The following is a 52,459-nucleotide window of genomic DNA, read 5'->3' as shown; positions in this document are numbered from 1 at the left end:
GGGGGGGGGGGGGGGGGGGGGGGGGGGGGGGGGGGGGGGGGGGGGGGGGGGGGGGGGGGGGGTGGGGGGGGGGGGGGGTGGGGGGGGGGGGGGGGGGGGGCGGCCTGGTCGGCGGTTCAGGTGCGGGCGGCCAGCAGGTGACGAGAGATCACCAGGCGCTGGATCTGGTTGGTGCCCTCGAAGATCTGGGTCACCTTGGCCTCGCGCATGAGGCGCTCGACCGGGAAGTCCGTGGTGTAGCCGTAGCCCCCGAGCACCTGGACGGCGTCGGTGGTCACCCTCATGGCGGCGTCGGTGGCGACGAGCTTGGCGACCGAGGCCTCCTGCCCGTGCGGCTGCCCGGCGTCCTTGAGCCGCGCGGCGTGCAGGTAGGTCGCTCGTGCCGAGCCGACCGCTGCCGCCATGTCGGCCAGCAGGAAGGCGAGCCCCTGGTTGCCGGCGATGGGCCGGCCGAACTGCTCGCGCTCGGCGGCGTAGGCGGTGGCGACCTCGAGGGCCCGCTGCGCGAGGCCCACGGCGCAGGCGGCGATGCCGAGGCGCCCGGCGTCCAGGGCGGCGAGCGCGATCGGCATACCCTCACCCTCGGCGCCGATGCGGTGGCGGGCCGGCAGCCGGACGCCGTCGAAGACGACCTCGGCGACCGTGTCGCAGTGCAGGCCCATCTTGCGCTCCGGCTCGGCGACGACGAGGCCCTCGGCGTCGGCGGGCACGTGGAAGCAGGACAGCCCGCGGCCGCCGTCGTCGGAGGTGCGCGCGAAGAGGGTGTAGTAGTCCGCGTGCCCGGCGTGGCTGATCCAGGACTTGGTCCCGGTGATGACGTAGTCGTCGCCGTCGCGCACCGCCCGGGTGCGGAGGGAGGCGACGTCGGAGCCGGCGTGCGGCTCGGAGAGGCAGTAGGCCCCGAGCTGGTCGCCCGAGAGCATCCCGTGCAGCCACTCCTGCTGCTGCTCGGGGGTGCCGAAAGTGGTCAGGGGGGAGGCGGTGAGGGAGTGGACGGAGACACCGACCGCGACCGACATCCACCCGCGGGCGATCTCCTCGACGGCCTGGAGGTAGACCTCGTAGGGCTGGGCGCCGCCGCCGAAGGCCTCGGGGAAGGGCAGCGACATCAGACCGGTCTGGCCGAGCATGGCGAAGACCTCGCGGGGGAACCGGGCGGCCGCCTCGGCCTCGTCGACGTGGGGGAGCAGCTGCTCGTCGGCGATCTCGCGGACCAGCGCCAGGAGGTCGCGGGCCTCCTCGGTGGGGAGCACGCGCGTCACTGGCACCATGCGCAGGACGATAGTTCTGGACGTCGCGTCACCTGCTAACCGGACGACCGGGCCACGTGGTCGCAGCCTCGGTTGCCGTCCCCGCCGGGTGTCCGGTGGGTGCTGACCACGCGTCCGGTGTCCTCTGACGGCGCGTCCGGTGGGTGCTGACCACGCGTCCGGTCGGTGCTGACCACGCGTCCTGTGCGGCCTGAGCACGCGTCCGGTCGGTGCCGACCACGCGTCCTGTGCGGCCTGAGCACGCGTCCGGTGCGGTCAGGCGGGGTAGGCATGGATCTCGGTGGCCTTGACCGCGGCCCACAGCTCGCGGCCGCGCTGGACGTCGAGGGCGGCGACGGCGCCGAGGGTGACCTCGGCGACGAGGTCGACGTCACCGGTGAGGTGCACCCGGGCCCGCTGCCCGGTGACGGTCACCGACTCGACGCGCAGCAGCCACAGGTTGCGGGCCGAGGTCTGCGGCCGCTCCGAGAAGAGCGCGACGGCCGCGGGGTTGACGCTGGCCCAGACCTGCTCTCCGGCAGCGGCACCCTGCGGCGCCTCGGCGAGCACGAGGTGGCCCGCCGGCCGCTGGCTGTCGCCGCCCAGCGCCACCGACCACCCGTCCTCGTGGACCAGCGTGCCGGTGAGGAGGTTGAGACCGACCAGCGAGGCGACGTATGCCGTACGCGGCCGGGCGACGACCTCGGCCGGGGTGCCGGTCTGGGTGATCCGGCCGGCCTCGAGGAAGAGCAGCCGGTCGGCCAGGGTCAGCGCGTCGAGCGGGTCGTGCGTGGTGAGCAGGGTGACACCGGGGTAGTCCCGCAGCCGGGTGGCGAGGTCGGCCCGGGTGCGGGACCGGGTCTGCGGGTCCAGCGCCGACAGCGGCTCGTCCAGGAGCAGCAGGTCCGGGTCGGTGGCCAGGGCCCGGGCCAGGGCAGCCCGCTGGGCCTGGCCGCTGGAGACCTGGGCGGGCCGTCGCCGCAGGAGGTCGCCGAGCCCCACCCGCTCCAGCTCCTCGCGGGCGCGGTCGCGGGCGGCGCGCCGCGGCACACCCCTCGAACGGGGACCGAAGGCCACGTTGTCGAGCAGGCTGAGGTGCCCGAACAGGACCGGGTCGGCCAGCACCAGCCCGACGCTGCGGCGCTCGGGGGTGAGGTCGACGCCGTCGCCGGCCCAGGTCCGCCCGTCGACCTCGACGATCGCCCGCTCGGCCCGCAGCAGCCCCGCGAGCGCCAGCAGCAGGGTGGTCTTGCCCGAGCCGTTCGGGCCCAGCAGGGCCGTCACCCCGGGCGGGGCGTCGATCCGGGCCTCGACGACGACCTCGCCCCGGTCCACCCGCAGGTCGGCCCGCAGCCCGCTCACCGCAGCCACCTGCTGCGCAGCGCGCCGAGCACGACCACGCTCACCGCGAGCATGACCACGGACAGTGCGAGGGCGGCGTCCGGGTCCTGCTCGAGCGCGGCATACACCCCCAGCGGTGCGGTCTGGGTGCGGCCCGGGAAGCTGCCGGCGAAGGTGATCGTCGCCCCGAACTCTCCGAGGGCGCGCGCCCAGGCGAGCGCCGACCCGGCGGCGATGCCCGGCAGCACCAGCGGCACCACCACGTGCACGAAGGTGCGGACGGGGCCGGCCCCGAGCGTCGCGGCGACCTGGTCGACGCGGCGGTCGAGCCCGCGCATCGCGCCCTCCACGGAGACGACGTAGAACGGGAGCGCCACGAAGAGCTCGGCCATGACCACCGCCACGGTGGTGAAGGGCACGGTGATGCCGAACCACGCCTCCAGCGGGCCGCCGACCACCCCGCGCCGGCCCCAGGCCATGAGGAGCGCGACGCCGCCGACGACCGGCGGCAGCACGAGCGGGACGGTGATGACGGCGCGCGCCCAGGCGGTGAGCGGGTGGTCGGAGCGGGCCAGCAGCCACGCCAACGGGGTGCCGAGCAGCCACACCAGCACCATCGTCACCCCGGTCGTCAGGGCCGAGAGCCGCAGCGACTGACCGACGACGGGGGAGGAGAGGTGGGTGCCGAGCTGCGGCCAGTCGGTCCGGGCGAGCAGGGCCAGCAGGGGCACGACGACGAACGCCACCCCGATGAGGGCCGGCACCCGCAGCGACCACGAGCGCGAGGTGTGCCGTTCCCGGGTCGGTGCCGGTCTCACTGCTCGGGCGCCGGGCCGAAGCCGGCGTCGACCAGGCGCGCCTGCACCCGATCGGACAGCAGGTGGTCGACGAAGGACTGGGCCAGCTCCCGGTCGGACACGGCCAGGGCCGGGTAGCGGTTGACGACGTTGCGCTCCTCCGGGATCTCGACGCCGGCCACCCGGTCGCCGGCAGCGGCGACGTCGGTGCGGTAGACGAGGCCGGCGTCGGCCTCGCCCAGCTCGACCTTGGTGAGGGTGGCCCGGACGTCGCTCTCGTAGGACGCGACGTCGGGCTGCAGGCCCTCCTGCGCGAAGAGGCGCTCGGTGGCCTGCCCGCACGGCACCTGCTCGGCGCACACGACGAGGGTGAGCCCGTCGGCTCGCAGGTCGTCGAGACCCTCGATGCCGGCGGGGTTGTCCACCGGCACCGCGATCTGGAGCTGGTTGGTGGCGAAGAGGCTCACCGGGCCGTGCCGGCGGTCCTGCTCCAGCGGCTCGAGCGAGCTCTCCCCGGCCAGCGCGACGACGTCGGCGGGCGCCCCCTCGTTGACCTGCTGGACCACCGTCGAGCTGGCGGCGAAGCTGGTGCGCACGGACAGGCCGGGGTGGTCGCCCTCGAAGCTGTCGACGACCGGCTCGAGCACGTCGGTGAGCGAGCTCGCGGCGAGGACGGTCAGCGTGAGCGCGTCCTGGGGCTCGTCGGCGTTGTCCGGCTGCGCGGCGTCGCGGGTGCACGCCGCCAGGGTGAGGGACGCGGCCGCCAGCAGGGCGACGAGCCCCAGCGCCGGGGTATGCCGTCGCGCCCTCACGCGGGGAGGTGGGGGCTGCGCCCCTGAGGCGGTGCGGCACCCCCTCACGCGGGCACCCCGAGGCCGACGTTGGTCGCCTTGACGGTGGCGATGGCGACCGACCCGACCTCGAGGCCCATCTCTTCGACCGCCTCGGTGGACAGCAGCGACACCAGCCGGAACGGCCCGGCCTGGATGTCCACCTGCGACATGACGGTGTCGCTGACGATCCGGGTGACGATGCCGCGCAGCTGGTTGCGGGCCGAGGAGGTGCCGACCACCCCGACCTCGGGCGGGTGCGCCTGCTCCTGGGCCAGCGCGGCGACCTCCGACCCCTCGACGACGGTGCGGCCGGCGTCGTCGCGGTGGCTCGTCAGCCGTCCGCCGTCGATGGCCCGGCGGACCGTGTCGGAGGAGACACCCAACAGCGCCGCCGCCTCAGAGACCCGCATCTGCGTCATGATCAGCAGCGTAGTGCCGCATCTGCGCCGGTGCCACCGTGAGGTGGTCGACCGCGGTCGCCGCCCGAGGCGGGCTACCGGCCCCCCGCGTCGCCGAGCAGGGCCTCGAGCCCGCGGCGCAGGACGGTCACGTCGGTGTCGAGCGCGAGCAGGTCCAGGCCCGTGGGGAGCACCGGGTCGAGGTCGCGGTCGCCGGAGAAGACGCCCGACAGCAGCCCGGCCTGCGCGCAGGCCTGCTGCACCCGCCCGATCGCCGCGACGACCTGCGCGTCGGTCACCCCGGGCCGGCCCAGGGAGAGGGACAGGTCGTAGGGCCCGACGAAGAGGCCGTCCACCCCCGGCAGCGCCGCGATCGCCTCGACGTCGGCGAGGGCGCCGGCCGTCTCGACCATTGGGAGCAGCAGCGGGCGCTCCGGCCCGCCGGTCATGACCGCCCGGGTCAGCCCGCTGCTCCGCACCCCCTCGGGCGGGAAGCGCACGGCCTGCACCAGCGCGGCAGCCCCTTCTGCCGAGGTCACCGACGGCACGATGACGCCGGACACACCGGTGTCCAGCACCTGGCCCAGGTGCGCCGGGTCGCCCGAGGCCGCGCGTGCCAGCACCGGCACCCGGGCGACCCGCAGCAGCCCGGGGAGGTCGGCGACGGCATACCTGCCGTGCTGGAGGTCGACGCCGAGCCAGCCGAGGCCGTCGGTCGGCAGCGCCTCGAGCTGGTCGGGGGCCAGCACGGTGAGCCAGAGCCCGTGGGGCGACGTGAGGTCGGTCATCGTCCCCTCCTCACGGCTCACGGGTGTCCGCGACCGGCGGCAGGGTCGTGCCCGGCACGACCACAGGGTCGAGCTGCGGGCGCTTGGCGACCACCCGGTCCCCGGAGGAGCGGCCGGTGAGGCGGCGGTGGGCCCAGGGCGCGGCATACTCGCGGGCCCACCGGGCGTGCCCGCGGACCGTTTCCGCGGCGCTCGCCGGTGCCTGCGGCGGCAGCGGCGAGCGCCAGTCGGCCTCGTCGGCGCTGTGCCCGAGCGCGACGTAGGCGGTGAGCGCGACGCGGTGGTGCCCCTCGGGGGTCATGTGGATGCGGTCCTGCGCCCACATGCGCCAGTCCTTGAGGAAGTCGCACGCCCACTGGTTGAGGACGTAGCAGCCGTGCCGCTGCGCGATCGACCAGATGTGCGCGATGTAGGCCGCGGCGCGGCCGCGCGTCCGGCCGATGATGGGGGCGCCGGCCGGGTCGGTGGGCGTGGCCATGAGCACGTCGGCGCCGGTCGCGCGGATGCGCGCCACCGCGGTGTCGAGCCGCGCGGCGAGGTCGTCGATGTCGGCGCGTGGGCGCAGGATGTCGTTGCCGCCACCGACGATGCTCACCAGGTCGGGGCCCAGCGCGAGCGCGGCGTCGAGCTGGGGGCCGACGACGTCGGTGAGCGTGCGGCCGCGGACGGCGAGGTTGGCGTAGGAGAACCCGTCGGCGTGCGGCGCGAGCAGCCCCGCGAGCCGGTCGGCCCACCCGACGTAGGCGTCCGGGGTCGCCGGGTCGGGGTCGCTCATGCCCTCGGTGAAGGAGTCGCCGATGGCGACGTAGCGGGACCAGGCGCGGGGGACCGGCCGGATGCTCCCGGCCTGCCCGTGCACGGTGGGGCCGGCCTCGCCGTGGACGAGCCGCAGCGGGTGGGCGTGCTGGTCGCGTCCCTCGGCCAGGCGGTGCTGCGGCGGGGTCGCGGTGGTGGGGTCGGTGCTCAGGGCAGCCTCCAGTCGATCGGACCGCCGCCCTGCTGGCGCAGCAGCTCGTCGGCCCGGCTGAAGGGCCGGCTGCCGAAGAAGCCGTTGCGGGCGGACAGCGGTGAGGGGTGGGCGCTCTCGACGCGGGGGACGTCGCCGAGCCGCGGGCCCAGGTTGCGGGCGTCGCGGCCCCACAGGATCGCGACGAGCGGTCCGCCGCGGCGGACGAGGGCGTCGATGGCGAGCTCGGTGACCTGCTCCCAGCCCTGGCCGCGATGGCTGGCCGGGGCGCCCGGTCGGACGGTCAGGACGCGGTTGAGCAGCATGACGCCGGCGTCGGCCCAGGGGGACAGGTCGCCGGTGCTGGGCCGCGGCACGCCGAGGTCGTCCACGAGCTCGGTGTAGATGTTGTGCAGGCTCCGGGGGACCGGCCGCACGTCGGGGGCGACGGAGAAGCTGAGACCGACCGCGTGGCCGGGTGTCGGGTAGGGGTCCTGCCCCACGACGAGCACCCGCACGTCCTCCATCGGGCGGGTGAACACGCGCAGCACGTGCGGTCCGCCCGGCAGGTAACCCCGGCCCGCCTCGACCTCGCCCCGCAGGAACTCCCCGATCCTCGCGACGGTCTCCTCGGCGGGCGCCAGCGCCTCGGCCCAGCTCGGGTGCACGAGGTCGCGCAGGGGTGTGGGGGTCACGCCGTCAGGGTATGCCGTCCCTCAGCTCTGCATACCGAGGCGTCGCATCGAGCGCGCCCGCTGGCGGCGGGAGCGGTCGCGCCGCAGCCGCTTGATGAGCAGCGGCTTGTACGCCAGGGCGGCCTCGCTGTCGATGAGCTGGTTGAGCAGCTGGTAGTAGCGCGTGGAGCTCAGGTCGAAGAGGTCCTTGATGCCCTGCTCCTTGGAGCCGGCGTAGGTCCAGTGGCGGTTCTCGAAGTCGAGGATCTCCTGGTCGCGCGCAGAGAGCCCGACGGGAGGCTCGACCTGCTGCACGTGACTGGCAGCACCCATGGATGCGTCCTTCCCTCCTGGCGGTCTGGCCCGATCTGCCCAGGAGTCTACGGCACGGGACTTACACCCGTGTGATTTGCCGCAGCGTGCCTGCCCGGCCGGACGTCCGACGCGCGCCGGGAGCGGGCTGGTGACTGTGACCCACGCCACTCCGGTGCCATCTTGCCGGGCCACGGGAGGAGCCTTGTAGTTTGTGCTGACGATCACCGTAGGCCGTGCTGACGATCACCGGCCCGCCCGTGGTCACCGGCTGCAAGGAGGCAGGCAGGGATGTTGACCGACGTCGAGATCGCGCAGGGGGCCACGCTGGAGCGGATCGGCCGGGTGGCCGAGAAGCTGGGGCTGCGCGAGGAGGAGTACGAGCCGTACGGCCACCACAAGGCCAAGATCTCCCTCGACGTCCTCGACCGGCTCCGGGACGAGCCGGACGGCAAGCTCGTGCTGGTCACCGCGATCAACCCCACCGCGGCGGGGGAGGGCAAGACGACCACCAACGTCGGGCTGTCCATGGCGCTCAACCGGATCGGCGCCCGCACCATCACCACGCTGCGCGAGCCCTCGCTCGGCCCCTGCTTCGGCATGAAGGGCGGCGCCGCCGGCGGCGGCTGGTCCCAGGTCGTCCCCATGGACGACATCAACCTGCACTTCACCGGCGACTTCCACGCCATCACCTCGGCGCACAACCTGCTCGCCGCGCTGCTCGACAACTCGCTGCACCAGGGCAACCCGCTGCGCCTGGACCCCAAGCGCATCACCTGGAAGCGCGTGCTCGACATGAACGACCGCGCCCTGCGCAACATCGTCGTCGGCATGGGCAAGAAGGGCGACGGCGTCGTCCGGGAGTCCGGCTTCGAGATCACCGTCGCCAGCGAGATCATGGCCGCGCTCTGCCTGGCCACCGGGCTGGAGGACCTCAAGGAGCGCTTCGGCCGCATCGTCGTCGGCTACACCTACGACAAGGAGCCGGTGACCGCGGGCCAGCTCGAGGCGGCCGGGGCCATGGCGATGCTCATGAAGGACGCGGTCAAGCCCAACCTCGTCCAGACGCTGGAGAACACCCCGGCGATCATCCACGGCGGGCCGTTCGCCAACATCGCGCACGGCAACAACTCGGTGCTCGCCACCCGCACCGCGCTCAAGCTGGCCGACTACGTCGTCACCGAGGCCGGCTTCGGCGCCGACCTGGGGGCGGAGAAGTTCTTCGACATCGTCTGCCCGGCCGGTGGGCTGCGACCCGACGCCGCGGTCATCGTCGCCACCGTGCGCGCCCTCAAGCTCAACGGTGGCGCGGCCAAGACCGACCTCGGCACCGAGGACCTCGACGCCCTGCGCGACGGCACCGCCAACCTCGAGCAGCACCTGGAGAACCTGCAGAGGTTCGGTATGCCGGTGGTCGTCGCGCTCAACCGTTTCCCGAGCGACACCGACGCCGAGCTCGACCTCGTCCGCGAGCGCTGCGGGCAGCTCGGTGTCGAGGTCGCGCTCTCCGAGGTCTTCACCCGCGGCGGCGAGGGCGGCGAGGAGCTCGCCCGCAAGGTCGTCGAGCTGTGCGAGCGGGGCAGCGACTACGCCCCGCTGTATGCCGCGGACGCCGGGCTGCAGGACAAGATCGAGACGATCGCCACGCAGGTCTACCGGGCCGACGGGGTGGACTTCGCGCCCGCGGCCCGGGCCCAGCTGGCCGAGCTCACCGAGGGCGGGTTCGGTGGCCTGCCGGTGTGCATGGCCAAGACGCAGTACTCCTTCTCCGACGACCCCACCCTGCTGGGCGCGCCGCGCGGCTTCACCATCACCGTCCGTGAGCTGGTCGTCAACGCCGGTGCCGGCTTCGTCGTCGCGCTCACCGGCGACATCATGCGGATGCCCGGGCTGCCCAAGGTCCCCGCCGCGCTCGGGATGGACATCGCCGAGGACGGCACCATCACCGGTCTCAGCTGACAGGGGGGTGCCGTCGCCCCGCCGGGCGGCCCTGCGGGGCCCGGCGGGGCGGCATACCCCGGTGTGCCGGTCAGGCCCAGATGACGACGATGACGGCCGTCAGGGCCAGCAGGACGACCGAGATCACCCGGTAGTTCGCCCACACCGCGGTGCCCTGCAGCGCCTGCGACTCCTCGGTCCAGTACTCCGACTTCCAGGTCAGCTCGGCCGTCTTCGACTCGTCCGGGGACGGTCCGAGCAGGCTGATGACCACGAGGAGCAGCACCGAGAGCGCGGTGCTGATGCCAGCGGCATACAGGAACTGGATCGTGGGCTCCTCGGGCAGCACCTGGGTGAGGACGAAGGTGATGAGTCCCACCGGCTGCATGATGATCAGCGTGAGGAAGGCGGCGGTGCCGCTGATCCGCTTCCACGCGATGCCGGCCAGGAAGACCGCGACGACCGGCGGCACCAAGAACGACAGCACCGACTGCAGGTAGTTGTAGAGCGTGTCGAACTGGGCGATGAACGGCGCCCAGAGGATCGCCACGACCAGCGCCACCACGGTCGCCACCCGGCCGGTGAAGACGAGCGCCCGCTGCGAGGTGTCGGGGCGCAGCGTCTTGACGAAGTCCATCGTCACGATGGTCGAGGCCGAGTTGAGGATGGAGTCGACGGTCGAGGTGATGGCTGCGATGACGGCCGCCAGGATGAGCCCGCGCAGACCGACCGGGAGCAGGTCGAAGACCAGGGTCGGGAAGACCGTGTCGGGGTTGTCCAGGTTGGGGTAGAGCGAGATGGCCATGACCCCGGGGAAGATGAACAGGAAGAGGAAGGCCAGCTTGATGAAGCCGGCCAGCAGCGAGCCCCACCGGCCGTGGTCGAGGGACTTCGCGCCGAGCGTGCGCTGCACGACGAGCTGGTTGGTCGTCCAGTAGTAGAGCCCCACGACGAGCACGCCGGTGATGAGGCCGGGCCAGGGCAGGTCGGCGTTGTCGGCCGGCAGGATGAGGCTCATCTTCTCGTCGCCCGCCGCCTGGGCCATCGAGTCCCAGGACTCGATGGCGTTGAAGGTCGCGATGAGGACGATGACGCCGCCGAGCAGGGTCACCGTGGCCTGGATCGAGTCGCTGATCATGACCGCGCCGAGCCCGCCGATGACGGTGTAGATCGCCGCGAGGATCGCGAGCACCGCCACCGAGACGATCATGGGGATGTCGGGGTAGAGCACCTTGACGACGACCGCCCCGGCGAAGAGCGCCGCGGCCATGTCGATGAACATGTTGGCGAAGAGGTTGAACCCCGCGAAGGCCATCCGGGAGCGGCGGTCGTAGCGCTGCTCGAGGTACTCCGGCAGCGTGAAGACCTTGGAGCGCAGGTAGAACGGCAGGATGAAGAAGATGAAGACGACGAGGATGACCGCCGACATCCACTCGTAGGCGAAGATCGAGATGCCCTGCTCGTAGGCGCCGCCCGCGAGCCCGACGAAGGTCGCCCCCGACATGTTGGTGGCGACGAGCGAGAGGCCGACGAAGGGCCAGATGAAGTTGCGGCCGCCGAGGAAGTAGTCCTCCGAGGCGTCGCTCTCCTTGCCGCTCGCCTCGGCCTCGGCGTGGGCCTTGCGCTTCATCCGGGCGCCGGCGACCAGCGGGATGATCCGGCTGAGGACGAGGTAGCCGATGATCACCGACAGGTCCAGGGCGCGGACGGTGAAGTCGGGCATCCCCCCGCCGGAGGAGCCGGACAGCGGCAGCAGCACGTCGGTGGTCATCGGGTCTCCCCCTCGCTGCGGACGACGAGGACGGCGCACGGCGCGTGCCGGACGACCCCCTCGGCGTCGTTGCCCAGGAGCACCCGGACGAAGGCGTTCTGCCCCCGGCTGCCGATGACGATGAGGTCGGCGTCGATCTCGTCACGCAGCCGCAGGATCTCGTCGGTGGCACGGCCGGAGCGCAGGTAGGTCCCGGTGACCGCGACCCCCTCGGCCTCCAGGGCGGCGACGCCGGCGTCGAGCACCGGCCTCGCCTCGTGCTGGAGGCGTTCGCGCTGGCCGGGGCTCAGCGGTGTCGGGTTGGTCCACGGGGACACCAGCGCGACGTGCACGACGTGCACCTCCGCGTCGGTGTGCCGGACGAGGTCGACCACCCGGGCGCGCGCGAGAGCGGCGCTCGGGGATCCGTCGGTGGCGTAGAGGATGCGGGTCGGGAACGTCATTGAACCCCTCCGGGCGCAGCGGTGAGCGGATGGCCGGGCCCACCATGCCGTGCCTGACCCGGGTCCGCCACTCGAGGGTGACCCAGCGGTAACCAGGGTCGGTGACCTGCCGTGTCCTGGCGGGCGCCCGGCGGGGCGGCGGGCGGCCCGACCGTGAGCACCTAGACTCGTGCGGCATGACTGAGGTGACCTGGAGAGAGGTGGCTCCCGGGGTCCACGTCCGCCGGCACGAGGAGCTCAAGCTCAACTGCGGCCTGGTGGTGGGCAGCGAACGCTCCCTCGTCGTCGACACCCGCAGCTACCGCTCCCTGGGGCAGGAGCTCCTGGAGTCGGTGCGGGACATCACCGACACCGAGCTCGTCGTCGTCAACACGCACGCGCACTACGACCACTGCTTCGGCAACGTCGCGTTCCGCGACTCGCAGATCTACGCCCACAGCGGTGCCGCCGACGACCTGCGGCGCACCGGGGAGCACCAGCGACGCCAGGTCGTCGAGCACCTGCGCGCCACCGAGCGGGAAGGCCTGGCGCGGGAGGTGCAGGAGACCGAGATCGTCCTGCCCTTCTACCTCGTCGAGGACGACACGACGATCGAGCTGGGCGACCGCACCGTCGAGCTGCTCTTCGCCGGCCGGGGGCACACCGACCACGACCTGTCGGTGGCGGTGCCCGACGCGGGCGTCGTCTTCGCGGGGGACCTGGTCGAGGAGGGGGCGGACCCGGCCATGGAGGACGCCTACCCGCTGGAGTGGGCGCCCACGCTGAGCGCCCTGCTCGACAAGCCCGCCTCCGAGCTGGCCGACACCTGGGTCCCCGGCCACGGGCGCGTCGTCGACCGGTCCTTCGTCGAGACCCAGGCCCAGCAGCTGGCCGCGATGGCGGAGCGCTTCACCGAGGTGCTGGGCACCGGCATCGCCGGCGTCGACTCGCTGGCCAACGCCGGGAGGGGGCTGGGTCTGGGCGAGGACACGCTGCGCCTGGCGGCCGTGCGGACCCTCGAGCTGCGCCACTGACGCAGCGCGGACCGGCGACCGGGCGACGGCGGGTCGTGCCGACCGGCGCCCGCGACCGTCGCGGGCACGGCATACCGGCCGTGTCATTTGCACTCGGAGGCCCCGAGTGCTCATCATGGACCTAGCACTCTCAGCATGAGAGTGATAATCCGACCGGCCTGTCGAGGGTCGGGAGCCGGGGAGACCAGATCCCCGCGCCTCCTGGCTCGTCCGTCGCGGGCGGCACCCGGTCACCCGTCCATCCACATGTGGAGGAAGCAACTCAGATGGCCAAGACCATTGCTTTCGACGAGGAGGCTCGCCGCGGTCTCGAGCGGGGTATGAACACCCTCGCCGACGCCGTCAAGGTGACCCTCGGCCCCAAGGGCCGCAACGTCGTGCTCGAGAAGAAGTGGGGTGCGCCCACCATCACCAACGACGGTGTGAGCATCGCCAAGGAGATCGAGCTCGAGGACCCCTACGAGAAGATCGGCGCCGAGCTGGTCAAGGAGGTCGCCAAGAAGACCGACGACGTCGCGGGAGACGGCACCACCACCGCGACCGTGCTGGCCCAGGCCATGGTCAAGGAGGGCCTGCGCAACGTCGCCGCCGGCGCCAACCCGATGGCCCTCAAGCGGGGCATCGAGGTCGCCGTCAAGGCGGTCAACGACGACCTGCTCGCCATGGCGAAGCCGGTCGAGACCAAGGAGCAGATCGCGCAGTCCGCGAGCATCTCCGCGGCCGACACCGAGATCGGCGGCATGATCGCCGAGGCCATGGACAAGGTCGGCAACGAGGGTGTCATCACCGTCGAGGAGTCGAACACCTTCGGCCTGGAGCTCGAGCTCACCGAGGGCATGCGCTTCGACAAGGGCTACATCAGCCCCTACTTCGTCACCGACACCGAGCGCATGGAGGCCGTCCTGGAGGACGCCTACGTGCTGGTGGTCAACTCCAAGATCTCCTCGGTCAAGGACCTGCTGCCGCTCCTGGAGAAGGTCATGCAGTCCGGCAAGCCGCTGATGATCATCGCCGAGGACGTCGAGGGCGAGGGTCTGGCGACCCTGGTCGTCAACAAGATCCGCGGCAACTTCAAGTCCGTAGCCGTCAAGGCCCCGGGCTTCGGTGACCGGCGCAAGGCCATGCTGGCCGACATCGCCATCCTCACCGGTGGCCAGGTCATCTCCGAGGAGGTCGGTCTCAAGCTGGAGACCGCCGAGCTCGACCTGCTGGGCACCGCCCGCAAGGTCGTCGTGACCAAGGACGAGACCACCATCGTCGAGGGCGGCGGCGACGCCGACCAGATCGCCGGCCGGGTCTCCCAGATCCGCACCGAGATCGACAACTCCGACTCCGACTACGACCGCGAGAAGCTGCAGGAGCGGCTGGCCAAGCTGGCCGGCGGCGTGGCCGTCATCAAGGCGGGCGCGGCGACCGAGGTCGAGCTCAAGGAGCGCAAGCACCGCATCGAGGACGCCGTCCGCAACGCGAAGGCCGCCGTCGAGGAGGGCATCGTCGCCGGTGGTGGCGTCGCCCTCATCCAGGCGTCCCGCGCGTTCGACGGGCTGTCGGTCACCGGTGACGAGGCCACCGGCGCCAACATCGTCAAGGTGGCCATCGAGGCTCCGCTCAAGCAGATCGCGATCAACGCCGGTCTCGAGGGCGGCGTCGTGGCGGAGAAGGTCCGCAACCTCACCCCGGGCGAGGGCCTCAACGCCGCGACCGGTGAGTACGGCGACATGCTGGGCTTCGGCGTCGCCGACCCGGTGAAGGTGACCCGTTCTGCGCTGCAGAACGCCGCCTCCATCGCCGCGCTCTTCCTCACCACCGAGGCCGTCATCGCCGACAAGCCGGAGAAGGCCCCGGCCATGCCGGCCGGCGCCGACGGTGGCATGGGCGGCATGGACTTCTGATCCCACGGGGTCAGAGCTGACGCGCTCGCGTTCCTCGCGAGCGACCAACGACCGACGGGCGGTCCCTCCTCGCGGAGGGGCCGCCCGTCGGCGTGTGCCCGGGGAGCCGGGTGACGGGCGGGGCGGGAGCCCCGCGCCGGCCGCTTCGACGGGGGTGCGGCACAACGCGGCGACGCGCCTCGGTCCGGCGTGCGGACCTCGCGGCGGTCGCCCCCGGCACCTGCAGGGATCGCGCTCGACCCGGGACACCGTGCGCCTCGTCCACCCTCCTGCGCCGGACGAGGCGGCGGGCCTCACTGCGGCGTGAAGCGGGTGCGGTTGGTCTGCTCGACGAGCTCGTAGTCCTGGCCGGCCGTCCGCAGCGTCGTCGAGATCTGCTGCAGCGACGTGCGGACCTTCTCCTGGGTGGCGCTCCAGTCCTGCGTCACGCTGTGGAAGCTGCCGGCGGCGGACCCGCGCCAGCAGTCCTGCAGCGCGTTGAGCTTGGCCATCATCGACCGCACCTCCCCCTCGATGCTGGCCGCGATGCGCTCGATGTCGCCGGAGGCGGCGGCGATCCGCGCCGTGTCGACGGCGAAGGTGTTGCTCATGGTTCCCTCCCTCTGCGGCGGCCGGTCGGCCACCTCGTGGTCACGACGCTAGCCCTCCTCGCCGTGGTCGCGCAGGAGTTGTCCACAGGTAGGGTCCAGGGCATGACCGTCCTCGTCGACCCGCCCCGCTGGCAGGCGCACGGACGGCTCTGGTCGCACGTCGCGAGCGACACCTCGCTGGAGGAGCTGCACGCCTTCGCGGCGCGCGCCGGCATTCCGCAGCGCTCGTTCGAGGGCGACCACTACGACATACCCCAGGAGCGGTATGCCGAGGTCGTCGCCGCGGGCGCGTCCGAGGTGAGCGGCACCGAGCTGGCCCGGCGGCTGCGGGACAGCGGCCTGCGCTTCCGCAAGCGCAAGGGGGAGTGGCCGTTGGCGCGGGTCGAGGACGGCCTCGCCGGGGCCGCGCCGACCCCGCACGTGCTGGAGGTCGTCGCCTCCCCGCTGGAGCGGCTCGGCGCCGGGGCGTCGGTGGTGCTGGCCCGGGCGCTGGGGGTGCCCGAGCGCATGGCCCTCGTGCGCAACTCGACCCGGGAGGGCTGGGGGGCGCCCGGCGGCAAGCGCGAGGTCACCGACGGGTCCGCGCGGGCGGCTGCCGTGCGCGAGGTCGCCGAGGAGATCGCGGTGGAGATCGAGCAGGAGCGTCTGGTCGCCGTGGGCTACCAGCGGATCACCCTGCCGCCCGGGCACGGCGTGCGCAGCTGGGACGAGGGGGACAACTACGTCCAGGTGTATGCCGTCACGCTGCCGTCCCCGGTGCCGCTGCGGCCGGACGGCGTCGAGGTCCTCGAGGCGCGCTGGCTGAGCCTGGCCGAGGCGCGGGACGTCGCGGGGTCGGCCGCCTGGTGGCCGCTCGCCGAGTGGTGGTGGGCCCGGGGGTAGGCGCCGTCCGTGCCGTGGGCTGTGACCGGACGGCAGGTGCGCCACACAGGCCTCGCTGACCCCCTGCGCATCCGGCTGCGGGGAAAGTCACGTGAGCCGGGGTGATATCCCCGGCGTCGGGCAATGTCTCCGCAGCGTGGTGCGCGTGTGGGACGTGATGCGGGTGGTGTGCGGCGCGGCCCTCGACCCGCTCTCAGGCCCGCCGGAGCTCTGCCAGCTCGGCCTGCAGGTTGGCCTGGGCCCGGTCGCCCCAGTGCTCGTGGGCGTGCGCTGTCCGGTAGAGCCGCTCCCGCGCGGCCAGCGGCCCCATGACGGCGAGCCGTCCGACACGGAACGCCTCGTCGGGCACGTGGGCGTACTCCTCACGGACCTGGGCGCGGTAGGCGGCATACCGCGGGGGTGGTGCCGACAGGATCCAGAGGTCCGCGTCGTGCACCGCGTCCCCGGTCGGGCCCCCCTCGCCGGTGGCCTCGTGGTCGAGCGTCATGAGCACGCCGGCCTCGACCGCGTCGACCGTGCCGTCGTCGACCCCGAGCTGGTGCAGGTGGTCGCGGGCCAGCGTCGCGCTGCGGTGCTCGTTGCTGCCGGGCGCGGCCCGGGGGTCGTAGGCGAGGTCGTGGTACCACCCCACGGCCCGCGCCACGAGCGCCTCGTCCGCGGCGACCGCTCCGACCGCCTGCAGCTCGTCGAGGGCGGCCAGGACCTCGGTGAGGTGCTCGGTCGTGTGGTAGCGCCGCTGCGGCTCCGACCACCCACGCAGCAGCAGCGAGCCCTCCGTGAGCCACAGGTCCCGGCCGGCGGCGGGTGCGAGCAGGGCGGCGTCCTCGAGCCAGCGGTCGAGCAGGGCCTCGGCGGGGTGGGTCACCCGACCACTCTGGCACGGGCCAGGGCGACGCCCGCGTGCGGACCGTCCGACGAGACGCACGGTTGAGGCCCCACCCACCTTCGACGTCCGAGGGCGGCACGCGCCACCGGGGCCGGGGTGGCGACCCACGGACGGGACGGCGCGCCGTGCGACGATCGGGCGGTGCTGCCGACCCAGCTGGACGCCGAGGGGGTCGCCGACCTCGTCGACGCCCACCCCGGGTGGTGGGCGACCGCAGGGTATGCCGTGCCGCCGGGCCGTCCGCAGGTGCGCCTCCTGGGGCGCGGGGAGTCGTGCGTGGTGTGGTCGGTCGAGCCCGGTCTGGCCGTGCGGGTGCCGCACCGGCCGGTGCACGAGCTGCCGCTGAGCCTCGAGGCCGAGCTCGACCTGCTCGCCCGGGTGCCCGACGGGCTGGCCGCCCGACCCGTGGCGGCGCGGACACCGACCGAGGACGACCCCACGGCATACCTCGTCAGCAGCCTGGTCCCCGGTGAGGTGCTGGCCCCGGCGGCCTGGACCGATGCGCTGCTCGCGGCGCTCGCGCGGACCCTCGCCCGGCTGCACGTGGGCGGTCGCACCGACGGCCTGCCCGCCCCGGGCACCCCTGACCCGGTGGCCGCCGCGCACGCCGCCCGCGACTGGTGGCGCGAGCACGAGCCCGGCGCGGCGACCGTGCTGGAGCCGCTGTGGCCGGCGGTGCTGCGGCGGATGGAGCAGGCCCTGCCGGCCTTCGCCTCGGCCGAGCCGGCCCTGGTCCACGGGGACGCCTGCCTGAGCAACGTCGTCGTGGACGGCGGTGTCCCGCGGCTCATCGACTGGGAGTGGGGGCACGTGGGCGACCCCGCGCGCGACCTCGCCTTCGGTGGCGGGCCGCTGCACGCCGACCCGTGGTACGCCGCCCTCACCGGGCGGCAGGTTCGCGCCCAGGCGCGCGCCTACGCGGACGAGCGTGAGCGGCTCGGGGCACCGGTCGACCTGGGCCCGTTGCTGGTGCGCCGCGAGGTGCACCTGCTGCACGAGACCTACTTCATCCGGCCCCACCTGCACCGCGTCGCGGCCGCTGCCACCGACCCCGGACGGCGCGCGACATACCTCGAGGCCGCCGCGCAGCTGCGCGACGGCCTCGAGAGGTGGCTGGGCTGAGTCAGCGCTTGCCGAGCAGCGACTCCGCGAGGTCGGACAGCGCCTCGGAGAGGTCCTCCCGGGCGTCGTGGGCGCCCTTGGACAGACCCTTCAGGGTGCCCTTGGCCTTGCCCTTGCCCTTGCCGCCGACGCCGACCGCGTCGACCAGGCCGTGGCCGACCGAGCTCGCGGCGCCGGTGACCCCGGCGGCCGCGGCGCCGGCCGCACCGGTGACGCCCCCGGCCACGGCGCCCGCCGCGTTGCCGACACCGTCGGCGACCGACTGCGCGGCGTGCCTGGTGCCGGAGAGGAAGGACTGGGTCGCGAGCGTGAGGCCGGCGCCGACCAGCCAGGTGTCCTTGGCCAGGCCGATGCCGTCCGGGGTCGGCCGGATGCCGTCCTCCTGGGTCATGCCCGGCGTCTTGAGGTAGAGGCCGGTGAGACCGACACCGAAGGCGGCCAGGCCTGCCCCGGCGACGGCGGAGGGCACGGTCGGCAGCAGCAGCGCGGCGCCGAGGCCGATCTCGGCGTAGGCCAGGGCCTTGGTGAAGTCACCGGCCTTCATGTCCTTGAACACGGGGTAGACGCTGGAGGCCCAGCCGTGCATCTGCTCGGCCTCCTCCTCACCGGCCTTGAGCTTGCCGAGCCCGGAGTTCAGGACGAAGGCGCCGGTGGCGATCCTCAGCGGTGCGTGGGTGGGGTGCATGCTCTCTCCTCGAATGACGCGGGAATGCTCCGCCCTACGGTATGCCGTCGGCCGGGGCGAGGCGAGGCGGGTCTCGCCCCCAGGCGCGTGGCGTCGACAGGGTCTGTCGTCGGCGGTGCTTATGGTGGCGGGCATGGTGGTGGGGGGAGGCGAGGCACGGGCAGGCGCACCGGTGGGGCGTGTCCTACACGTGACTCTCGGGGTGGGTCTGCTGGCTGCCGTCGTCGTGGCCCTCGTGGCTCCGCTGAACAGCTGGATGGCCTTCCCACGAGCGGCGGTCTGGGCGACGACCGCCGCGGCGTCGGGGCTGCTGGTGTGGTGGCTGTGTCGGGCGGGGCGCCCCGGCGGAGGCGGCACAGAGAGGCGCACGGTGTGGCTGGGTGTCGTCGTCGGCACGGCGGTCACCGCGGTCCACGCGGCACTCGCGCTCGTCCCGTTCGGCTGGGACGCGCGCCGGATCTTTGAGAGTGCCGGCACCCTGGCCGGTGGGGGCGCGTTGCCGGAGGAGGCGCTGGTCTACTTCGCGCGCTACCCGCACAACGTGCGGCTGCTGGCGCTGGAGCAGGGGGCGATCGAGGCAGGAGGCGTGGTGGGTCTGCCCGCGCTGGCGTCGGTGCTGGTGCCGCATGTGCTCTGCGTGGCCGTGGTCCTGTGGGCGCTGGGGCGGGCCTGCGTCGAGCTGGGGCGACCACGCGCGTCACCGCTGGTCCAGGCGCTGGCCACGGTGCTCGTCGGGCTCTCCCCGAACGTGGCGGTGCCCTACACCGACCTGCCGGCGGCGGCAGCGGTGGCGGTAGCGGCGGCCGCCATGGCGCGCTGCGTCAGGTCGTGGCACTGGGGCTGGGCGGTGCTCGGCGCGGTGGCCATGGGGCTGGGGGTCGCGCTCAAGCCGTATGCCGTCGTGCTCGTCGTCGCCGCCGTCCTCGTCGTCCTGGGCACCCGGCGGCTCAGACCGGTCCTGGTCGCCGGGATGCTCGGTCTCGTGGTCGCGGGCACGGTGGCCGCCGTGTCGACGGCGAGCGGCGCGGTCACCGGGTTGTCCCAGGAGCGGCTGGCCGAGGTGGGGCAGCCCTTCCCGGCCGAGCACTTCCTCGCCATGGGCACCTGGGACTCGCAGGAGGAGTCCGTCGTCAGGCGGTGGGGCGCCTATCGGCAGGAGCAGGTCGACGCGACGGCGGCCATGGAGCCCGCGACGAGGGCCGCCCGGCTGCGCGAGCAGGCCTGGGAACAGGTCGCCGAGCGGGGGCTCTCGGGCAACGCCCGGTTCTTCGGGGCCAAGGCGGTGTGGGTGTGGGGTGACGGCACCTTCTGGGCGCACGGCGAGGGCGCCGACGGTGTCGCGCCGAGCAGCCTGCCGCAGCCGTGGTCGTCACTTGCGGACGCCAGCCGCGGCGCCGGTCTGCTCTACCCGTGGCGGGCTGGCCTCGTGCAGGGCGTCTGGCTCGGTGTCGTCCTCTCGACCGCGGTGGCGCTGCTGCGGGCCCGCCCCGACCCGCTGCTCACCACCTGGGTGCTCGCGCTCGGGGGTCTGACGGCATACCTGATGATCTTCGAGGCGCGGCCGCGGTACGTCCTGGCCTTCGTCCCGCTGCTGCTGCTCGTGCTCGTGCGGGCCGGGCTAGGATCGGCCGACCACCGACCGGCGACCCGCGAGGCACGATGAGCACTGGAGGGCAGGGCGCGACCGCGCTGAGCGTCGTCGTGCCGGTGTTCGACGAGGAGGACGTGCTGCCGCTGTTCGTGCAGCGGCTGCGCCCGGTGCTCGACGGCCTGGGGCTCGACTACGAGGTGCTCGTCGTCGACGACGGCAGCACCGACGCGACCCCCGTGCTGCTGCAGCGCGAACGGCATACCTGGCCGCAGCTGCGGGTGGTCCGGCTGCGCGCCAACGCCGGGCACCAGGCCGCGATCTCGGCCGGGCTCGAGCGGGCCCGCGGGGGGCTCGTCGTCACCATCGACGCCGACCTGCAGGACCCGCCCGAGCTCATCGCCGACATGGTGCGGCTGGCCCGGGACGAGTCGCTGGACGTCGTGTACGCCGTGCGTGACGACCGCAGCAGCGACACCCGGTTCAAGCGGGTCACCGCCCACGGCTACTACGACACGATGCGGCGCCTCGGCGCCGACCACGGGCCGACGCAGGCCGGCGACTTCCGGTTGATGTCGCGGGCGACCGTCGAGGCGGTCACCGCGCTGCCGGAGCACCACCGGGTGCTGCGGCTCGTCGTGCCGTCGCTGGGCTTCCCCTCCGGGGTGCTCGCCTACCGCCGCGACGAGCGGGCGGCCGGCACCTCGAAGTACCCGCTCTCGCGCATGCTCCGGCTGGCCGTCGACTCGATCACGGGCGCGAGCCTCGCCCCGCTGCGGCTGGCGACGTGGCTGGGCTTCGTCGGCGCGGCGGTCGCGCTGGGCCTGCTGGTCTACGCCCTGGTGGGGTATGCCGTCGGCCTCACCGTCCCCGGGTGGACCTCGACCTTCATGGTCGTCACGGCCGTCGGCGGGGTGCAGCTGCTGTGCCTCGGCATCCTGGGGGAGTACGTCGGCCGCACCTACACCATGCAGCTCGGGCGCCCCACCTACTACGTGGCCCACGACAGCCTCACCGGCGAGGAGCCTCGGGACTGACGGGCACGCGGGACCGCTGTGGTGGCCTGCGGAGCCCGGTGGTCCCTGAGGAGTCTGCTCACCCGGGGCGGGATCGGCCTGGGGCCGACGCCTACCCGGCGAGTGGGCCGGGCAACGGCTCGGCGTGCACGACGGTGAGGCCGCTGACCGCACGGGTGAGGACGACGTAGAGCCGGCGGAGGCCCGTGCGGTCGTCCGGCTCGGCGGCGGCGATCGCGGCCGGCTCGACGACGACCACCTGGTCGAACTCCAGGCCCTTGGCCACCGTCGCCGGCACGAGGAAGAGCGGGACCCGGGCCAGGGCCTCCGAGGCGTGCTGCCCGTCGAGCACCTCGTGCACCAGCCCCGCTGAGGTCAGCGCCACGGCGACCCGCCCCAGCCAGGCGTCGGGCACGATCACCCCCACCGAGCCCTCCTGCGCGGCCACCCCGCTGACGGCCTCCGCCGCACCCGTCACGGCGTCCTCGACCGCCACGACGTCGAGCCGGCCGGGGTTGGAGCGCACCGACTCCGGCGGGGCCAGGTCGGGAGCCATCGAGGGCAGCAGCCGGGCCGCGAACTCGATGACCGACGAGGGCACCCGGAAGCCGCGGACCAGCTCGACCAGGTGGGTCGAGCCGGCCGCCAGCTCCTTGCCGAGGTGGTGCAGCGACTCCTCCCACGACGTGGTCGACCACGGGGTGGTGCCCTGCGCCAGGTCGCCCAGCACGGTGAGCGACCCGGTCGAGGCCCGCCGCCCGACCGCCCGCAGCTGCATGGGCGAGAGGTCCTGCGCCTCGTCCAGCACGACGTGCCCCAGGCTCGGCGTGCGGTCGACGAGGTCGGCGAGCTCGTCGAGGAGCACGAGGTCGGCCTCGCTCCACCGCGCCGAACCCGGCGAGCGAGGGGGCTTGTCCCACACCACGGCCCGCTGGTCGTCGGCCAGGTGCTCGCCCGTGGTCAGCACGTGCGCCAGCACCGCGGCGGGTCTGGCCTCGGGCCACACCGCCTTGACGTAGGCCTTGACCGGCGCCGACCTCGCCACGGCGTCCTGCACCCGGTCGTCCGGGGAGTCGCCGGAGCGCTCCATCGAGACCATGACCGCGTGCGCCAGCCGCTGGTGCAGCATGGCGCGGGCGGCGGCATACCCCACCCCGCGGGTGCGCAGCTCGTCGAGCATGTCCTGGACCTCGTACGCCGGCACCCGCCACCGGCGAGACCCCCGCGGCACCACGAGAGGCTCGGTCGCCGGCCCGACCTGCGCCCAGAGCGCGGCGCGCAGCACGTCGGCCATCCGCGCCTCGCCCTTGAGCCGGGCGACCTCGGTCGTGTCGGTGGCCCGGGCCCGGCCGTGGCCGCCGACGAGCTCCTCGACGGTGGTGTGGCGGACGCTGATCTCGCCGAGCGAGGGCAGGACCGCGCCCACGTGCTCGAGGAAGGCGCGGTTGGGGCCGACGACGAGGACGCCGGTGCGCGCGAGCCGCTCGCGGAAGGCGTAGAGCAACCAGGCCGCGCGGTGCAGCCCCACGGCGGTCTTGCCGGTGCCGGGGGCGCCCTGCACGCACAGCGTCGTGCCCACGTCGGCCCGCACGATCTCGTCCTGCTCGGGCTGGATCGTCGCGACGATGTCGCGCATGGGGCCGATGCGCGGGCGCTCGATCTCCCGGGCCAGCAGCTCGCTCGCGCCGGCCTGGCCGGCGGCGGGGGTCGACGCGCTCTCGCCGAGCAGCTCGTCCTCCAGCGCGGTGATCCGGCCGTCCTCGATGCCGAACCTCCGTCGCCGCCGCACCCCCATCGGCTCGGCGCTGCTCGCGCGGTAGAACGGCGTCGACACCCCGGCGCGCCAGTCGACGACCACCGGGTCGCCGTCGGCGTCCGAGACGTGGCGCCGGCCGATGTAGAGGCGCTCGCCGGCGTCGTCACCGGCCTCCAGGTCGAGGCGGCCGAAGAAGAGGGTGGTGCCGGGGTCGTCCTGCAGGGCCTTGGCCCGCAGCCAGAGGGTGTGCGCGAGCGCCTCGCCGGCGATCGCGTCGCCGCCGTCGGCGGTGAGGGAGAGCGTGTGGTCGCGCATCCGGCCCAGCTCGGTCCGGGCGCGCGCGAGGTGCGCCTGCTCGGCGGCGAGCTCGGCGCGCGGGTCGGTCGGGGGAGCGGGCATCGCGGCATACCTCGCAGGGCGGTGGTGAGGAGGGGAAAGGAGCACGATACCCCCACCGGGCGTCGCGCATGGTTGCCCTGACTCCCACCGGGCGTCGCCAATGGTTGCCCTGACACCCACCGGGCGTCGCCAATGGTTGCCCTGACACCCACCGGGCGTCCCCACTGGTTGCCGGTCGGGCCGGTCTGCCGCCCGAGGGCTAGCGTGGTGGCATGCTCTTCGCCTTCTCCGTCGCCCCCACCCAGTCCGCCGACGAGTCCGGCTCGGTCAGCGCGGCCGTCGCCGACGCGATCCGGGTGGTCCGCGACTCGGGGCTGCCCTACGAGCTCACCTCGATGTTCACCACCATCGAGGGGGAGTGGGACGACGTGATGCCGGTCATCAAGGCGGCGTGCGACGCGGTGGCGCAGCACTCCCCACGCGTCTCGCTCGTGGTCAAGGCCGACCTGCGCCCCGGGTATGCCGGTCAGCTCACCGAGAAGGTGGACCGGGTCAACGCCCACCTCTCCGACGGCTGAGCCGGCCACCGGTGCTGCGCGACTGCAGCGGACATGTCGCCCGCCGGGGGTCTCACGACATACCCGGTGCAGTCCCGCCCTTCCGGGCCGGAAGCGACGGTCCAGCTCCTGATCAGGCCAGCAGGCCGGTCTGCGAGGCCAGGAAGAGCAGGGTGAAGCCGACGAGGAACACCAGCCCGGCGTAGGACAGCACCCGCATGCTCGTCGACAGCTGGCGCTCGCTGCGGATGATCGAGAAGTTCAGCCACGCGAAGACAGGGGCGGTGAGGAAGGCGCTGACCATCGCGAAGCGCAGCATGTCGGCGAGGGAGGCGCTCATCCAGACGACGATGGCCAGCGCGACGACCGAGATGCCGGTGATCCACACGTCCTTGGAGCGGCGGCTCATCTGGTCCTGGCCTCGGATGAGGCGCAGCGACTCGGCGGCCGCGCGCCCATACCCGTCGACGACCGAGATGACCGTCCCGAACATGCAGGCGAAGGCGATGAGCGCCATGAGCGGCACCGCCCACTGCCCGATCGCGGCGCCGTACATGCTCATGAGCTGGGGGATGTAGGCGCCGCCGGCCATCTCCATCTCCTGGCCGCTGCCGTACTGCACGAAGACGCCGAGCCCGATGAAGAAGACGGCGAGCACCGTGGAGACGACGTAGCCGAGGTTGAAGTCGAAGAGCACGTCGCGCACAGCGAGCCGCCGGTCGGTGCCCTTGGCCTTGACCCACAGCGAGTTCAGCGCACTGATCTCGATGGGCGCGGGCATCCAGCCGATGACCGCGACGAGGAAGGGCAGGGTGGCCAGCGTCCACGGCGAGGGGTCCACGAAGTCGGGCTGACGCACCGGCCCCTGGGAGGCGGCCATGACCACGGCGACGACGGTCGAGAGCGCCAGGAGCACCATGATGATCTTGGTGACGCCGTCCAGGGCCTTGTAGTGGCCGCCGACGAGCAGCAGCCAGGTCACCGCGAGCAGCCCGGCCGCGAGCACGGGGACGCCGAGGCCCCACGACGCCGGCAGCAGGTAGGCCAGGATGACCGTGCACAGCAGCGCGACGCCGGCCGTGGAGATGACCGAGGACACCGCGGCGAGGACGAAGAACACCCAGAGGTATGCCTTCCCGCGCCGCGCGTAGCCCTCGACCAGGCTGCGGCCGGTCTCGGCGGCGTACTGCGGGCCGAACCGGAAGAACGGGTACTTCAGCACGTTGGCGAGGACGATGAGCCAGACCAGCTGCCAGCCGAAGAGCGCCCCCGCCTGGGTGGAGGAGATGAGGTGCGAGGCGCCGATCGCCGCGGACGCCGCCAGGAGCCCCGGACCCAACGCCCCCCACCGGCTGCGCCACGTCGAGCGCTCGGCCGTGGTCCTGGTCTCGCCGTCGATCACCATGGGCGGCACGCTAGCACCGGCATACCGACCCCGCCGGCAGCCACGACGGGGCGACCATTGGCGGCGCTCGGTGGGTCGGGGGGCCAACCATTGGCGGCGCTCGGTGGGTCGGGGGGCAACCATTCGCGGCGCCCGGTGGTGCGTGGGGCAACCATTCGCGGCGCTCGGTGGGGCGGGGGTGGGTCAGGGGCCGGGCGGGGGGAGGTCGCGGTGCTGGCGGGCCCGCAGCGGCTTGAGCACCGGGCGGCGGCCGACGTGCCGCTCGACCGCGAGCTCGTAGGAGTCGACGAGCGACTCGGTCGAGGCCCGCCAGGAGTGGGTCTGTGCGTCCGCCCGGGCGGCTGCGCCCATGCGGTCCTTGAGCCCGGGCTCGAGCAGGAGCCGGCGCAGGCGGTCGGCATACCCCGCCGTGTCGCCCGGCTCGACGAGGAAGCCGGTGACACCGTCGTCGATGACGAAGGGGATGCCTCCGGCGCGGGCGCCGACGACCGGCACCCCGCTGGCCATCGACTCCAGCGCGACCAGCCCGAGGGTCTCGGTCGTCGACGGGAAGGCGAAGGCGTCGGCGCTGGCGTAGGCCGCCGCGAGCTCCTCGCCGGCGAGGTAGCCGGTGAAGACGGTGGGGGTGCCGGCGAACAGCTCCTCGAGCTCGCGCCGGGCCGGTCCGGACCCGACGAAGGCGAGCCGCACACCCTCACCGGCGAGCGCCCGGACGGGCTCCAGCAGCTGGTCGAGGTCCTTCTCCCGGGAGAGCCGCCCGACGTAGAGGACCAGCGGCGCCTCGGGGTGCCCGCCGGTCAGCCGCTCGCGCATCTCCCTGCTGCGGCGCGAGGGGTGGTAGCCCTCGGTGTCGACGGCCTTGGGCCACAGGTCGACCTCGCGGATCCCCACCTCCCGGGCCCGCTGCACCATCTGCGCGGACGTGCACAGGTTGACCTCGGCGAGGTTGTGCATCCCGGTGATCCACGCCTGGCTCGGGGCCCGCAGCAGGTGCAGCCCGTTGCCGAGACGCGTCGTGTAGGACGGCACGTCGGTGTGGAAGCTCGCGAGCAGCGGCAGGTTGCGCCGCCGGGCCGAGATGACGCCGTACGCCGCGAGCCACACCGGGTTGACGGCGTGCACGATGTCGGGGTGGAAGGCCTGCATCTCCCGGGCGATCCGGGCGGTCGGCAGCCCGACCATGATCTCCGGGTACCACGGCTGGAACGACACCGAGCGGACCTTGACCACCCGGTGCGGCCCGTAGCGGCTGGGTGGCTCACCTGGCGCGAAGACGAGGGCCTCGTGGCCGAGGTCGGCGAGCTGGTCCAGGGTGCGGGTGACGCGGGTGACGACCCCGTCGACCTTGGGCAGGAAGACCTCGGTGAACAGCGCGATGCGCATCCGGTATGCCGTCGCCCGGCTCAGGCGGTGCGTTCCACGGCGGCGGCGCGCGAGGCCGGCACGCCCGCCTGCTGCTGCCGGGTCCACACCGAGGTGCACGGGATCTTGTCGAGGTCGGCCCGGTCGGCGTAGCGCCGGGCGACGTCCTCCACCTCCATGAGCAGGCCCTCCTCGAGCAGGGTCGGCTCCAGGCCGAGATCGAGGAAGGTCTCGTTGTGCACGTGCAGCTCGTTCTCGGGCGCCTCGTGACGCGGGTTGGGGACCAGCTCGACCTCGGCGTCGCTGATCCGGGCGACCAGCTCGGCCAGGTCGCGCACCCGGTGGGTCTGGGTCATCTGGTTGAAGATCTTGACCCGGTCACCGGCCGCGGGCGGGTTCTCCAGGGCGATCTGCACGCACCGCACCATGTCGCGGATGTGGATGAAGGCCCGGGTCTGGCCGCCGGTGCCGTGCACGGTCAGCGGGTAGCCGACGGCCGCCTGCATGAGGAAGCGGTTGAGCACCGTGCCGTAGTCGCCGTCGTAGTCGAAGCGGTTGATGAGCCGCTCGTCGCGCAGCGTCTGCTCGGTGTGCGTGCCCCAGATGATGCCCTGGTGCAGGTCGGTGATGCGCAGCGCGTCGTTCTTGGCGTAGTAGGCGAAGAGCTGCTGGTCCAGGCACTTGGTCATGTGGTAGACCGAGCCCGGGTTGGTGGGGTAGAGGATCTGCTGGTCCACCCGCGTGCCGTCCTCGCCGGCGATCTGGACGTCGAGGTAGCCCTCGGGGATCGCCATACCGGCCGTGCCGTAGCCGTAGACCCCCATGGTCCCCAGGTGGACCAGGTGGGCGTCCACGCCCGTCTCGACCAGGGCGCAGAGCAGGTTGTGGGTGGCGTTGGTGTTGTTGTCGACGGTGTAGCGCTTGTGCCGCGGCGACTTCATCGAGTACGGGGCCGAGCGCTGCTCGGCGAAGTGCACGACCGCGTCCGGGCGCTGCGCCCGCAGGAAGGAGACGAGGTCGTCGTAGTCCTGGGCCAGGTCGAGCTCGACCAGCTCCATGGGGCGGCCACCGACCTCCTCCCACGCCGCCAGGCGCTCCTGCGGGCTCGCGATCGGGGTGAGCGAGGAGGCCCCCAGCTCCTCGTCGATCCGTCGGCGGACGAGGTTGTCGACGATGACCACGTCGTGGCCGAGGTCGGACAGGTGCAGCGCCGCGGGCCAGCCGCAGAAGCCGTCACCGCCGAGGACAGCGATCTTCACGGGTGACTCCTTGGGTCGGGGGCGCGTCCGCGGGGGCGGGCGCACGCACGGGTCAAGGTATCAATGCTGCCGGGGAGCGGTGCGTCGCCGATCCGGTGGGAGCCCGGAAAATGGGGTGGGGCTGACGGGGTGGTGACGGCAGGATGGCCCCATGGGTCATGTCGAGGTCTCCGGCGTCGGCTTCACCCTGCCCGACGGCCGCCCGCTGCTGCGCGACGTGGGCCTGCGCGTCGGCGACGGCGCACGGGTCGCCCTGGTCGGGCCCAACGGCAGCGGCAAGACCACGCTGCTGCGGATCGTGGCCGACGAGCTGCGCCCGCACGAGGGCTCGGTGTCGCGGGGTGGCGGGCTCGGCGTGATGCCGCAGCTCATCGGCACCCTGGGCCGCGACGTGGCCGCCGACGCCTCCCCGCCGACCGTGCGCGACCTGCTGGTGTCGGTGGCCCCGCCGCGCGTCCGGGCGGCCGCCCGTGCGCTCGACGACGCCGAGCTGGCGGTCATGACCGTCGACGACGAGCCGGCCCAGCTCGCCTACGCGCAGGCGCTGGCCGACTGGGCCGACATCGGCGGCTACGAGCAGGAGACCCGGTGGGACGTCTGCACGGTCGCGGCCCTCGGCATACCGTTCGAGCAGGCGCAGTGGCGGGGGACGGACACGCTGTCCGGCGGGGAGCAGAAGCGGCTGGCGCTCGAGGCGCTGCTGCGCGGGCCCGACGAGGTGCTGCTGCTGGACGAGCCGGACAACTACCTCGACGTGCCGGGCAAGCGGTGGCTGGAGGAACAGCTGCGGGCCAGCGCCAAGACGGTCCTGCTCGTCAGCCACGACCGCGAGCTGCTGGCCCGGGCCGCGACCCGGGTGGCCACCCTCGAGCCCGGCGCCGCCGGCAGCACGCTGTGGGTGCACCCGGGGAGCTTCGCCACCTGGCACGAGGCCCGCGCCGAGCGCAACGAGCGGCTGGAGGAGGCCCGCCGCCGGTGGGACGAGGAGCACGCCAAGTTGCGCGAGCTGATGCTGCGCTACAAGGCCAAGGCCGCTTACAACGCCGACATGGCCAGCCAGTACCAGTCGGCGCAGACGCGGCTGCGCCGCTTCGAGGAGGCCGGGCCGCCGGAGGCGGTGGCGCACGAGCAGCGGGTCCGGATGCGGCTGCGCGGCGGGCGGACCGCCAAACGGGCCGTCGTCTGCGAGGGTCTGGAGCTGACCGGGCTGATGCGCCCCTTCGACCTCGAGGTCTGGTACGGCGACCGGGTCGCCGTCCTCGGCTCCAACGGGTCCGGCAAGTCGCACCTGCTGCGGCTGCTCGCGGCCGGCGGCAGCGACCCCGAACCCGGCCAGCGGCCGGTGGGCGACGTCGTCCCCGCGCCGGTGGAGCACACGGGGGTGGCCCGCCTGGGCGCCCGGGTGCGCCCGGGCTGGTTCGCCCAGACGCACGACCACCCGAGCCTGCGCGGGCGGACCCTGCTGGAGATCCTGCACCGCGGTGACGACCACCGGCGGGGTATGCCGCGCGAGGAGGCCGCGCGGGTCCTCGACCGCTACGAGCTGGCCCGGGCCGGCGAGCAGCGCTTCGAGTCGCTCTCCGGGGGCCAGCAGGCGCGCCTGCAGATCCTGCTGCTCGAGCTGTCCGGCGCGACCCTGCTGCTGCTCGACGAGCCCACCGACAACCTCGACCTGCACTCCGCGGAGGCGTTGCAGGAGGGCCTGGAGGCGTTCGAGGGCACGGTGCTCGCCGTCACCCACGACCGGTGGTTCGCCGCGTCCTTCGACCGCTTCCTCGTCCTGGGTGCCGACGGCCGGGTCCGGGAGACCGACGGCCCGGTCTGGGACGAGGGCCGGGTGGCGCGGGCCCGCTGAACTCGGTGCCCGACTGTCGGCCGGGCCGTCATCCGGCAGCCGGTTGGTCAGCCGTCAGCCTGTTCGAGGGGGCTGTCAGATGACCAACCGGCTGGGAGACGCCCCGCGGGCGACGGAGGCCGCTGTGCCGGTGGCTCAGCGCTGCTCGTCCGGCCGGGCGGCGAGGGTGACCGTGACCTCGGCCTGCTCGCCGTCGCGGATGTAGGACACCCGCACCTGGTCGCCGGTGCCGCGCTCGCGGACCTGGCCGACGAGGGCGGTGGCGCTGGTGACCGGGTCGTCGTCGATGCCGACGATGAGGTCACCGGACCGCATACCGGCACCCTCGGCGGGGGAGCCGGGCTCCACCTGGGTGACCGCGGCGCCGGTGAGCGTGGCGCCGTCCACCTCGGCCTGGGCGTTGTCCAGCCCCACCCCGAGGAAGGCGTGGGTCGCCGTGCCGGTGTCGATGAGCTGCTCGACGATGAGCTGCACCTTCCCGGACGGGATGGCGAAGCCGATGCCGATCGAGCCGCTCTGCCCGGCGCCACCGGTCGGGAGCGAGGCGATGGAGGAGTTGATGCCCACGAGCTCGCCGGCCGCGTTGACCAGCGCGCCGCCGGAGTTACCGGGGTTGATCGCCGCGGAGGTCTGGATGGCGTTGGTGACCACGGCAGCCCCCGGGTCGGCGGGGTCGCCGGAGGCGCCCTGGGTGGTCACCGGGCGGTCCAGGGCGCTGACGATGCCGGTGGTGACGGTGCCGGACAGCCCCAGGGGGTTGCCGACGGCCATGACCGGGTCGCCGACCCCCAGCGCGCCGTCGTCGCCCAGGGCGATGGGCTGCAGGTCGTCCGGCACGGTGCCCAGCTGCAGCGTCGCGAGGTCGCTGGAGGGGTCGCTGCCGATGACCTCGGCGGGGTAGGACCGGCCGCCGGGCAGGGTCACCTGCACCTCCTGCGCCCCGGCCACGACGTGGGCGTTGGTGACGATGTGCCCCTCGGTGTCCCACACGACACCCGACCCGGAGCCCTCGCCGGCCGCACCGGCGACCGCGATGGAGACGGTGCTGGGAGTGACGGCCTCCGCGACGGAGGCCCAGTCCTGCTCCCCGGTGAGGGAGACGGTGGTGCCGCGGGCGGCGCCGTCGGCCGTCTCCGCGGCGGCGGTGTCGCCGGACGAGCTGCTCTGGGTGGCGGGGGAGTCCCCGGCCAGCTCCACCGCCGCGAACGTGCCGCCGGAGGCGAGCAGCGCGGCGAGCACGCTGGCGACCGCGATGTCGCCGTAGCGACGGCGCTCCCGCGGACGGCGGGTGGCGGTGGTCGTGGTGGGGCCCTGGTGCGCGGAGGCCGGGACCGGCTGTGTGGCGGTCCCCTGCTGCGGGGTCGTCGGGACGGGTGCGGTGACGTCGTCCGAGCGCTGCCCGTACGCCGGGCCCTGCGGGTCGTGCTCTGGGGTGGTCATGGGACCCATGACACCACCCGCAGGTCGGTGCTGCCTGGGTGTCGACTAGGAATCCGCTGGACGTCGGTCCGCGGGCAGCTCGACCCGGAAGGTCGCGCCGCCTCCCGGCGTCGGGTGGTGCCGGACCGTCCCCTGGTGGCGGCCCACGATGGCGGCCACGATGGCCAGGCCCAGCCCGGTCCCGCCCGAGGCCCGGCTGCGGGACTTGTCGGCGCGGTAGAAGCGCTCGAAGACCCGCTCGGCGGTGTCCTCGTCCAGGCCGGTGCCGTGGTCGCGCACCTCGACCACGACGGTGTCGTGCACCCGGCCGAGCGCCACCTCGACGGCCGTCCCCGCCGGGGTGTGGGCCAGGGCGTTGGCCACCAGGTTGGTGAGGACCTGCCGCAACGCGCCGTCCTCACCCACGACCTCGGGCGTGACGTCGGGCGGCGCGCCGTCGAGGGGCACGAGGTGCACCGTCCGGTCCGGGGCCCGGACCCGCGCGTCCTGCACGACGTCCGAGGCCAGCACGGTCAGGTCCACCCGGGTCGGCACCATCTGGGGCTCCGAGTCCCACCGGGTCAGCGTCAGGAGGTCTTCCACGAGCCGGGTCATCCGGGTCGCCTCGTCCTCGATGCGGCGCATCGCCCCGGCGACGTCCTCGGGGTCGGACATCGCCCCGAAGCGGTGCAGCTCGGCATACCCCTTGACCGTGGCGAGCGGGGTGCGCAGCTCGTGCGACGCGTCGGCGACGAAGTCGCGCATCCGCTGCTCGGAGGCCTCGCGGACGGCGAAGGAGTGCTCGATCCGCGCGAGCATGCGGTTGAGCGAGTCCGACAGCGAGCCGACCTCGTCCTGGGCGCCGTGCGCGGGGATGCGGCGGGCGAGGTCGCCGCCGGCGATCGCGGCGGCGGTGTCCTCCATGCGGGTGAGAGGGCGGAAGGCGCGGCGTACCGCGAACCAGCCCAGCACCCCGACGACCACCATCGTGGTGAGCCCGATGACGATGGTGAGGAAGGCCAGCTGCCGGGTCGTGCTGTCGACCTCGTCGAGGGGGAGGGCGACCGCGATCGTCCCCGAGACCAGCCCCTGCTCGTTGTCCAGCGGGAGGGCGAGAACCCGCCAGGTCCCGACGCCCTGGTCGCTGCCGACGGTGAACGGCTCGCCGAGGCGGTCGTCGTCGATGCCGACGCGCCTGAGGGCCGGCGTGTCGTCCATGCCGCGGGAGGCGAGGGAGACCGGAGGGGCGGACTCGTCCAGAGGGGTGAGCAGGATGTAGTAGCTGTTCGGGGGCAGCCACAGCTCCGCGCTGGTGTCCTGCCGCCCGGTGGCGTCCTCGAGCAGCTGGGCCGAGACCCGCTCGGCCAGGGGCCTGATGTAGGTCTCGAGGTCGGTGTCCACCCGGTCGACGAGGTAGCCGCGCAGCATGGTGATCGTCACCGACGTCGTGAGCAGGTACGCGGCGAGGACGAGGAGCACCAGCACCGTCACCAGGCGGCGGGTGAGGGAGAGGCGGTGGAGCTTGGTGTAGGCGGCGCGGCGCAGGTGCTGCAGCACGGAGGGGTATGCCGCCTCAGCGCGGCTCGCGCAGCACGTAGCCGACGCCGCGCTTGGTGTGGATGAGGGGTTCGCCCACGACGTCGATCTTGCGGCGCAGGTAGGAGATGTAGGACTCGACGATGTTCATCTCGCCGCGGAAGTCGTAGTCCCACACGTGGTCCAGGATCTGGCTCTTGGACAGCACCCGGCCCGGGTTGAGCATGAGGTAGCGCAGCAGCTTGAACTCGGTGGGGGAGACCTCGATGACCTTGCCGGCCCGGCGCACCTCGTGGCTGTCCTCGTCGAGCTCCAGGTCGGCCACCCGCAGCGCGTGGTCGTCGCCCTCGTCGGCGACCCGGGTGCGGCGCAGCACGGCCCGGATGCGGGCCACGACCTCCTCCAGGCTGAACGGCTTGGTGACGTAGTCGTCGCCGCCGACGGTCAGCCCCTTGATCTTGTCGTCCAGGGAGTCCTTCGCGGTGAGGAAGACGATCGGCAGGTCGAGCCCGCGCTCGCGCAGCGTGCGGGTGACGGTGAAGCCGTCCATGTCGGGGAGCATGATGTCGAGGACGGCGAGGTCGAAGTCGTGCTCGCCGGACAGCTGCAGGGCGCTGCGTCCGTCGGGCGCGGCGTGGACGGCGAAACCGGCGAAGCGCAGGCTGGTCGTGAGCAGCTCGCGGATGTTGGTCTCGTCCTCGACGACGAGGAGCGTGGCCTCCGGCTCGGTCTGGCTCGCGGTCATACACCCATGGTGCGCGCGCACCCTGGAGGTTTCCTGGGAATCCCCTGCGCGCGCCCTCTCGCACCGGACGCGGGCTCAGGCTCCACCGGACGTCTGTTCCGACTCCACCGGACGCGTGGTTGGTGCGCTCCGGACTCGCGATGGGTGCGTCAGAGACCCGACCGTGCGCTCGGTGTATGCCGACCACGCGTCCGGTGCGTGCTGGCCACGCGTCCGGTGCGTGCTGGCCACGCGTCCGGTGCGTGCTGGCCACGCGTCCGGTGCGTGCTGGCGACGCGTCCGGTGCGGGAGGGAGGGGGCGGTCAGGCGGGGTCCGGGGTGGCGGCGTCGAGGTCGTCGGCGTCGACGATGCGGTAGGCGTAGCCCTGCTCGGCGAGGAAGCGCTGGCGGTGGGCGGCGAACTCGGCGTCCACCGTGTCCCGCGCGACCAGGGTGTAGAAGTGCGCCGTGCGGCCGTCGCCCTTGGGCCGCAGCACCCGGCCCAGCCGCTGCGCCTCCTCCTGCCGGGACCCGAACGTGCCCGACACCTGGATCGCGACGCTCGCCTCCGGCAGGTCGATGGAGAAGTTGGCGACCTTGCTCACGACCAGCAGGCTGATCTCGCCCTCGCGGAACTGCCGGAACAGCTCCTGGCGCTGCGCCACGGTCGTCTCCCCGGTGATGAGCGGGGCGTCCAGGCGTCCGGCGAGCTGCTCGAGCTGGTCGAGGTACTGCCCGATGACCAGCGTGGGCTGGCCCGCGTGCCGCGCCACCAGCTGCTGCACCACCGCGTCCTTGGCGGGCGCGCAGGCGGCGAAGCGGTAACGCTCGTCCGGCTCGGCGACGGCATACGCCATCCGCATGGAGTCGGACAGGCTGACCCGGACCTCGACGCAGTCGGCGGGAGCGATGTAGCCCTGCGCCTCGATGTCCTTCCACGGCGCGTCAAAGCGCTTGGGCCCGATGAGGGAGAACACGTCGGACTCCCGGCCGTCCTCGCGCACCAGCGTGGCCGTCAGGCCGAGCCGGCGCCGCGCCTGCAGGTCGGCGGTCATCCGGAAGATCGGCGCGGGCAGCAGGTGCACCTCGTCGTAGAGGATGAGGCCCCAGTCACGGGCGTCCAGCAGGTCGAGGTGCGGGTAGACGCCCTTCCGCTTGAGCGTCAGCACCTGGTAGGTCGCGATGGTGACGGGGCGGATCTCCTTGCGGGACCCGGAGTACTCGCCGATCTCGTCCTCGGTCAGCGTCGTCCGCCGCAGCAGCTCCTCGCGCCACTGCCGGGCGCTCACCGTGTTGGTGACGAGGATCAGGGTGGTCGTCGACGAGCGCGCCATGGCCCCGGCACCGACGAGCGTCTTGCCCGCGCCGCAGGGCAGCACGACCACGCCGGAGCCGCCGTCCCAGAAGCCGTCGACGGCCTGCTGCTGGTAGGGCCGCAGCGACCAGTCGGCCTGGTCCAGCCCGATCGGGTGCGCCTCGCCGTCGACGTAGCCGGCGAGGTCCTCGGCGGGCCAGCCGACCTTGAGCAGCTCCTGCTTGAGGTGGCCGCGCTCGGAGGCGTGGACCCGCACCGTGTCGTCGTCGACGCGGTCGCCGACGAGCGGCTGGATCTTCTTGTGCCGCAGCACCTCCGCCAGCACGGCACGGTCGGTGGTCCGCAGGAGCAGGACGGGCTCGTCCTCGCCTGCCACGGTCTCCTTGGTGAGCGTCAGCCGGCCGTACCGCGCCATCGTCTCGGCGACGTCCACCAGCAGCGACTGCGGCACCGGGTAGCGGCTGTGCTCGATGAGGGAGTGCACGACCTGTTCGGCGTCGTGCCCAGCGGCGCGCGCGTTCCACAGGCCGAGAGGGGTCACCCGGTAGGTGTGCACGTGCTCCGGAGCGCGCTCGAGCTCGGCGAAGGGCGCGATGTCGCGCCGCGCCGCCTCGGCGCTCTCGTGGTCGACCTCGAGGAGGAGGGTCTTGTCGGACTGGACGATCAGGGGGCCGTTCATCGTGCGCTCAACGGTATGCCGCCCCTCCCGCATTCCGCGCGTCGCCGACGGCACGGCGCGGACGGGCGGTGATGACCATCTGCGGCGCCCGGTAGGGACGGTGGCCACCACAGAGGGCGCCCGGTAGGGACGGTGGCCACCATCTGCGGCGCTCGGTGGGAGCAGTCCGGGCGCGGGGCTAGACTGGTGGCGAACGACATACGCGCTCCGGGGTCGGTGCAACTCCGAGCCGGCGGTGACAGTCCGCGACCCGACCGCAGCCAGCGGCCGGTTGACCTGGTGGAACTCCAGGACCGACGGTGAAAGTCCGGAAGGGAGGCAGCGCGGGTCGACGGGTCCTCCCGTCGCCACCCCGTCGGGCCGTCGGCCCGACCTCGGCGACGGCCCCGTCCCGACCTCGTCCTCCCTCACGCCCCCCGGGCACCGACCGGGAAGGACGTGAGGTGACCGCCACCCAGCAGTCGACGATCGCCGACGCCGCCCTCCGACGCGCCCTGGACCGTGGCGTCGACCTGGCCCGCCTGGGCCCCGCCCGCGACCCGAACCCCCGCGTCGGGTGCGTCCTGCTCGCCCCCGACGGCTCCGTCGTCGCCGAGGGTGCGCACGGGGGCGCCGGGACTCCTCATGCCGAGACCGCCGCCCTGGCCGCCGCCGGACAGGCTGCCCGCGGGACGACCGCCGTCGTGACCCTCGAGCCCTGCGCGCACCACGGCCGCACCCCGCCGTGCGCCGCTGCGCTGGTCGAGGCGGGCGTCGCCGCGGTGGTGTATGCCGTGCCGGACGTCACCACCGCGGGTGGCGGTGCGCAGGTGCTCGCCGCCGGCGGGGTGGAGGTGCGTCAGCAGCCGCACCCCGGGGCCGAGGACCTGGTCGCCGACTGGGCCCGCGCCGCGCGCCTGGGCCGCCCGCACGTGACCTGGAAGATCGCCAGCACCCTGGACGGCCGGGTGGCCGCCGCCGACGGCACCAGCCGGTGGATCACCTCGCCGCAGGCCCGCCGGGCCGCGCATGCCGTGCGCGAGCAGGTCGGTGCCGTGCTCGTGGGCACCGGCACCGCCCTCGCGGACGACCCCTCTCTCACCGCCCGGGACGACACGGGGGCGCTGCTGCCCGAGCAGCCGCTGCGCGTCGTCGTGGGCACCCGCGACCTGCCCGCAGGGTCCCAGCTCTCCCGGGGCCTCGCGGGCGCCGCCCCGACAGCCGACCGCACGAGCCCTGCCGACACACCGCACCCCGGCGAGGTCGTCCACCTGCGGACCCACGACCCGACGGAGGTGCTCGCCGACGTGCGCGCCCGGGGCGTCCACAGCGTGCTGCTGGAGGGTGGGCCGACCCTCGGCGGTGCCTTCTGGCGGGCCGGGCTGGTCGACGAGCTGCTGGTCCACCTCGCCCCCGCCCTGCTCGGCGCCGGCCCTCACGCCATACCCGACCTCGGCATCGGCACCATGGCCGACGCCGCCCGTCTCGAGCTGGTCGAGGTGACCCGGCTCGGCCCCGACCTGCAGCTGCGGCTGCGCCCCACCCGCCCCGCCCAGGAGGAATGATGTTCACCGGCATCGTCGAGGAGCTCGGCACGCTCGTCACCCGGACCGACGGCCGTGACGCCAGCGTCGTCGAGATCCACGGCCCACAGGTGGTCGCCGACGCCACCCACGGCGCCTCGATCAGCGTCAACGGCGTCTGCCTGACCGTGACCCGGCACACCGACGAGGGGTTCGAGGCCGACGTCATGGCCGAGACCCTCGCGGTCACCACGCTCGGCGCGCTCACCCCGGGCGACCCGGTCAACCTGGAGCGCTCGCTGCCCGTCCCCGGCCGGCTCGGTGGCCACATCGTGCAGGGCCACGTCGACGGCACGACGACCGTGCTGTCTCGCACCCCGGGGGAGAAGTGGGAGGTGGTGAGGCTGGCGCTGCCGCCGCACCTCGCGCGCTACGTCGCCCACAAGGGCTCGGTCGCCCTCGACGGGGTGTCGCTCACCGTGTCGGCGGTGGGGCCGGACTGGTTCGAGGTCTCGCTCATCCCAACCACGCTGGAGCTCACGACGCTCGGCCGCCGGCGACCCGGCGACGCGCTCAACGTCGAGGTCGACGTGCTGGCCAAGTATGCCGAGCGCCTGCTCGACCCGGAGCTGGCCCGGTGAGCGCGGCGAACGTCCCGCTGGCCCTCGCGGCGCTGCGGGAGGGACGCCCGGTCCTGGTGCTCGACGACGAGGACCGGGAGAACGAGGGCGACGTCGTGCTCGCCGCGCAGACCCTGACCCCGGCGTGGACCGGCTGGGCGGTGCGGCACAGCTCGGGCTTCCTGTGCGCGCCGATGCCCGCGGAGGTCGCCAACCGCCTCGACCTGCCGGTCATGGTGCGCGACAACGAGGACGAGCTGCGCACGGCATACACCATCACCGTGGACGCGGCCCAGGGCGTCACGACCGGCATCAGCGCCGGCGACCGGTGCCGCACCGCGCGGGTGCTCGCCGACCCCGAGAGCGGGCCGGCCGACCTGCGGCGCCCCGGTCACCTCATCCCGCTGCGCGCCCGCGCCGGCGGCGTGCTGACCCGGCCCGGGCACACCGAGGCGACCGTCGACCTGTGCCGACTGGCCGGCCTCGCGCCGGTCGGCGTCATCGGCGAGCTCGTCGACGACGAGGGCGAGATGCTGCGCGGGCCGCAGGTGCACGCGCTGGCCGCCGACCACGACCTGCCGGTCCTCACCATCGCCGAGCTGGTGGCCTACCGGCAGCGGCACGACCGGGTGGAGCGGGTGGCCAGCTCCACCCTGCCCACCGAGCACGGCGAGCTGGTCGTCCACGGCTACCGCGACCTCGTCACCGGGACCGAGCACCTGGCGCTGCTGGGCCGCCCCGACCCGGGCCCGAGCCCGCTGGTGCGCGTGCACTCGGAGTGCCTGACCGGCGAGGCGCTGGGGTCGCGCCGCTGCGACTGCGGGCCGCAGCTGCAGGACGCCCTGGCCCGGGTCGCCCGCGAGGGCGGCGTGGTCGTCTACCTGCGCGGCCACGAGGGGCGGGGCGTCGGCATCATCGACAAGCTGCGCGCGTATGCCGTGCAGGACGAGGGCCTCGACACGGTCGCCGCGCAGGAGGCCCTGGGGTTGCCGGTCGACGCGCGGGACTACACGGCCGCCGCGGCGATCATCGAGGACCTGGGCCTGGCCGGGCGCCCCCTGCGCCTGCTCACCCACAACCCGGACAAGGTCGCGGCCCTCACCGCCCACGGGCTGACCGTCGCCGAGACGGTGCCCTCCGGGCGTCCCGCGCCCGCCGAGGCCGCGGCATACCTGCGCACCAAGGTCGAGCGGCTGGGGCACCTGCCCCACCTGTCGGCCGAGGCGGCGCATCCCCCGACCGGTCCTTCTGGACATCGGTTCCTGGGCGACGGGTCCCAGGAACCGGTGTCCCGGAGTCACGAGCCCCGCACGACCCACGAGAGCAGGAGCACAGCATGAGCGGCCACGGAGCACCCACCATCAGCGTCGACGGGCGCGGCCTGCGGGTCGCCGTCGTCGCCGCCTCGTGGCACACCACGGTCATGGACGGCCTGCTGGACGGGTCCCGACGGGCGCTCGCCGAGGCCGGCGTCGAGGACGTGCGTGAGGTGCGGGTGCCGGGCAGCTTCGAGCTGCCCGTCGCGGCCGCCCGCCTGGCCCGGGACGGGTATGACGCGGTCGTCGCCCTCGGCGTCGTCGTCCGGGGCGGGACCCCGCACTTCGACTACGTGTGCCAGGCCGCGACCTCCGGGCTCACCCAGGTCAGCGTGGACACCGGGGTGCCGGTCGGCTTCGGTGTCCTGACCTGCGACGACGAGGCCCAGGCGCTGGACCGCGCGGGCCTGCCCGGCTCGAGCGAGGACAAGGGGCACGAGGCGGCCACCGCCGCCGTGGCCACCGCCCTCGCGCTGCGCTGAGACACGCGGCGACGGCCGCACCCGACACGCCCGGCCCGACCGGCTCAGGCGCGCACGTGAACGCCGGGGCCGACGACACGCCCCTACCGATCGGCTCAGGCGCGCACGTGAACGCCGGGGCCGATCCGACGGGTCGTCCGGATGCCGGCCTGCCCTGGCGGCATCTGACAGGCTGACGACATGACGCGCACGCTGCCGATGACCGAGCCGACGACGGGGATGCCGGAGCGCGTCACGATCTACGAGGTCGGGCCGCGGGACGGCCTGCAGAACGAGAAGTCCGTCGTGTCCACGCAGGTCAAGGCCGAGTTCGTGCGGCGCCTGCTGGCCGCCGGGCTGACTACGGTCGAGCTCACCAGCTTCGTCCCGCAGCGGTGGGTGCCCCAGCTGGGCGACGCCGAGGAGCTGCTCGATCTGCTGGGTGAGGACGGGCTGGGTCAACAGCGACCCGTGCTGGTGCCTAACGAGCGCGGGCTGGACCGCGCGCTGGAGCAGGGCGTCACCTCCGTCGCGATCTTCGGCAGCGCGACCGAGACCTTCGCGCTGAAGAACCTCAACCGCTCGGTGGCCGAGTCGGTCGAGATGTTCGCGCCCGTCGTGAAGCGCTCCCTCGACGCCGGCGCCTGGGTGCGCGCCTACGTCTCGATGTGCTTCGGCGACCCGTGGGAGGGGCCGGTGCCGGTCGAGCAGGTGGTGGACGCCTGCTCCCGCCTCATGGACCTGGGCTGCGACCAGCTGTCGATCGGCGACACCATCGGCGTGGGGACGACCGGCCACGTGCTGCGGCTGCTCGACGCCCTGGACGACGCCGGCATCGGTATGGAGCAGGTCGCCGTCCACTTCCACGACACCTACGGCCAGGCGCTCGCCAACACCATGGCCGCGGTCCGACGGGGCGTGCGGGTGGTCGACGCCTCGACCGGGGGGCTCGGTGGGTGCCCCTACGCGAAGTCGGCCACCGGCAACCTCGCGACCGAGGACCTGGTGTGGGCGCTGGACGGGCTCGGCATCGAGCACGGCGCCGACCTGGACGCCCTCGTCACGACCAGCACCTGGATGGCCGAGCAGCTCGGCCGCCCCGCCCCCTCGCGGGTCGTCAAGGCGCTCGCTGGCGACTGAGCCGTCACGGCGGCGCTCGGTGGGGCGGAGGGCAACCATGTGCGGCGCCCGGTGGGGCGGGGGGCAACCATGCGCGGCGCCCGGTGGGTCCGGGGGCAACCATGTGCGGCGCCCGGTGGGGCGGGGGGCAACCATGTGCGGCGCCCGGTGGGGCGGGGGCAACCACGCGCGGCGCCCGGTGGGGTGGGGGAGGTCAGGTGCCGGTGATGTCGCGGCGGCGGTAGCCGACCGCCCCGAGGGCGACCAGCGCGGCGGCCAGGCCGGTCATCCCCAGGACGACGGGCCAGTCCATGTCCTCCACCGGCAGCTGCGGCAGCGGCGCCCACGGGGTCAGCTCGGTGAGCCACTCCGGCAGGTCGAGCGCGGCACCGACCCACACCATGACGAGGCTCCACCCGACGACCACCCAGGTCACCCACGCCAGCCTCGGCGCCCACCCGTGCGCGAGGACGGCGATCCCGAGCACCACGAGCCCGCCCGGCGCCAGGGCTGCCCCTGCGCCGGCCACCTCCCCGACGACGCCCCAGGAGCCGCTGGTCCGCGCCTGGTTGAGCGCCATGACCGCCCCGACCGCGACGAGGAGCAGCACCGGGACCAGCGCCGCGACGACGAGGTATGCCGTGAGCAGCCGCCCGCGGGTGGCGCCGGTCGAGAGCACCAGCTCGGCGTGCCCGCGCTCCTCCTCGGCCGCGAGCCGGGAGAACAGCTGCACCGCCACCACCGCCACGAGCACCGCGACGATCGAGAGCATCGCCACGAAGAACGCGTCCACCAGCTGCTCGGCGCCGGCCCCCATGCGCTCGAACATCACGCCGAGCTGGGGCACCTGCTCGAGCAGGTCGCCGAAGGTCGTCGACAACGACCCCATGGCCAGCGCGAAGAGCAGCAACCCCACGGTCCACCCGATCACCTGACCCCGCTGCAGCCGCACCGCCAGGGCACCCGGGCTGGCCAGGGACCCGGCAGCCTCGGCGCGGCCCCGCCGCGCCGCCCACAACCCCGCACCGTGGTCCCGCCGCCGCTCCAGGACCACGGCCAGCGCCACCAGGACGAGCGCTGCCAGCAGCGGGAGCAGCAGCACCCACCAGCGCTCGTCGGCATACGGCCGGGTCAGCGCCATCCACTGCACCGGCGACGCCCAGGCCAGCTCGCGCACCCCCTCGTCGGTCGAGCCGTCGGCCACCGCGCGCAGGGTGTAGGCCGCAGCCAGGGTCCACAGGCCCAGCGCCGTCGCGGTGCGCGCCGAGGCGGTGAGCTGGGCGGCGACCGCACCGACGCCGACGAAGGTGGCGCCGACCAGCGCCAACCCCGCACCGAAGGCCACGGAGCCGACGACCGGCTCCCCGACCAGGGTCATGGACACGGCCACCGCGAGCCCCAGCGCGGCGCAGGCGAGGAGCGCGACGAGCACCCCGGCCGCCAGCGGCGCGTGCCGACCGGTCGCGCCCGAGCGCAGCAGCTCGGTGCGCCCGTCCTCCTCCTCGGCGCGGGTGGACCGGACCACGCCGAGCACCGCCATGATCCCGGCCATCGCGGCGACGAAGGTGCCGACGCGCCATACCGTGAAGCCACCGGCGGTGGTGAGGTCGACCGGCGGCCCGAGCATCGCGCGCATCGTCGGGTTGTTCTCCATCGTCGCGATGAGGAGGTCGGCGTTGCGGGGGTCGACGATCTGCTCGTAGGCCGCCGCGGTGAGCGGCACGACGACGGTGAGCGCGAGCACCCAGGCCAGGTAGAACCACCGGCTGCGCCGCAGCGCCAGCCGCACCAGGGTGCCCAGCCCGGTCATCGGCCCGACTCGTCGTAGTGCCGCAGGAAGAGCTCCTCCAGGGTCGGGGGCGTCGAGGTGATCGAGCGGATGCCCAGCGCGGAGAGCCGCGACATCACCGCGCCCAGCTCGGTGTCGTCCACCTGGCAGGTGAGGCGGTGGCCGTCGAGCTCGGCGTCGTGCACGCCCGGCGCCGTGGCGAGGCCCTCCGGCACCGGCACCGCCAGCTCGGCCACGACGAGGGTGCGGGTGAGGTGCCGCAGCTCGGCGAGGGTGCCGGACTCGACGATCTGGCCGGACCGGATGATCGAGACGCGGTCGCAGAGGTGCTCGACCTCGGACAGGATGTGGCTCGACAGCAGCACCGTGCGGCCCCGTCCCCGCTCGTCCTCGACGACGGCGCGGAACTGCGCCTCCATGAGCGGGTCGAGCCCGCTGGTCGGCTCGTCGAGCAGCAGCAGCTCGACGTCGGAGGCCAGCGCCGCGACGAGCGCGACCTTCTGCCGGTTGCCCTTGGAGTAGGTCGTGCCCTTCTTGGTCGGGTCGAGGTCGAAGCGCTCGAGCAGCGCGGAGCGCCGGGCCGGGTCGAGGCCGCCACGCAGCCGCCCCAGCAGGTCGATGACCTCGCCACCGGTGAGGTTGGGCCACAGTGCGACGTCGCCGGGCACGTAGGCGAGGCGGCGGTGCAGGGTGGGCGCGTCCTGCCAGGGGTCGCCGCCCAGCAGCCGGGCGGTGCCGGAGTCGGCGCGCAGCAGCCCCAGCAGCACCCGGATCGTCGTCGACTTGCCGGAGCCGTTCGGGCCGAGGAAGCCGTGCACCTCGCCGGTCGCCACCTCCATCGTCAACCCGTCGAGGGCGGTGGTGCTCCCGAACCGCTTGGTCACCTCCCGCAGCTCGATGGCGCTCATGGTGCGGACGCTACTCCTGCAGCGTGGTCCGTGGGGAGGATCGCGCAGCCGGTGTCCGGACAGGAGGAGCACCCCCTGCACGGAGGGAGGCGCGACCGTGCCGACCGGTCCTACAGTGGTGACGTGGACATCGTCACCGAGGGCGGTCCCAGCGCGAGCGAGTACCTCCCGCCTGCGCACATCCGGGTGCTCGCGCTCGCGCTGATCCGGCACCCGTCGTCGGGGGCCATCTTCGTCACCGAGTACCTCGACCCCGCGCGCGGCGAGAGCCTGCACCGCCCCGCGGGCGGGGGCATCGAGTTCGGGGAGACCGCCCAGCAGGCGTTGCGGCGCGAGTTCCGCGAGGAGTTCGCCACCGAGATCGAGGTCGGGGGGCGGGTGGCGGTCCTGGAGAACATCTTCGTCTTCAACGGCCGCCCCGGGCACGAGTGGGTCGTGCTGCACGAGGCGCGCTTCCTCGACGACGCGTTGCTCGGGCCGGGTCCGCACCCGGTGCTCGACGCGCCCACCGACCTGGGGGTATGGCGCCCGCTCACCGGCACCGACCTGCCCCGCCTCGTCCCGGACTCGCTCGCCGACGTCCTGTGAGGCACACCCGCCCGGGCACCTCTTCTTGACGCGGCGGCAAGTGTCGTGGGTGGGCCGACCCCAGGCTCACGACATACCGTGAGGCCATGAAGTCAGGCATCGACCGTGAAGAGATGAGCACCGACGTGCGGCCGCAGGACGACCTCTTCGGCCACGTCAACGGCGGGTGGCTCGCCACCGCCACCATCCCCGAGGACCGCTCCCGCTACGGGTCCTTCGACATCCTGCGGGAGAACGCCGAGACCGCCGTGCGCGACCTCATCGAGCAGGCCGCGCAGACGCAGCCCGCGCTGGACACGCCGGCCGGCAAGGTGGGGGCGCTCTACGCGAGCTTCATGGACACCGAGCAGGTCGAGCGGACCGGGCTGACCCCGCTCACCGACCCGCTGCGGCAGATCGCCGGGGTCGAGGACGTCAGCGGCTTCGTGCGGCTCTCCGCCCGGCTGCAGCGTGAGGGCGTCGACGGGCTCACGCACATCTGGGTGACCGCCGACGCCGGCGCCCCGGAGAGCTACATCGCCTACCTCCACCAGGGCGGCATCGGCCTGCCCGACGAGGCCTACTACACCGCCGACGAGCACGCGGCCGTGCGCGAGGCCTACCGCAGCTACCTCACCCGGCTGCTCGAGCTCGCCGCGCCGGTCCTCGCCGAGGCCGGCCTGGAGGGGGTCCTCGGGGACGACGCGGTGGACCGGGTCTACGCGCTGGAGGAGCGGCTGGCCGCGGCTCACTGGGACCGGGTCGCCGCCCGGGACGCGGTGAAGAGCTACACCCGCCTCACCCGCGCCGAGCTCGCCGAGCGGACGCCGGGGATGGACTGGGACGCCTTCGCCGAGGGTCTCGGCGCGCCGGAGGGCTCGCTGAACGCCCTGGTCGCGCGGCAGCCCGACGTCCTCGCCGCGCTGGGCGAGGCGCTGGCGCAGGCGCCCCTGGCCGACTGGCAGGCGTGGCTCGTGGTGCGGCTGCTCGACTCGCTGGCGCCCTACCTCACCGAGGACATGGTGGCCGCGCACTTCGACTTCCACGGTCGCGCCCTCTCCGGCACCCCCGCCAACAAGGAGCGGTGGAAGCGCGGTGTGGGCCTCGTCGAGGCGCTGCTGGGCGAGGCCGCCGGGCAGCTCTACGTCGAGGCGCACTTCCCGCCGGCCGCCCGCGAGCGGATGAGCGAGCTCGTGGCCAACGTCACCGAGGCCTTCCGCCGCCGCATCGGCGAGCTGGAGTGGATGGGCCCGGAGACCCGTGCCCGCGCCGAGGAGAAGCTCGCGAGCTTCCGCCCCAAGATCGGCCACCCGGCCACCTTCCGCGACTACACGGCCTACGAGCTGGACCCCGCCGACCTGGTCGGCAACGTGCGTCGGGGCGCCGCCTTCGAGACCGACCGCGAGCTCGCCAAGGTCGGCGGGTCGATCGACCACGACGAGTGGCTCATGACCCCGCAGACGGTCAACGCGTACTACCACCCGATGCTCAACGAGATCGTCTTCCCGGCCGCCATCCTGCAGCCGCCCTTCTTCGACGTCGACGCCGACGACGCCACCAACTACGGCGGCATCGGGGCGGTCATCGCCCACGAGATCGGGCACGGCTTCGACGACCAGGGTAGCCGGTACGCCGGTGACGGCTCGCTCACCGAGTGGTGGACCGAGGCCGACCGGGAGGCCTTCGACGCCCGCAGCCGTCGGCTCGTCGAGCAGTTCGACACCCTCTCCCCGCGGGACATCCCGGGCGGGACCGCGACGGTCAACGGCGGGCTCACCGTCGGTGAGAACATCGGCGACCTGTGCGGGCTCGAGCTGGCCCACCTGGCCTACACCATCGCCACCGACGGCGCCGCGCCCGAGGTCGACGGGTGGACCGGTGACCAGCGCTTCTTCCTCGGGTGGGCCTCGGTATGGCGCACCGTCGCCCGCGAGGAGGAGGCGCGCCGGCTGCTCTCGATCGACCCGCACGCCCCGGCCGACCTGCGGGCCAACACGGTGCGCAACGTCGACGCGTTCCACACGGCGTTCGGCACCCAGGAGGGCGACGCGCTCTGGCTCGAGCCGGAGGACCGGGTGCGCATCTTCTAGCCGCCGCCCGGCACCGGCTCAGCGGTACAGCTGTGGCGCGGCCTCGCGCAGCTGCGCGTCCAGGGCCGGCGCGAGGCTGCGCATGTAGGTCGCGGTGACGTGGCTGTGGTCGCTGTAGACGACGACGTCCCCGGCCACGGCCGGGCACGTCGTCGCCGTGCAGATCTGGTCGACGACGTCGACGAAGGTCACGTTGGTCGGCAGGTCGTCCCGGCCGACGTAGGGCGGGGTGTCGCGGTAGCCGGCGTCCCGCGGCATGGCGCAGGCCTGCGGCTCACCGGGGTGCTCGGCCAGGCAGTCGGGGACGTCCTGCGGCATGCGGGCGGTGTCCCGCAGGCCCACGACGTCGATCCCCCGCTCGCCCAGCTCGCGCCATACCTCGACGAACCCGCGCGAGACCTGCTCCGACCCCGGCTGCGTGGTCGACCCCAGGGTCACCACCACGTCCGGGTCGAGCTCGGCGACGGCGTCCAGGAAGCCGTCGTTCCAGGCCACGCAGCTGTCGGTCGGGGCGGCGTCGGTCCGCTCGGGGTAGGCACCGGTGTTGGTCGTCAGGTGGCAGCCGGACCGGCTGGCCACGACGAGGTCCCAGCCCTGCTGGTCGGCCACGACCTCCAGGGCGGGCACGAACTGCACGACGTGCGACCCGCCGGTGACGACCACCGTGTGCTCGGCACCCGGCGCGGTGCCCGGGCAGACCAGGACCTCCGAGGCGGCCTCGGTGTCCTCGAAGCCCTGGATGCACCCCTGGCCGTAGACGTCGGCGTTGTCCTGCGGCGCCGCGGCCAGCGCGGGGACGGGCGTCGCACCGGTGTTGCCGAACCCGGGCTCGTCGAGCGCCGCTGCACCGGGGTGGGCGGGGGAGTCCTGGGCCGCCTGCGCCAGGGCGGCCTCCCGTTCCCGCACCAGGGCCGCCGTCCAGGTGCCCACCAGGCCCGCTGCGAGCGCGACCACCAGGGCACCGACGGCGACGACGCGCCACGGCCGTCGCATCGGCGAGGCGGTGACCGGGCGCTCCACGAGGGAGTGCGTCAGCTGCGCCAGCAGCACCGAGGCGGCGATGACCAGCGCCCCGCCGGCGAGGCCGAGGCGCTCCTGGCCGGTGACCACGAGGGTGTAGACGACGATCGGCCAGTGCCACAGGAAGAGCGGGTAGGCGATGTCGCCGACCCAGCCCAGCAGCCTCCCGGACAGCCAGTGGTCGGCCCCCCACCGGCTGCCCGTGGTCCCCGCCGCCATGACGAGGGCGAAGCCGCCCACCGGCCACAGCGCCCACGGGCCCGGGAAGAGCGCCCCGCCGTCGAGGACCAGTCCCGAGCTGGCGACCAGGCCGACCCCGGCCCAGCCCAGCAGCAGCCGCAGGGCGCGCGGCAGCCGGGCGTCGAGCGCCAGCAGCGCCACCACCCCGCCCAGCGCCGGCTCCCACAGGCGGGCGCCGGTGTGCAGGTAGGCCACCTGCTGGTCCGCGTGGTGCAGCCACGCGGCATACCCGAAGGACGCCACGGCGACCGCGCCGACGGCCCCCAGCAGCACCCACCGGACCCCGCCCCGCACCGCCCGCGCGCCGAGGACGGCGAGCACCACGACCACCGGCCACAGGAGGTAGAACTGCCCCTGCACCGACATCGACCAGAAGTGCTGCAGCGGGCTCGTCGAGGCGCCGGCCGCGCCGTAGCCGAGCTGGGAGGCGATGAGCTCCCAGTTCTCGGTGTAGGTCAGGCTTGCGCGCACCTCCCGGCCCAGCTGCACCCAGCGGGTCTCCGGGAGCAGGAGCCGGCCGGCGACCCACGTCGCCGCGAGCACGAGCACGGCCGCGGGCAGCAGCCGCCGGGCGATCCGCCCGAGGTAGCGGCCGAGGTCGACCCGGCCGCCGGTGCGCACCGCCTCGCGGGCCAGCATGCCGGTGAAGAGGAAGCCGGAGATGGCGAGGAAGACGTCGATGCCGCCGGAGACCCGGCCGTCGCCGAAGACGTGGAAGAGCACGACCAGCGCGATGGCCAGGCCGCGCAGCCCGTGCAGCTCGGGGCGGTGCCGCGCCGCCAGGGACGGGTGGTCGGCCGGGCCGACGCCCTGGTGGCCCGTCCCGGCGCCACCGTCGCGCGCCTGCGACCCGGAGCCGTCCGGTGCCCGGTCCGCGGACGCGCGGGTCGCGCCGTCCTCGGCGCGGGGGCGGCCCGTCCGGTCGGCGGTGCGGCTGGGGCTCACTGCGCCGGGCTCACCCTCGTGATCCGGTGCAGCAGGAAGGTGCGGGTGACGTCGGCGTCGCCCACGCTCGCGCGGACCCGGCCGCCCTCGACCGCCAACGGCCGCACCAGGTGGGTGGCGACGCCGCCGGCGTCGTCGGCATACCCGATCCACAGCGCCTGGCCGTCGACGGCGGCCTCGCGCACCGTGGCGCTGACGACGACGGGGTCGGTGCTGCCGTCGCCCGCGCCGCCCTCGGCGCTCGCGTCGCCGCGCCGCATCACCCCGACGACCTGCCGCGCGACCGTCTCGTCGACCCCGCTGACCCGCACCGCCGGCGCCGTGGTGCGCGGGGCGCGGTGCCGCTGCGCCGACAGCGCGAGGCCGCCGTCGGCGCCGTCCGCGACCGGGCCGTACTGCTCCTCGCGCAGCAGGTCCATCACGGTCGGCGCGGCGACGGGGGAGACGAGCACGGTCGGCGCGACCCGCCGCCACTGCAGCATCCCCAGCGCGCGGTCGTGCTCGATGCGGTCCAGCAGCGCCGCGTCGTCGCAGCGGAGGTAGGCCGCGCACGCCCCCACCCGGGCCACCCCGTGGCGCCGGGCGACGTCGCGCACGAGGTAGTCCAGCGGCTGGGGCACGCCCGTCCGCGACACCGCGGCCAGCTCCTCCAGCACCCGGTCGGCGGTCCAGCCCAGGTCGAGGGCTCGGCGCACGCTCTGCTCGCCGAAGCGGTGCACCGTCGCCCCGCCGCGGGACTCGACATCGCTCACCAGCCGCAGCAGGGTGCGCGCCGGGCCGTCGAGGCGCCCCGGCGCGATCGCGGTGAGGTCGGCCTGCAGCAGCACGTGGTCCACCGCGGGCGGCACCAGCGGCTCCATGAGGGCGGCGGCCGGGTCCCCGGCGACGACCGCGCGGCCGGGCGTCGACAGGGCGCCGCGGCCGGTGACGCCCGCCCACTCGGCCTCGCGCAGCACGGTGGCGGGCCCGACGCCGTGGTCACCGGTGGACCGGGCCGAGCGCAGCGGGTGCCGCCACCGCAGCAGCTCGGTCAGCGGCTCCTGCCCGCCGACCGCGCCGGGCGGCAGGCTCGCCAGGGCGCGCAGGGTGTCGTGTCGGCGCTGCCGCGCCAGGGGGTATGACGTGGCGGTCGACAGCGCGTTGACGCGCCCTCCCTCGGTGGTCCCGACGAGGCTGGGCGCGGCGGAGGTGGTCCACCACGCCTCGGCCAGGGTGGCCCACCGGGCCCCGGCGTCGTCGGTCAGCCAGTCGTCGGCGAGCGCGGTCGGCGCCCAGACGGCGAAGCCCTCCTCCCGGGTCTGCTGCCGGCCGTCGTCGACGGCGAGCAGCCCGGCGGCGTGCGACGTCTCCAGCAGCCAGGCGACCTCGTCGGTGCCGGTCTCGAGGTGGGCGGCCAGCCGGGTGAGGTCGCGCACCGCCAGACCCCCCGAGCGCAGCACCCGCGGCGGGCGGGCCCCCCACTCCTCGACGACCTCGGTGACGAGCACGAGGAGCTCGGCCGCCCTACCGCCGGACGCGGCGTCCACGACCTCCTGGTCCAGCGTGGTGTGCTCCACGGCCGGGGGGTCGACCGCCGGGTGCCGGTGCAGCCGGCCGCCCCGCAGCGCCAGCGCCACCTGGCGGGGGAGCAGCACGTGCGCGTCGTCCTCCCGCTCGAGCAGACCGGCCTCGACGAGCTCCTGCGCGGCGACCGACACCGGCGAGGCCTCGCCCTGCTCGGGCACCGCCGCCACCGCCCCGCGGGCCGGGCCCCAGGTCAGGGCCTCGAGCAGGCTGCGGTGGCGGGGCTGCAGCCCGCTGAGCGCGGCCTCCAGCTCTGCCCCCGTCGGCACCCCGGACCCCACCGGGCCCAGCCCCCCGGGCACCCCGACGACGTCCCCCACGGCCCGCGCCGGCCGCATACCCTCCGGGGAGCGCCAGCACAGGGCCAGCCCGTGCAGCTCGGCGACCAGCGCCGCGGCCCGCTCCTCGTCGGTGCCGAGCAGGTCGGCGACGGCGGCCGTCGACGCGGGGGCCGCCACGATCATCGCCTCCAGCGCCTGCAGGTGCGCCAGGTCCAGGGCTTCCAGCGCCCGCTGCACGCTGGCGCGGGTGGTGGCGCGCCCGGTGAGGGCGGTGACGTCGGCCGGCGCCGGACGCGCCAGGTCGGGCCGGGCCTGCAGCAGCCGGGTCAGCTCCTCGTCGGTCCGGGCCCGCAGGTCGTCGGCGAGCGAGCGGACGGGCGGCTCAGTCAAAGAGGGCCTCGTAGACCTGCTGGAACCGCCGGAACCGGTCGGTGTAGTAGGGCCGACGGGCGTAGTCGGGGGTCAGCGTCGCACCGCGCACGGGCCGGGCCCGGCGCACGTCCGGGGCCAGGCTCTCCAGGGCGAGCAGCGCCGTGCCGTGCAGCGTCGAGCGCTTGATCGTCACCGGCGTCACCGGGGTGCGCATCGCGTCGGCCATGATCTGCATGAGCTCGGGGCGGTCCGAGGCGACCGAGCCGCCGGCGTAGAGCTTCTCCGGCTGCGGGGCGACCTCGCGCAGCTGGCTGGCGATCCGGGCGTAGGACAGGGCGATCCCCTCGACCACCCCGCGGTAGACCTCCGCGGGGGCGGACGCCGCCGTCACCCCGGTCACGACGGCCCGGGCGTCCGAGGCCCACCCGGTGCTGCGCTCGCCGGTGAAGAACGGCAGCACGAGCGGCGTCGTGCTGTGCGGCTCAGCGGTCAGCGCCCCGGAGAGCGCCTCCGGCCCGACCTGGTCCACGGCGAGGGTGACGTCGGCCCAGGCCAGGGCCCGGCCCACGTCGTTGAGCGCGCCGCCGAGCAGGGCCCGGTCGTGGGAGACGCGGTAGCACCACAGCCCCGGCGGCAGCGTCTCGGGCATCTCCCGGACCAGCACGCGCAGCGCGCCGGAGGTCGCGCACGAGGCGGCGATGGCCGTCTCGTCGTGCGCGCCCAGGCCGACGTTGGCGGCGAGACCGTCGGTGATGGGGGCGTACCAGCGGGCGCCGACCAGCGCCGGCCAGTCCTGGGCGATCCGCTCCACGTGGGTGTCGGCGACCTCGACCGGCTCGTCCAGGTGGTGGATCGGGGGGAGCCGGTCGGTGTCGATGCCGCAGATCTCGACGAGCTCGGGGTACCACTGCGCGGTGTGCCGGTCCACCAGGCCGGTCCACGACGCCGTCGAGGTGCCGGTGGCCGTGGTGCCCGTCAGGGCGAGCAGCAGGTAGTCGCCGAGGGAGAGGAAGGTGGCCGCCTTCTTCATCACCTTGGGGCGCTCGGCGGCCAGCCAGCGCAGCCGCGCGGGCCAGTAGCTGGAGTGCACCCGGGTGCCGGTGCGCTGCTGCAGGTTCTCCTCGGACAGCTCCTCGCGCAGCTCGCGCACCTGGTCCGCGCAGCGGCCGTCGGCATACGTGAAGCACGGGGTGAGCGGCGCCCCGTCCGCGTCCACGACGACCAGGGAGGAGGCGAAGGTGTCGATCGCGACACCGGCCACCTGCTCGTCGCCGAGCGCGCCGAGCAGGTCGTCGATGATGGTGCGGACCTCGTCGACGAGCTGGTCGGGGTCGATCTCCGAGGTGCCGTCGGCGGCGACGGTGAAGGCGTGCGAGACCTTGGCCCGCTTGCCCACCGGGCGACCCTGCGCGTCGTAGACCATGCCCCGGCTGGCGGTGGACCCGACGTCGACCGCCAGGACCAGCGGCGGGACGGCGTCCTTCAGCTCGATGTCGAAGTTCGAGGCCATGAGCCCTCACTCTAGGCGGAACGGCGCGGATCACCGGCATCGGTCGGCCCGCCCGGGCCTCCGTGCGACCATCGGGGCGTGCACCCCTCGACCGCGCTGGCCACCGTCCTCGTCGACGAGCTGGTACGCGCAGGGGTGCGGGAGGCGGTGCTGTCGCCGGGGTCGCGCTCCGCGCCGCTCGCCTACGCCCTGGAGGAGGCGGACCGCACGGGACGGTTGCGGCTGCACGTCCGCATCGACGAGCGGAGCGCCGGTTTCCTCGCGCTGGGGCTCGCGCGCGGCGGCGGCGCGCCCGTCCCGGTCGTGACGACGTCGGGGACCGCGGTCGCCAACCTGCACCCCGCGGTCCTGGAGGCGCACCACAGCGGGGTCCCCATCATCGTGCTCTCCGCCGACCGTCCGGCCGAGCTGCGCGGCACCGGGGCCAACCAGACGACGGTGCAGCCGGGCATCTTCGCCGGCGCGGTGCGGTGGGAGGTCGACCTGCCGGCACCCGAGGCGGTCACCGCGGGCGCGGGCGCCCACTGGCGCTCGACGGTATGCCGCGCGCTCGCCGCCGCGGTGTCCACCGGTGGTCCCGGGCGGGGGCCGGTGCACCTCAACGTGTCGTTCCGGGACCCGCTGGCGCCCGGGCTCGCGCCGGCCGGGGCCGGTGGTGGTTCGGCCGACGCCGACGCCGACGCCGACGCCGAGCCCGGCGCCGACGGGCTGACCGGCCGGCCCGGCGGCGCCCCCTGGGTGACGGTGTCACCGCCCGCGGCACCGGGAGCGGCCCCGGTCGACCC

44 protein-coding genes and 1 riboswitch are annotated in these 52,459 nt (G+C 74.2%); of the genes, 17 read left to right on the top strand and 27 right to left on the bottom strand.

Annotated features, from left to right (window positions below; translation table 11 throughout):
• Positions 1-116: 116 nt before the first annotated feature.
• From EUS26_RS15175 to EUS26_RS15135, 9 genes are all read right to left on the bottom strand, one after another.
• Positions 117-1,271 carry an acyl-CoA dehydrogenase family protein gene (locus EUS26_RS15175; RefSeq protein WP_130014670.1) on the bottom strand — a complete coding sequence of 385 codons (1,155 nt, stop codon included), beginning with the start codon at positions 1,269-1,271 and terminating at the stop codon, positions 117-119.
• A 255-nt stretch (positions 1,272-1,526) separates the two neighbouring features.
• Positions 1,527-2,612, bottom strand: coding sequence for an ABC transporter ATP-binding protein (locus EUS26_RS15170; RefSeq protein ID WP_130014669.1), 1,086 nt, complete (start codon positions 2,610-2,612; stop codon positions 1,527-1,529).
• Positions 2,609-3,409: an ABC transporter permease gene (locus EUS26_RS15165; protein WP_130014668.1), complete on the bottom strand. Its 801-nt coding sequence runs from the start codon at positions 3,407-3,409 to the stop codon at positions 2,609-2,611. The genes EUS26_RS15170 and EUS26_RS15165 overlap by 4 nt, the downstream gene beginning before the upstream one ends.
• A complete protein-coding gene (gene modA, locus EUS26_RS15160; RefSeq protein WP_238149023.1) occupies positions 3,406-4,200 on the bottom strand; it encodes a molybdate ABC transporter substrate-binding protein in 795 nt (264 codons plus the stop codon). Before modA ends, EUS26_RS15165 begins: the two co-directional genes overlap by 4 nt.
• 44 nt (positions 4,201-4,244) lie before the next feature.
• Entirely contained in the window at positions 4,245-4,640 is a 396-nt protein-coding gene (locus EUS26_RS15155) for a TOBE domain-containing protein (RefSeq protein ID WP_130014667.1), read from the bottom strand.
• A gap of 74 nt (positions 4,641-4,714) precedes the next feature.
• Positions 4,715-5,407 (bottom strand): HpcH/HpaI aldolase family protein, encoded by a 693-nt coding sequence (locus EUS26_RS15150; RefSeq protein ID WP_165368648.1) that lies wholly within the window; start codon positions 5,405-5,407, stop codon positions 4,715-4,717.
• A gap of 10 nt (positions 5,408-5,417) precedes the next feature.
• Positions 5,418-6,266, bottom strand: a complete 849-nt coding sequence (locus tag EUS26_RS15145; RefSeq protein WP_272947975.1) for an SGNH/GDSL hydrolase family protein — start codon at positions 6,264-6,266, stop codon at positions 5,418-5,420.
• Positions 6,267-6,370: 104 nt separating this feature from the next.
• Positions 6,371-7,048 (bottom strand): uracil-DNA glycosylase, encoded by a 678-nt coding sequence (locus EUS26_RS15140; RefSeq protein ID WP_130014665.1) that lies wholly within the window; start codon positions 7,046-7,048, stop codon positions 6,371-6,373.
• 21 nt (positions 7,049-7,069) lie between these two features.
• On the bottom strand, positions 7,070-7,360 hold the full coding sequence (locus EUS26_RS15135) for a DUF3263 domain-containing protein (protein WP_130014664.1): 291 nt from the start codon (positions 7,358-7,360) through the stop codon (positions 7,070-7,072).
• 270 nt (positions 7,361-7,630) lie between these two features.
• On the opposite strand from EUS26_RS15135, the gene EUS26_RS15130 reads away from it, so the two are divergent.
• A complete protein-coding gene (locus tag EUS26_RS15130) occupies positions 7,631-9,298 on the top strand; it encodes a formate--tetrahydrofolate ligase (RefSeq protein WP_130014663.1) in 1,668 nt (555 codons plus the stop codon).
• A gap of 70 nt (positions 9,299-9,368) precedes the next feature.
• On the opposite strand, the gene EUS26_RS15125 is transcribed toward EUS26_RS15130, so the two are convergent.
• Both EUS26_RS15125 and EUS26_RS15120 read right to left on the bottom strand, forming a co-directional pair.
• The gene (locus EUS26_RS15125; protein ID WP_130014662.1) at positions 9,369-11,048 is read right to left on the bottom strand and encodes a sodium:solute symporter family transporter; all 1,680 of its coding nucleotides are present in this window, start codon (positions 11,046-11,048) and stop codon (positions 9,369-9,371) included.
• Positions 11,045-11,491 (bottom strand): universal stress protein, encoded by a 447-nt coding sequence (locus EUS26_RS15120; RefSeq protein ID WP_130014661.1) that lies wholly within the window; start codon positions 11,489-11,491, stop codon positions 11,045-11,047. Before EUS26_RS15120 ends, EUS26_RS15125 begins: the two co-directional genes overlap by 4 nt.
• A gap of 176 nt (positions 11,492-11,667) precedes the next feature.
• Here EUS26_RS15120 and EUS26_RS15115 point away from each other — a divergent pair, with 176 nt between their 5' ends.
• Both EUS26_RS15115 and groL read left to right on the top strand, forming a co-directional pair.
• Positions 11,668-12,504, top strand: a complete 837-nt coding sequence (locus tag EUS26_RS15115; RefSeq protein WP_130014660.1) for an MBL fold metallo-hydrolase — start codon at positions 11,668-11,670, stop codon at positions 12,502-12,504.
• A 266-nt stretch (positions 12,505-12,770) separates the two neighbouring features.
• A complete protein-coding gene (groL, locus tag EUS26_RS15110; RefSeq protein ID WP_130014659.1) occupies positions 12,771-14,396 on the top strand; it encodes a chaperonin GroEL in 1,626 nt (541 codons plus the stop codon).
• Positions 14,397-14,689: 293 nt separating this feature from the next.
• Here the strand turns inward: groL and EUS26_RS15105 are convergent, their stop codons facing one another.
• The gene (locus tag EUS26_RS15105; protein ID WP_010147143.1) at positions 14,690-14,986 is read right to left on the bottom strand and encodes a WXG100 family type VII secretion target; all 297 of its coding nucleotides are present in this window, start codon (positions 14,984-14,986) and stop codon (positions 14,690-14,692) included.
• 102 nt (positions 14,987-15,088) lie between these two features.
• Here EUS26_RS15105 and EUS26_RS15100 point away from each other — a divergent pair, with 102 nt between their 5' ends.
• A complete protein-coding gene (locus EUS26_RS15100; protein WP_130014658.1) occupies positions 15,089-15,868 on the top strand; it encodes a DUF4031 domain-containing protein in 780 nt (259 codons plus the stop codon).
• 193 nt (positions 15,869-16,061) lie between these two features.
• Here EUS26_RS15100 and EUS26_RS15095 read toward each other — a convergent pair whose 3' ends face one another.
• On the bottom strand, positions 16,062-16,733 hold the full coding sequence (locus EUS26_RS15095) for an HD domain-containing protein (protein ID WP_130014657.1): 672 nt from the start codon (positions 16,731-16,733) through the stop codon (positions 16,062-16,064).
• 162 nt (positions 16,734-16,895) lie between these two features.
• Between EUS26_RS15095 and EUS26_RS15090 the strand changes: the two genes are divergently transcribed.
• On the top strand, positions 16,896-17,876 hold the full coding sequence (locus EUS26_RS15090; RefSeq protein WP_165368647.1) for a phosphotransferase family protein: 981 nt from the start codon (positions 16,896-16,898) through the stop codon (positions 17,874-17,876).
• Between the two features lies 1 nt (position 17,877).
• On the opposite strand, the gene EUS26_RS17165 is transcribed toward EUS26_RS15090, so the two are convergent.
• Positions 17,878-18,561 carry a hypothetical protein gene (locus tag EUS26_RS17165; RefSeq protein WP_202865170.1) on the bottom strand — a complete coding sequence of 228 codons (684 nt, stop codon included), beginning with the start codon at positions 18,559-18,561 and terminating at the stop codon, positions 17,878-17,880.
• Between the two features lie 190 nt (positions 18,562-18,751).
• Between EUS26_RS17165 and EUS26_RS17035 the strand changes: the two genes are divergently transcribed.
• Together EUS26_RS17035 and EUS26_RS15075 are read left to right on the top strand one after the other, a co-directional pair.
• Positions 18,752-20,224 carry a hypothetical protein gene (locus EUS26_RS17035; RefSeq protein ID WP_165368646.1) on the top strand — a complete coding sequence of 491 codons (1,473 nt, stop codon included), beginning with the start codon at positions 18,752-18,754 and terminating at the stop codon, positions 20,222-20,224.
• Positions 20,221-21,186, top strand: coding sequence for a glycosyltransferase family 2 protein (locus EUS26_RS15075; RefSeq protein WP_130014655.1), 966 nt, complete (start codon positions 20,221-20,223; stop codon positions 21,184-21,186). The genes EUS26_RS17035 and EUS26_RS15075 overlap by 4 nt, the downstream gene beginning before the upstream one ends.
• A gap of 91 nt (positions 21,187-21,277) precedes the next feature.
• Here EUS26_RS15075 and EUS26_RS15070 read toward each other — a convergent pair whose 3' ends face one another.
• Positions 21,278-23,320, bottom strand: coding sequence for a HelD family protein (locus EUS26_RS15070; RefSeq protein WP_130014654.1), 2,043 nt, complete (start codon positions 23,318-23,320; stop codon positions 21,278-21,280).
• 212 nt (positions 23,321-23,532) lie between these two features.
• On the opposite strand from EUS26_RS15070, the gene EUS26_RS15065 reads away from it, so the two are divergent.
• Complete coding sequence (locus EUS26_RS15065) at positions 23,533-23,838, top strand: MTH1187 family thiamine-binding protein (protein WP_130014653.1); 306 nt, start codon at positions 23,533-23,535, stop codon at positions 23,836-23,838.
• Between the two features lie 112 nt (positions 23,839-23,950).
• Here the strand turns inward: EUS26_RS15065 and EUS26_RS15060 are convergent, their stop codons facing one another.
• The 3 genes from EUS26_RS15060 to EUS26_RS15050 all read right to left on the bottom strand — a co-directional run bounded on the left by EUS26_RS15060 (position 23,951) and on the right by EUS26_RS15050 (position 27,843).
• Positions 23,951-25,222: an NRAMP family divalent metal transporter gene (locus tag EUS26_RS15060; RefSeq protein ID WP_130014652.1), complete on the bottom strand. Its 1,272-nt coding sequence runs from the start codon at positions 25,220-25,222 to the stop codon at positions 23,951-23,953.
• A gap of 183 nt (positions 25,223-25,405) precedes the next feature.
• The gene (locus EUS26_RS15055; protein ID WP_130014651.1) at positions 25,406-26,605 is read right to left on the bottom strand and encodes a glycosyltransferase family 4 protein; all 1,200 of its coding nucleotides are present in this window, start codon (positions 26,603-26,605) and stop codon (positions 25,406-25,408) included.
• Between the two features lie 20 nt (positions 26,606-26,625).
• Positions 26,626-27,843: an NAD-dependent epimerase/dehydratase family protein gene (locus EUS26_RS15050; protein WP_130014650.1), complete on the bottom strand. Its 1,218-nt coding sequence runs from the start codon at positions 27,841-27,843 to the stop codon at positions 26,626-26,628.
• A gap of 151 nt (positions 27,844-27,994) precedes the next feature.
• Here EUS26_RS15050 and EUS26_RS15045 point away from each other — a divergent pair, with 151 nt between their 5' ends.
• Positions 27,995-29,698 carry an ABC-F family ATP-binding cassette domain-containing protein gene (locus EUS26_RS15045; protein WP_130014649.1) on the top strand — a complete coding sequence of 568 codons (1,704 nt, stop codon included), beginning with the start codon at positions 27,995-27,997 and terminating at the stop codon, positions 29,696-29,698.
• A 135-nt stretch (positions 29,699-29,833) separates the two neighbouring features.
• Here the strand turns inward: EUS26_RS15045 and EUS26_RS15040 are convergent, their stop codons facing one another.
• The 4 genes from EUS26_RS15040 to EUS26_RS15025 form a co-directional block, all read right to left on the bottom strand.
• Positions 29,834-31,138: a S1C family serine protease gene (locus EUS26_RS15040; protein ID WP_202865169.1), complete on the bottom strand. Its 1,305-nt coding sequence runs from the start codon at positions 31,136-31,138 to the stop codon at positions 29,834-29,836.
• A gap of 45 nt (positions 31,139-31,183) precedes the next feature.
• Positions 31,184-32,674: a sensor histidine kinase gene (locus tag EUS26_RS15035; RefSeq protein ID WP_238149022.1), complete on the bottom strand. Its 1,491-nt coding sequence runs from the start codon at positions 32,672-32,674 to the stop codon at positions 31,184-31,186.
• 16 nt (positions 32,675-32,690) lie between these two features.
• Positions 32,691-33,398, bottom strand: coding sequence for a response regulator transcription factor (locus EUS26_RS15030; protein ID WP_130014648.1), 708 nt, complete (start codon positions 33,396-33,398; stop codon positions 32,691-32,693).
• Positions 33,399-33,700: 302 nt separating this feature from the next.
• Entirely contained in the window at positions 33,701-35,371 is a 1,671-nt protein-coding gene (locus EUS26_RS15025) for a DNA repair helicase XPB (RefSeq protein ID WP_130014647.1), read from the bottom strand.
• A 198-nt stretch (positions 35,372-35,569) separates the two neighbouring features.
• Positions 35,570-35,700: riboswitch (FMN riboswitch) on the top strand.
• 114 nt (positions 35,701-35,814) lie between these two features.
• Here EUS26_RS15025 and ribD point away from each other — a divergent pair.
• From ribD to EUS26_RS15000, 5 genes are all read left to right on the top strand, one after another.
• The gene (gene ribD / locus EUS26_RS15020) at positions 35,815-36,915 is read left to right on the top strand and encodes a bifunctional diaminohydroxyphosphoribosylaminopyrimidine deaminase/5-amino-6-(5-phosphoribosylamino)uracil reductase RibD (protein ID WP_130014646.1); all 1,101 of its coding nucleotides are present in this window, start codon (positions 35,815-35,817) and stop codon (positions 36,913-36,915) included.
• Positions 36,915-37,514, top strand: a complete 600-nt coding sequence (locus EUS26_RS15015; RefSeq protein ID WP_130014645.1) for a riboflavin synthase — start codon at positions 36,915-36,917, stop codon at positions 37,512-37,514. The genes ribD and EUS26_RS15015 overlap by 1 nt, the downstream gene beginning before the upstream one ends.
• Entirely contained in the window at positions 37,511-38,833 is a 1,323-nt protein-coding gene (gene ribB, locus EUS26_RS15010; RefSeq protein WP_130014644.1) for a 3,4-dihydroxy-2-butanone-4-phosphate synthase, read from the top strand. The genes EUS26_RS15015 and ribB overlap by 4 nt, the downstream gene beginning before the upstream one ends.
• Positions 38,830-39,291: a 6,7-dimethyl-8-ribityllumazine synthase gene (gene ribH, locus EUS26_RS15005; protein ID WP_130014643.1), complete on the top strand. Its 462-nt coding sequence runs from the start codon at positions 38,830-38,832 to the stop codon at positions 39,289-39,291. The genes ribB and ribH overlap by 4 nt, the downstream gene beginning before the upstream one ends.
• A gap of 180 nt (positions 39,292-39,471) precedes the next feature.
• The gene (locus EUS26_RS15000) at positions 39,472-40,410 is read left to right on the top strand and encodes a hydroxymethylglutaryl-CoA lyase (RefSeq protein ID WP_130014642.1); all 939 of its coding nucleotides are present in this window, start codon (positions 39,472-39,474) and stop codon (positions 40,408-40,410) included.
• Positions 40,411-40,603: 193 nt separating this feature from the next.
• Here EUS26_RS15000 and EUS26_RS14995 read toward each other — a convergent pair whose 3' ends face one another.
• Both EUS26_RS14995 and EUS26_RS14990 read right to left on the bottom strand, forming a co-directional pair.
• Positions 40,604-42,199, bottom strand: coding sequence for an ABC transporter permease (locus EUS26_RS14995; protein WP_130014641.1), 1,596 nt, complete (start codon positions 42,197-42,199; stop codon positions 40,604-40,606).
• Positions 42,196-43,086, bottom strand: coding sequence for an ABC transporter ATP-binding protein (locus EUS26_RS14990; protein WP_130014640.1), 891 nt, complete (start codon positions 43,084-43,086; stop codon positions 42,196-42,198). The genes EUS26_RS14995 and EUS26_RS14990 overlap by 4 nt, the downstream gene beginning before the upstream one ends.
• 123 nt (positions 43,087-43,209) lie before the next feature.
• Between EUS26_RS14990 and EUS26_RS17160 the strand changes: the two genes are divergently transcribed.
• Entirely contained in the window at positions 43,210-43,674 is a 465-nt protein-coding gene (locus EUS26_RS17160) for an NUDIX hydrolase (protein ID WP_238149021.1), read from the top strand.
• An 86-nt stretch (positions 43,675-43,760) separates the two neighbouring features.
• A complete protein-coding gene (locus EUS26_RS14980; protein WP_130014639.1) occupies positions 43,761-45,743 on the top strand; it encodes a M13 family metallopeptidase in 1,983 nt (660 codons plus the stop codon).
• An 18-nt stretch (positions 45,744-45,761) separates the two neighbouring features.
• On the opposite strand, the gene EUS26_RS14975 is transcribed toward EUS26_RS14980, so the two are convergent.
• Genes EUS26_RS14975 through EUS26_RS14965 form a run of 3 tightly spaced genes read right to left on the bottom strand, consistent with a single transcriptional unit; the run spans position 45,762 to position 51,674 of the window.
• Positions 45,762-47,948 carry an acyltransferase family protein gene (locus EUS26_RS14975; RefSeq protein WP_165368645.1) on the bottom strand — a complete coding sequence of 729 codons (2,187 nt, stop codon included), beginning with the start codon at positions 47,946-47,948 and terminating at the stop codon, positions 45,762-45,764.
• Complete coding sequence (locus tag EUS26_RS14970; RefSeq protein ID WP_130014637.1) at positions 47,945-50,182, bottom strand: helicase-associated domain-containing protein; 2,238 nt, start codon at positions 50,180-50,182, stop codon at positions 47,945-47,947. The genes EUS26_RS14975 and EUS26_RS14970 overlap by 4 nt, the downstream gene beginning before the upstream one ends.
• Positions 50,175-51,674 carry a gluconokinase gene (locus EUS26_RS14965; RefSeq protein WP_130014636.1) on the bottom strand — a complete coding sequence of 500 codons (1,500 nt, stop codon included), beginning with the start codon at positions 51,672-51,674 and terminating at the stop codon, positions 50,175-50,177. The genes EUS26_RS14970 and EUS26_RS14965 overlap by 8 nt, the downstream gene beginning before the upstream one ends.
• 78 nt (positions 51,675-51,752) lie before the next feature.
• On the opposite strand from EUS26_RS14965, the gene menD reads away from it, so the two are divergent.
• The coding region (gene menD, locus EUS26_RS14960) for a 2-succinyl-5-enolpyruvyl-6-hydroxy-3-cyclohexene-1-carboxylic-acid synthase (protein ID WP_130014635.1) at positions 51,753-52,459 on the top strand (707 nt) is incomplete at its 3' end.

It is taken from the genome of Serinicoccus sediminis, assembly GCF_004153545.1.
Classification (GTDB): Bacteria; Actinomycetota; Actinomycetes; order Actinomycetales; family Dermatophilaceae; genus Ornithinicoccus; species Ornithinicoccus sediminis_A.
This window is presented reverse-complemented; position numbering and strand designations above follow the sequence as displayed.

Excerpts from the sequence above, each read along its gene's own strand:
- EUS26_RS15030 (WP_130014648.1), bottom strand. The coding sequence starts at position 33,398 with ATGACCGCGAGCCAGACCGAGCCGGAGGCCACGCTCCTCGTCGTCGAG.
- EUS26_RS15075 (WP_130014655.1), top strand. The coding sequence starts at position 20,221 with ATGAGCACTGGAGGGCAGGGCGCGACCGCGCTGAGCGTCGTCGTGCCG.
- EUS26_RS15100 (WP_130014658.1), top strand. The coding sequence starts at position 15,089 with ATGACCGTCCTCGTCGACCCGCCCCGCTGGCAGGCGCACGGACGGCTC.
- EUS26_RS14990 (WP_130014640.1), bottom strand. The coding sequence starts at position 43,086 with ATGAGCGCCATCGAGCTGCGGGAGGTGACCAAGCGGTTCGGGAGCACC.
- EUS26_RS15045 (WP_130014649.1), top strand. The coding sequence starts at position 27,995 with ATGGGTCATGTCGAGGTCTCCGGCGTCGGCTTCACCCTGCCCGACGGC.
- EUS26_RS15150 (WP_165368648.1), bottom strand. The coding sequence starts at position 5,407 with ATGACCGACCTCACGTCGCCCCACGGGCTCTGGCTCACCGTGCTGGCC.
- EUS26_RS15120 (WP_130014661.1), bottom strand. The coding sequence starts at position 11,491 with ATGACGTTCCCGACCCGCATCCTCTACGCCACCGACGGATCCCCGAGC.
- EUS26_RS15025 (WP_130014647.1), bottom strand. The coding sequence starts at position 35,371 with ATGAACGGCCCCCTGATCGTCCAGTCCGACAAGACCCTCCTCCTCGAG.
- EUS26_RS17165 (WP_202865170.1), bottom strand. The coding sequence starts at position 18,561 with ATGCACCCCACCCACGCACCGCTGAGGATCGCCACCGGCGCCTTCGTC.
- EUS26_RS15055 (WP_130014651.1), bottom strand. The coding sequence starts at position 26,605 with ATGCGCATCGCGCTGTTCACCGAGGTCTTCCTGCCCAAGGTCGACGGG.
- EUS26_RS15105 (WP_010147143.1), bottom strand. The coding sequence starts at position 14,986 with ATGAGCAACACCTTCGCCGTCGACACGGCGCGGATCGCCGCCGCCTCC.
- EUS26_RS14965 (WP_130014636.1), bottom strand. The coding sequence starts at position 51,674 with ATGGCCTCGAACTTCGACATCGAGCTGAAGGACGCCGTCCCGCCGCTG.
- EUS26_RS15135 (WP_130014664.1), bottom strand. The coding sequence starts at position 7,360 with ATGGGTGCTGCCAGTCACGTGCAGCAGGTCGAGCCTCCCGTCGGGCTC.
- EUS26_RS15065 (WP_130014653.1), top strand. The coding sequence starts at position 23,533 with ATGCTCTTCGCCTTCTCCGTCGCCCCCACCCAGTCCGCCGACGAGTCC.
- EUS26_RS15015 (WP_130014645.1), top strand. The coding sequence starts at position 36,915 with ATGTTCACCGGCATCGTCGAGGAGCTCGGCACGCTCGTCACCCGGACC.
- EUS26_RS15040 (WP_202865169.1), bottom strand. The coding sequence starts at position 31,138 with ATGACCACCCCAGAGCACGACCCGCAGGGCCCGGCGTACGGGCAGCGC.
- EUS26_RS15060 (WP_130014652.1), bottom strand. The coding sequence starts at position 25,222 with ATGGTGATCGACGGCGAGACCAGGACCACGGCCGAGCGCTCGACGTGG.
- EUS26_RS14980 (WP_130014639.1), top strand. The coding sequence starts at position 43,761 with ATGAAGTCAGGCATCGACCGTGAAGAGATGAGCACCGACGTGCGGCCG.
- EUS26_RS15125 (WP_130014662.1), bottom strand. The coding sequence starts at position 11,048 with ATGACCACCGACGTGCTGCTGCCGCTGTCCGGCTCCTCCGGCGGGGGG.
- EUS26_RS15155 (WP_130014667.1), bottom strand. The coding sequence starts at position 4,640 with ATGACGCAGATGCGGGTCTCTGAGGCGGCGGCGCTGTTGGGTGTCTCC.
- ribH (WP_130014643.1), top strand. The coding sequence starts at position 38,830 with ATGAGCGGCCACGGAGCACCCACCATCAGCGTCGACGGGCGCGGCCTG.
- EUS26_RS14995 (WP_130014641.1), bottom strand. The coding sequence starts at position 42,199 with ATGACCGGGCTGGGCACCCTGGTGCGGCTGGCGCTGCGGCGCAGCCGG.
- EUS26_RS15175 (WP_130014670.1), bottom strand. The coding sequence starts at position 1,271 with ATGGTGCCAGTGACGCGCGTGCTCCCCACCGAGGAGGCCCGCGACCTC.
- EUS26_RS15130 (WP_130014663.1), top strand. The coding sequence starts at position 7,631 with ATGTTGACCGACGTCGAGATCGCGCAGGGGGCCACGCTGGAGCGGATC.
- EUS26_RS15115 (WP_130014660.1), top strand. The coding sequence starts at position 11,668 with ATGACTGAGGTGACCTGGAGAGAGGTGGCTCCCGGGGTCCACGTCCGC.
- groL (WP_130014659.1), top strand. The coding sequence starts at position 12,771 with ATGGCCAAGACCATTGCTTTCGACGAGGAGGCTCGCCGCGGTCTCGAG.
- EUS26_RS15000 (WP_130014642.1), top strand. The coding sequence starts at position 39,472 with ATGACGCGCACGCTGCCGATGACCGAGCCGACGACGGGGATGCCGGAG.
- EUS26_RS15070 (WP_130014654.1), bottom strand. The coding sequence starts at position 23,320 with ATGCCCGCTCCCCCGACCGACCCGCGCGCCGAGCTCGCCGCCGAGCAG.